This window comes from Flavobacterium sp. (genome assembly GCF_043778725.1).
Taxonomy (GTDB): Bacteria; Bacteroidota; Bacteroidia; order Flavobacteriales; family Flavobacteriaceae; genus Flavobacterium.
Genome location: NZ_JAYWFT010000030.1, coordinates 1 through 56,451, shown reverse-complemented (window position 1 = coordinate 56,451; position 56,451 = coordinate 1). Strand labels below are relative to the sequence as shown.

Sequence of the window (56,451 nt, the reverse complement as noted above, 5' to 3'; positions counted from 1 at the left end):
ATTTTATGCAATCTTCTTTAAATGCATAATCATATTTAACTTTTCTTTCCATAAAAAATGCCCCAAATAGTGTCTAACTTTTTGGGGCATGTCCAATTGAGGACTTTTTTTAAATAAAAAATCTCAAGTTTTTACTTGAGATTTTGTTGTTATTTTTGTTCAATTTTTTTTCTTTCAGCAATTAATTCATTTAATTTTTTACCATAAAGAGATTTTGAAATTTTGGGAGTCATAGATTTTTGAATCGTATCTAAATATTTTAGGTTGATGTCATAAATTTCTGCAACAGTAACATAAGGAGCAACTTCGTAACTTGCGTTGTTTACTGCAAAATTGGTAGTGTAAAGGTATTTTCTTCTTTGTATATCGTCTTGTTCTTTTTGAATTTTCGTGGTTTCTGCATCATTTTTTGATTTATATGCTTCAAATCTTTTTTGAACTAAATCTAAATTTTGATTAACATAACGTGAAACAACTTTTCTATATTCTTCATAAAGTTCTTGATTCTTTGATCCTGTAATTTTAGCATCGGCAGTAAAAAAATCTAAAGATGATTCGATATTAATTTTTCCTTGCTCTGCAAAAAATGGTAGATTGTTGTCAATAGAATTAGTTACACCTCTATCTAGAAAAAGATATAGCATCTCTGGTGAATCGATATTCATATCGCTAGTAAAATGGGAATCACCATTAATTTTAATGGTATCTAAAGCTACTAAAGTTGTGTCTTTAATTCTTTGAATGTAAAGTGTTCCTTTTTTTAATCCTTTTATATAACCAGTAATTTGAAGGTTTTTGTCCGATTTTTTTTCTGAACACGAAGCTAGTAATACTAATGCGACTAGTGTAATTATTGTTTTTTGCATGGTTGATTTTATTTTTGGCAAAATAATAAAAAAATCCTCAATTTATGGCATAAAATGAGGATTTAAAAAATGGATATATTCAAGTTTATCCTTTTAACCAAGCTTCTTTTAAAGTCTCTTTTGATGGGTCAATAGATTGATAACCCTCAACTTCATCATAAGTTAGGCTAACTTTTCCGGTTAGAGTTTCCTCTTTTTTACCGCGTTTAATTTTTATAGAAATAGCATCTCCTTCTTTTAAGTTTTGTACAGAGGTCATCATTTCTGATAAAGTGTCTAATGTATAATTTGTATCATTTATAGCCATAATCACATCGTCACCTTTCAACCCAATATTGGTTAAGAAAGTACTTAACTCGGTATTGTTTCTAACTAAAATTTCTTTAGTAGTAGGGTTTCCGGTAATTCCGGCGGTTTTTCCTTTTAGAAATGGATTGGTTGCTTTTTTTGTTTTGGCTTTGGCAATACCAACTTTGGCAAAATAGAAATCATACGGAATAGGTGTTGATCCAGAAACATAAGTAGTTAAAAATTCTCCAACTTCTGGATACGTCAACTCTGTTATTTTGCCAAAAAGTTCGTTATCATTAAATGGTTTTTTAGAACCATATTCGTTGGTTAATTTTTGCATTAAATCTTTAATTCCTCTTTCACCATTGCTTTTTTCTCTAATAATGATGTCAATGCACATTCCTATTAAAGCACCTTTTTCATAAACATTTAAATATTGTGCTTTGTATGGTTCTACAAGAACATTTTCACTCATTTTTGTAAATGGCATTGTATCATTCATTCGTTTTGCATTCCCAATTTTTTCAATCATTCTTTTGTAAAAAGCATCTTCAGTAATAAGTCCTTGATTTACTTGAAAAAGATTGGCGAAATATTCGGTTACGCCTTCATACATCCATAAGTGTTGTGACATTTTAGGTGCATTAAAATCGAAATAATGAATTTCGTTAGAGTGAACTCCAAGTGGAGTTACAATATGAAAAAATTCATGCGACACAACATCAATTAACTGTTTTCCTAGTGCAGATGATGGCATCAGTTCAGGAAAAACTACACTTGTAGCACTATTGTGTTCTAGTGCTCCAAAACCTTTAGCATCTTTAGCTTTCATATCTGATAGGTAAAGTAAAACGGTATATCTTTTGTTGGTATTTATTGGTCCAAGAAATTTCTTTTGTGCACGCATACACTTTTCTAAATCTGCTGAAAGCGCTTTGGCTGTATGCTTTCCTGTTGGAGAATAAACACTAAATAGAATGTCCATTCCGTCAACATTAAAAGTAATATTGTCTGGTTTAGAATACATTATTGGATTGTCAACCAAGTCATTATAACGAGATGTGATGAATAAATCGGAAGTTGCGCTAGCGTCTGAATCTACTAATGATGTTGCTCCAAAAAGTGTTTCTGGATGTAAAATAGTTACGTTGTAAGTCAAATCTTTTTTATCGTCAAAATAACCAACAAAACCATGGTTGTTAATCATGAAGTTTTTTCCCTCATTGATGTTGGTTCCAGCCGGAGAAAAAACACCACTTCCAAAACCACCACCACCTTCAACATCATAAGTGTCATTAACTAAATAGGTTATTTTATCTAATTTTTGTGCGTTTTTAATACTCCAAGAATTGGTGTCTAATTTTGCTATTTCAAGTGGGTTTCCTTTAGAATCTATCGCTTTTACATCATCAATAAATTTTCCGTAATCATCAACAGAATAGGTTCCAGGAATAATTTTTGGAATATGATATACTACTTCATCAGTTGTAAACTTAGGAGCGTTTACAGTAACCATAACCTTATCGTCAACAATAGTATTTAAGTTTATTGTTACCGAAACATCTTTTTTATCTGTTAATTGTTGCGTTGTTGATGCAGTTGGTTTACAACTAAAAAGTAAAGTAAGAACAGTTAAAGAAAGAATTATTTTTTTCATTTGATGTGCATTTTTGTATCATTTGTAGGCAATCTTGGCGTTTTGTTACAGATTTCACCAATTATTTTATCTGAGTTTTTAACCAATTTAATATTTCTGTTAAAGCAATTGGAGAAAATGTTTGCTCGTTTTTACCATACTCATTTATAGATCCTGTTGTGGTTTCTTGAAATAAATGATTCATATTTGGTAATTCTTTAATGGTAACTTTTTTATTTTTTCCTATAGATAATGAATTTTTTATAGCTTCCAGATTTTCTTTTGCTGGAACTTGTAAATCCTTAGATCCATTAATTGCTAAAACTGGACATTTTACTTTTTCTAGATAAATAGTTGGATCTAGTTTTACAAACGATTCAATCCAAACGCCTGAATATTGACCCAAAATAAAGTTAATGTATTGGTCTTCATTCATATCGTTAGGGAATTTTTCATTTGGATTTTCTTTACTATTTTGTTTCATTATCGAGGTGATGTTACTTTTTAATTGATTATCATCGGTAGATTTTAAAATTGCATCGAATAACTTAATGTTTAAATCTTTATTTTTTTTAATATCTTCATCCTTTGCGCCTGCATCTTTAGCTACTAATTCTTGTTGCAATAAAAGTAATTTATCTCCACGTAAACCAGTTCCTGCCAAGAGCGCAATGAAACTTACATTTTTATTTCTGCTGGCAACAATTGGAGCAATTACTCCACCTTCACTGTGACCAATTAATCCAATTTTCTTCTTGTTTATTTCTTTTCTTGAAAGTAAATAAGTTACAGCAGCTTCTGCATCATAAGAAAAATCTAATGTTGTAGCAGTTTCATAATTTCCTTTAGACGAAGCAGTTCCTCTGTCATCATATCGTAAAACTCCAATTCCGTTTCTAGTTAAATAATCTGCAATTACTAGAAACGGTTTGTGACCTAAAATTTCTTCATCTCTATTCTGTGGGCTACTTCCTGTAATTAAAACTACAACAGGAAAATTTCCTTCTTTATTGGGTAATGTCAACGTTCCGGCAAGAGTAATTCCGTCTTTTTTGTTTTCAAATGTAATATCTTCCGTATAATAGGGATAAGGTTTTTTTGGTTCTTGAGGACGAATTAAAGCTGCTTTTTCATTTTTTATTCTGTCAAAGCTCAAAGAAAATTTTTGTCCTCTTTGTGAGAAAAAACCAACTATTTTATTGTCTTTATTAAATGTTCCTTCATAAGAAACTTTACCTGCAGGAATAGCAAAAATTAGAACCGAATTTTCAAAAGTTGTAGTAGTAATAGGAATCCCAAATGCCTTTTGAGTTGGACTATCCATAGTAGTACTGTAACCATTTTCGGTTTTAGAAATGTTTATTTCTAAAGGTAATTCTCCAGTAGGTGTTTTTATGTCGCCATACCATTTACCAGTAATTTCTTGTCCAAAAGAAACAATTGTAAGCATTAATGTTACTAAAAGTAATGTGTTTTTTTTCATTTTATTTAGAGTTTAAAAGTTGTAATGCGGTTTCTGGATTTTCTACTTCAATGTATAATTTAGTGTAGGTGTGATTTTGTAATGTTACGATAATGGTGTTTTTATGACGCATCACATCCCAAAAATTTCTTTTGCCTTTCCAAGAATAAGTTCCTGCTGTTATTAAAAACGGAATGTGTGTTCCCAATCTAAAACCTTTAAATTGTTTCAATTCGTTACTGTCTTGATAAGCATTAACAATATTTTTTTGTCAATAGTGATTTTACTTTCCAATGCCCAAATTTGGTGCCAACCATTGATCTTAAAAATATATTTGTCATTAGATTCTGAAATTGTTACCATAATTAATTGAGTTTAAATAATATAATTTTTGAAAGTACTTCGGCTATAATTACTGAAAGTATAAAAAGTAAAATATGTTTAGTTTCTTTGATATTTGTAGCTGTTTTAAATCCGTTAAAAAGTAAAATCATTGACCATATCATACAAATAAAAGTTGCAATTGCTGAAAATACAATTAGTGACATGTCTAAAGTTTCAATATTTAATTCTTTTTTTTGAGAAATGGTATCCATTAATTTTTGTGTTATAATAAACATTTTATTATTGATGTTAAAAAACAAAAGAAAGTAAAACGGAATCTTCGCAATTAAGCTAGCTACGAGAATATCTATAAAACGTGTTTTTTTATTGATCATTTTTCCAGTTATAAAAAGGAGCAAAGTGAGTATACCAATACAGATTACAAAATCTAATGATGCAGTGATAAAACTTGTCTTTTCTACAAAATGTAAATCAATAACTCCATCAAATCTTCCGTTGAAAAATAAAGATAACGAAGAGGCTAAGATTGTTAAGAGCCAACCAAATAAAAATAATTGTTTTTCAGAGTACTTTTGAAACGGATTAAATAGTATTGTTTTCATAAATTATTTGGCTTTTAATTGATTTATTTTCTGAATAATATCGTCTAGTTTGTTTCTTACCGTGGGATAACTATTTCCCATCTGACTGGCCATTTCTTTTAAACTTCCGCTGGTTAAGAAAAATTGTAAAATAAAGTTTTGCTCCTCTTCAGAAATTTGAAGCAATAAAGGAAGATTGTAATTTCCCGAAACCGATGTTGAGCAATTGCTACAACTTAATTGTGTTACAGAAAGTGAACTTTCGCAACTAGGACATTGTATAGGAAGTTTTGGTTGCATACTGTTATATTTAGAATAAACAAAATTAAACAATATTTAAATATAAATTAATAAAATTAATATTTTTTTTAATAAAATTAATTAAAATATTTTTTTATTCATTAATGCATGAAGTTTTAAAGCATAGAAAATGCGATAATTATGGTTGGTTTTAAGATTTTAGTTAGGTGAAAGTACGGTATAAATTTAAAGTTTAAAACAAAAAAAACTCTTGCAGAACAAGAGTTTAAATTTTAATCAAATTTATTTTTTATATAATATTTTCCTTCCAAATCTTCATCAAAATCATCAATTTTGGTTGTTTTTGGCTTTGGTTTACTTGCCATAGCTTTCTTTTTCCAAACGTCAAACTTGTCTGCTGTTAGCTTTCTTTTCATTATCTCAAGAACTTCTTGCTCGCTAAGATTAAAATCCTTTTTGATAATTTCAAATGGATTTCGCTCTTCTAAGGCTAATGTAATTACTCTTTCGCGTTCTTCGTAACTCAACTCGGTATTCTTATTCTTTCTCATTGATAAAAAAAAATTATAATCTGAAATGTTGTTTTAAATTATAATTCAATATTAAGAAAAAAAATAATTACTTTTTGAAATGGATGAAGTTTTTTCTAAATTATTTTATAATTCTAAAAGTGAGATTAATTCTTGGTTCTATTGGCTTGGTTGTTTTTGCAATTTGATGTTTCCAATAATGTTGTGTTTCTCCTCTCATTAGTAACAAACTTCCATGCTGAAGTGTTATTTTTTCTTTACAATTTGTTAAAGAATTGTGTTTTAAATGAAAAGCTCTTTCTGCACCCAAACTTATTGATGCAATCACCGGATTTCTACCAAGTTCTTTCTCGTTATCGGCGTGCCATCCATTGCTGTCTTTTCCGTCACGGTATAAATTGAGTAAAACGGTAGTGAAATTTTCATTACAAACTTTTTCAATTTCCAATTTTATATACATCAAAATAGGATTCCATGCATGGGGTTTCATTACAATATTCGAGTAGGAGTATGGTTTTCCTTCGTTTCCAAAAAGTGCTGTTAATCTTGGTTGAGGATGTGTTTTTCCATAAACAGTAATATCGTCTTGCTGCCAAGGAATTTCTTTTATTAACTTTTCAAACAGCATTTTAGAAGTTGCAGCATCAAAGAAATTGGGATGATATTCTATGGAAGCATTGGGTAAATCAAAAATAATTTTTTCGGATGGAAATAGCGAATTCATTTTACAAAAATAAAGAGAAAAATAAAAAGGTTAGGTTTTATTTTTCTCTTTTAATAGTTTAACAAATGTTAAAAATTGATGTGTTAATTTCCTAAATCAATTTCGGGTTGTTTTTGTAATAAGTTTTTATAGACTAATCCGCCAACAATTGCACCCAATATTGGAGCTAACCAAAACAGCCATACTTGATTTAACGATTCACCTTGTGTAAACAAGGCTTGCGATAGTGAACGCGCAGGATTTACAGAAGTATTTGTTATGGGAATACTTACTAAATGTATCAATGTTAAGGCAAATCCTATTGCTATTCCTGCAAAGTTTCCATTAGCAAATTTATCAGTTGCACCAAGAATTACAATTAAAAAAAACATTGTTAATGCAAACTCTGCGGCAAAACAAGAAAAGATATTGTAGCCATCTGGCGAAAAAGCACCATAACCATTGGATGCAAAAGCTCCTGCTTTGGTGTTGTCAATAACGTTGCCGTCTTTTCCTGTCCAAATAATAAAAAGTGTTCCTGCAGCTGCAATTGCTCCAAGACATTGTGAAACAATATATGGTAGTAACTCTTTTCCAGAGAAACGTCCACCAGCCCAAAGTCCTATTGAAACTGCAGGATTAAAATGTCCACCAGAAATGTGTCCAACTGCATACGCCATTGTTAAAACAGTCAATCCAAAAGCTAGTGCAACACCAGCAAAGCCAATTCCCAAATGCGTTCCTGTTGCTGTTGTATATCCAGCTGCAAAAAGTGCACTTCCGCAACCGCCAAATACAAGCCAATAGGTTCCAAAAAATTCTGCAAATAATTTTTTCATAATCTGTTTTTAGTTTTAATTATTGGTTAAACATTATTAAAATCTACATATTGGTAAGCCCACAATAATAAAAGTACTTGTATGGGTAACCTAATGTATAGTACCCATTTAGGAAGTCCTAAACTAGCTTTTTCATCCATTAACATATAAATATTTGCAGGAAAAATAAGGACTAATAATATCATTATTGAAATTGCTGCTAGATTTGAAAAAATTGGAATGCACAAATACACCGCAAACATAATTTCTAAAAAACCAGCTAATTCATTGATAGTTTTTTTAATGGTAATAAATGGAGGTAAAATCTTATAATAGACTTCTGGTTTTCTAAAATGATTTATTCCAGCTAGTAAATATAATAATGACATGAGGTAAAGATGCCAAGGTTTTTCCATAATTGAGTAGTTTTCAATTACGAATGTAGAAAAAAATTAACAAAATAAGTAAATTTGTAGTTTTACTTTGACAAAATAATTATTTTTTTCTCAAAAATGGATTTTTCACATTCATAACAACAATTGCAAAAATGATTAAAATAATTCCAATCCATTGAATAAAAATTACATTTTCTTTTAAAATGAAAAATGCCATCAGCACTGAAACAGGAAGTTCTAGTGCAGAAACAATACTTCCAAGTCCAATTCCTGTATGCGGAAAACCAGCATTCATTAGCATTGGCGGAATTACAGTTCCAAAAAGCGCTAAAATTATTCCCCATTTAAAGAAAATATCATAATTAAAAGGAGTGTGTTGTGTTGCCAATGCAAAAAATAATACAATAACACCACCACCCAAAAGCATGTAAAGACTGCGTTGCGCCGATGAAATGCCAAGTGCAACTCTATTAGCTGTAAACATTGTTGTAGTGAAAGAAGCTGCGGCTAGAAGTCCAAGAACAATTCCTCTCCAGTCAATTTGTGTAGTAGTTTGTAAAATATTGGTAGCTAAAACTGTTCCTAATAGCACGATGGCTACAGCAATAATTTTTATTTTGGATGGTATTTTTTTTTCAAGAATCATTTCTAGTACAACACCCATCCAAACGGTTTGCATTAACAACACAATACCAATAGAAACCGGAATATATTTTACAGCCAAGTAGTAAAAAATACTAGTCAATCCGGTAGAAGTTCCAGCAATCATTAGTTGTTTTATATTGGTTGCAGAGGCTTTTACAACTTGCGTTCCTTTCTTTGATTTTTGATAACCATTAATGATTAAAATAGCAATAATTCCAAGAATAAATTGTGCCGAAATTACTTCGGCTGGAGTAAATGGAAGTCCGGTGACACCTCTATCAGCATAGGCTAATTTTACAAAAGTGGCTAGCATTCCGTAACTTGTTGCACCAAGACCAACTAAAAAAACTCCTTTTAATACACTATTTTTCAACATTCTTTATTTTTTAAAAAGCGTGCAAAGATAGGTTATTGTTTGATGTTTGTTGATTTTGTTTGTTATTTTTTTAGAACAATCCGTTAAGTGGTTTATTGTTTATTCCTATTTTTGAGTAATCGAAATTCATTTTTTGTTGTAACAAAGTTGCATAAACACTTCTAAAATCTATTTCGTGAATTAAATCGCCGTTGTCTAAAGTAGATAAATTTGGATTTTTGCCCAAAATTGTGCCTTTATTGCTTCCACCAATTACAAACATTGGTGCTGCAGTTCCATGATCGGTTCCGTTGCCATTGTCTTTTACACGTCTTCCAAATTCAGAAAAAACTACGATGGTAACATTTTGCAATAATTTAGCATTTTTCAAATCTTGATAAAAACTAAAAATAGCATCGTTCAACTCGGTTAATTTTCTTTCGTGAATAGCAAGTTGATTGTCGTGGGTGTCAAATCCGCCAAGCGAAGTATAATATACTTTGGAGTTCAAATTTCCTTTGATTAATCTTGAAATCCATTCTAAATTTTTAGACAAACCAGTTTTTGGATAGCTAATTTCTGATGTAGATTTAGTCAATGCTTTTTGAATATCATCAGAACCTTCTGTAACCGAATTGGCAATTTTTCTAACAAAATCTAATTGTGGATTGTCCGACAATTTTACAGTTTCTTCTTTGTCGTTTTTAATTTTAAATTTATTTGGATCTTTTACCGTTATGGCATTGGGTTCTATTCCTTTCAAAGCCAAATTATCGATTGAATCTAAGTTGATTCCAGCAGTTGGTTGATGGTCTTTGCATTGCAAATCTAAATAGCGTCCAAGCCAACCTTCATTGACATATTTATTAGAATCGGTTGCAGTTTGCCAAATTTCTTGGCTGCGAAAATGCGAGCGTACAGGTTCAGGATAACCTACATTTTGAAGTACTGTTAAGTCGCCATTTTGTTGCATTTGTGCAAAATCTTTCAAAGCAGGATGAAATGCCATGCCTTTGTTTTTGCCAATAACAGCGTCTTTTCCAATCGCAATTTTAGTTCTTAAATCATAATATAACGGATTTTCGTAAGGAATAAACGTATTCAATCCGTCGTTTCCACCATTTAGTTGGATAAAAACCAAGCATTGTTCACCAATAACCAAGCTATTTTGTGATCCAAAAGCATGTAAAAAATCAGGAAGTAAAAGCATTCCGCCTGTAAAAGTTCCTGTGAGCGATAGAAAGTTTCTTCTGTTCATTTTTTCTAATTTATCAGATAATAAATTGGCAATTTAAATTCTTAAATAAGTTGGTATTCGGGTGTTTTAGCAATGTAATTGAACAATCTTAAAACACCATAATTGGCATTTTCTTCTTTGGCATCAAAATCATATTTTAATAAATTTTCCATGTCTTTTTGCATGGAATCATTTACTTTAAAAAGTGTTCTGTTGGATAATTCTGAAATGATTTTTTTGTTGTTTCCATTTTTGTCAAAATCAATTGTAACTTTTATTTTTTCTAAAACTACATTAGGTTGTTCGCCTTCTTCTAGAGTTTTATCGAATGTTTTTCGGCTTATATTTCTTCCGTTACAAAGTAAATCGGCCACATTGTTTCGTTGTAAATAGATTTGCGATGTAAGCCAAGAATTTCCGCCATCCCAGCCTTTTACATTGGGTTGATTGAACAAATCCATGCCTTGTTGCTTCAAGAAAAAAGTAATTAATGTAGTATTAATGTCTTCAATATTCAATTCGTCAATCATTTGAAATAAATATACCAACGGATCTTTTATTTTGCTTCCAGCAGTATCTTTTGGATATTCTTCGGTAGCAATTTTTGTCAATAATGGTGCTATTTCAAAATTCATTTTTCTAAAATAATCGCCATAATAAGTGACCAAATCTTCCGATGGATTGTCATAGATAAACCATTTCAAGATTTTTCGGGTAATTAAATACGGAATGTTTTTCTGTTGAAAAATTAGATCTACCAAATCATCTGCTTTCCAATTTCCTGTTTTGCCAAAATAGGTTTTATCGCTGTTGTCTTCTTGAAATTTTCTATAAGTTGCATCCATTTCGCCAAGACCTAATCCGGCAAGTGCTCTAGCGCCATTTTTTATATCATCTTCAGTATAATTTCCTATTCCAAGTGTGAAAAGTTCCAGTAATTCGCGACTTAAATTCTCATTTATTTTGTCTTTTTTGTTGTCAACATTATCAAGATAACGCACCATGGCATTGGTTTGTATCATTACTTTGGTTAGTTGTTTGAAGTTTCCAAAAGCATTTTCACGCAACAAATAATTTTGCTGATATATCCAATAATTTACTTTTACTTTTTGTGAAGTTGAAACAAAGTGATTGTGCCAAAAACAAACCATTTTTTCACGCAAAGGAAAAGCTTCTTGTTGCATTTTATCTAGCCACCATTTTTTTAGTTCAGCAGCATTTTTAATTTGCTTTTTCAGGATTTTCTTTTGCTCGTCTGACGTTGTATTTTTAATTGAAAGACGCAACTCACGAAGTTCTGCAAGTGTTTTGGGATCATCATTTAAAAAACTTGGCATGTCATTAGTGAAACTTGCGCTAATCGATTTTTGAACAAAAGGCGCTATTCCCAACTTTTCAATTTCTGAAGCTTGCTTACTTGAAAATCCTAAACGTAACGACCAAAGATTACTTTTATTCATAACTAAATTATTGCATTTAAAATTAAGACTTTGTTTTTTTGAAAAGGTTTAAAATAAAATCAGAATTATTTAGTTATCAATGATGTATTTTTGTAATAATCAATTTTTAGTCTCTTTATGAAACACTTTTTCTTATTCCTTTTTTTAGGTTTTATTTGTTGTAACAATGCCAAAGTCGAACTTCCTGTTAAGAATTATGCGGCTAATAATGAAGAAGCGTTGCGCTATTGTAAAGATAATAACTTTAACGAAGATTATTATTTTCTATTGGATTTGAGTATTCATCCTGGTAAAAATAGATTTTTTATTTATGATTTTAATCTAAAGAAAATTAGTGATAAAAACCTTGTAACGCATGGTAGTTGTGACAAATTTGAAGAAAATCCAGAACAATGGGAAAAAGCAAAATTTAGTAGTAAAACCGACAGTCATTGCTCCATGAAAGGTAAGTATAAAATAGGGAAACGAGATTACAGTTCTTGGGGAATAAATGTGAAATATTGGCTTCACGGATTAGAAAAATCTAATGCTAATGCCGTTGATAGAGTAGTGGTTTTACATTCTTGGAATGCTGTTTCCAATGAAGAAATTTACCCAAAAGTTTCACCGTTAAGTTGGGGTTGTCCTGCAGTTTCTAATGAATTTATGAGAAAATTGGATGCCAAATTAAAAGCCACTAAAAAACCTGTTTTGTTGTGGATTATTGAGTAAGAATGTAAATTTAGCATCTGAAAATAAATAGAAAATCCCACAAAAAACACTTCTTGTGGGATTACTCCAAATGATATAAACTTAACTAACCTTATCTTCTTCCGCCAGTTTTTACTCTAGTTGGTCGCGAAGTATTTGTTCTTGTTGTGTTTGATTTTCCTCTTCGCGTATTAGAGATTACTGTTGTATTTCTTTTATTATTTCTTGTGTTGGTTCTTACCGCAGTTGTACCTCGACGGTTGTGAACCACTAATGTAGAATGGTTTCTTCTTGGTGCATATACATTGTGTGCAACTACGACACGACGCGCTGGAACTCGGTGATAATATACTCTGTGAGGCGCACAATAACTATAAAAAACAGAATAGCGGTATGGTCGCCATGGTTTCCAATATCTTGGATAATTGTGCCAACGCCATGGAGAATGCCAAACTATGTAAGTTGGTGCGTATAAAAATCTAACACTTGGCCAAAACCATACATTTATAATGACTTGTTTGGTAGTGACTTCTGGAATACTTGGTCCGCCTTTTCCACCAGTTGCAGTATCAACGGCATCATTTGGTTCTACAAAAGTGTTTGCAGCATATAAATCGGTGTCGCCTTCAATTTGAAGAATGGCTTTTTCGGCGCCAGTTTTTTCAATACCAATAGTTGCAATGTCTTGTTTTTCTTTTTCGTCTACATATGTACTTAACACTATGGCGTGTGCATCACCTTCTTGAATGTCGTCTACGGTAATGTAGTCAATTTCGCCGTCGTTATTGAGGTCAAGATTGTTTACATTATTACTTTTTTCATTCAGTAATTTTTCAAATTCTTCTAGCGAATTCGATTTTTTGAACAATGCCAAAGCACCTTCCAAACTAAAGTTGTCACCAGTATTTTCTGGACGATCGTCTTCTTGACTAAATCCTGTTGCCATTCCTAGAACTACAAACAAGAGTGCAAATGATTTTTTCATGTTGTATGTTTTTTTTTGTAAGACTATAAAAGTATGAAATGGTTTAATTGAAGGTTTGGGTTTTAATATTGTGTAATAGAAATATTTTAAAAGCACGCTGTAAGGCGTGCTTTTGGGTAATTATTTAATTTATTATGTTTAGTCAAATATAGAAAATAAAATTTTACTCAATAGGTAACACAAAAGTTTTCCACTTTAAAAAAGAACCATCATTTTGTTTTACTATGATAAAAGTAGGATTAGTTGTTTTAAAATTACTTTTTGAAAAATCTTTAGCAGAGATGTATTTTATACCTTCTAGAGAAACTAATTTTTCTGGTTTTTCTAAAGATAAAAAATTAATTGCAAATGTTGGAAGTTCTATATATTGTTTTCTTTTGGTATGCATTTTTTTCTTATTATCACTAATAATTTTTTCTCTTTTTATTTTAGATTCAAAACCATTAATGTAGATGCTTAAAGATATACTAGAGGTATCTGAGCTTACATGATAACTTGAAATTAATGAATCTTTTTGATTTACAAGTATAATAATACTATTGTACTTCAATGTCGTTTCTTGTGAGAAAAAAGTATTGAAAGAAAGCATTAATATAAATATGGTTAATTTTTTCATAAAAATGTAGTTTAAAATCCATGCATCAATACAAATTGAAAGAATGAATTGATTGTTTAAAGTTTTATGTATTTACAAATTTGATCTAATTTGCATTTTAAAAATAAATTTTTGAAATTAAAAATGCTTTCTTTCGGTTCTTTTAGTAAATATTCATAGGAATCATTCTTGTAATCATATTTACATTTAATAACTGTTGTTGATAAATTTAATTTCATTCTTTCAGAATCAATCTTATCAAGAAAAGAGGTGATTATTTTTTTTTCTGAAGAACTGCTTAATAAGTTTATTTTGGGTATAAAAATAATGTAGAACTCTGAATACTCAAGTTTTTGATTGTTACAACAATTAACAATTTTTTTAATAAACTCTACTTTATATTTTGAATCACAAGTAAAAACTTTATGAAATTTTGTTAAACTTGACTTGCCATAGCTTACATGTGTGACATTATAAGACTTACTAATTATATTAATTGTATCATTTTTGATATAATCTTGTGAGTAAATATTAATTGTTACTAATAAGCACCATGATATAAAATAGTTTTTCATGTTGTATGTTTTTCTACAGGATTCTAAAAGTATGAAATGGTTTAATTGGTTTAAACTTTTGTTTTTATTCTTATATAGAAATTGTTACTAAGAGTTTTCTGTAAAAGAAATGGTTTTCCAGTTAATTTGTACCCAAGTTGCGGTGTCTTCTTGTGTTATTACTGATTTTGGTAAGTGTTCTCGCAGTATGCGTTCAATTTTTATACAGCTTTCTTGTTTGGTAAAGTCCCAAAGATGAATAAGTTTGTTAATAAAATAGAGCACTTCAAAACCTTCGTTTTTATTAAATTTAGTAGCATCAAGTTTACCAGATAATTTTGGACTATCGCTAGCATAAATTGTCCATTGGTAATCGGTATAAAACAGGTCATTTTTTGTGAAAACGATCATTTTTTGGTCACTTTTAAGGTTACTATTTTATGTTTTAGTTTTAAAATATGTTACTAAGATAGTTACAAATTGTCATTATTTTGTCTGTTATTTTGTGAACTGGTCTTTTTATTTCTTGAATTGTAGGTTTTATTATATAAATGATTTTTTTAGGGTTAATAATTTGAGGTTTGTATGCTTTACTAAAGCTGTATAAATGCAAGTTATTTTTAGAAATTATATTTCCGTTCAACAGCAAATCTAATGAGGTCGGTCTTGCCATGAAGACTCATTTTTTTTAATATATTTTTTCTATGTGTATCTACGGTGCTTTTGCCTATAAATAATAAATCTGCAATTTCTTGTGATGTTTTACCGTCTCCAATAAGTCTCAATATTTCTTTTTCGCGCGTGCTCAATACAATTTCTTCTTTACTTGTTGTGTCGGTTGTTGTGATGGCATTGTCAAAGTAAGTTCCGTTTTTAGCAACAATTCTAATCGCTTCAAGAACTTTTTTTAAGGAAGAATTTTTCATAATATAACCCGATGCACCGGCTAGTTTCATTTGGTCAATAGCTTCTTTTTGATCAAACATGCTAAAAGCAATAACTTTTGTGTTTGGAAATTCTTGTTTGATAATTCTTGTTGCGCAAATTCCATCACACTTGGGCATCCTAATGTCTGTAACAACAATTTGAGGTTGTTTTTTTCTAACTAAATCTATTAAAGCTTCTCCATCATTGGCTTCTCCAACAACAGAAATATCTTCTTCATATTCTAAAAAAGAGCGTATTCCATCAATAAGTGCTTGGTGATCTTCGGCTATTACAAGTGTTGTCATAATGGTACATCTATTATAATGGTTGTACCTTTATTGATTAAGGAATCAATTGTAAAAGTTCCTTCCATTTGTTCTACTTTTTTCTCTATACTTTTAAGTCCAATTCCGTCTTTTTCGAGTACTTTTTTAGGGTTAAAACCTCGTCCGTTGTCTTCAATAATAATATTTATATTGTTGGAATTGTGTTGTGTTAAATAAATAGTGACTTCTGTAGCAAAGGAATGTTTAATAATGTTGGTACAGAGTTCTTGAATCATCCTAAAAAGTGCAATTTCTTTCGGATTTTCTAATCGTTCACTAAGTCCAAACGGAATAACATTGATGGTTAGTTTTTCTAAAACACTCATCTTTTCGGCCATTTTTTTTACGGCAATTTCTAGTCCTTGACTGCCAATGACTCCAAGATTTTTAAGATGCGAGATGTTGCGTATTTCTTGATAAGCTTCCTCAATTAGTGCATCTGTTTTATCAAATAAGTCATCTTTTAAGGTTTCTTTTTGACGTTTTATATTTTGAAAATTAACTTTTAAAGTAATCAACAGACTTCCTAAGTTGTCGTGAAGTTCATTGGCTATTAATTGTCGTTCTTTTTCTTGACTTTCTAGCATTACATCAATTTCGTGGAGTTCTTGCTCTTTAAGTGTTGTTTCAAGTTTTTGGGTTTGAATGAGTTTTTCTTGTTCTGCAATAGTTTTCTTTTTCGAAATATTTTTAAAAGATAAAATTCCTATTGTTAGTATAATTAGAAACAAACCAAGACCTACAAAAAGGATTATTTTATTGGTTTGAAGTTTTGTTTTTAAAGTTTTGTTTTGAAGCTTTGTTTCTTCAGTATTGTATTTTGTATCAATATCTTTTATCGCAATTTTTTGTTCTTTTTCATTGATAATTTGTTCATATACTTTTTGTTTATCTTGATATTCTAGGGCTTTTTTATAGTCGCCTTTATCCTTATACAAATCTGAGATAAAGCTATAAATAATTTTTTTATTTTCGTTTAAGTAGCTTTTTAAAGGAATTGAATCTGCTTTTTGATAAAAATAAAGAGCATTTTTATATTCTTTTTTTTTGACGATTGCTCTTCCCATATTAACGTATAAATTAAAAAAATAGTCATTTATTTTTTTTTGATTGTCGTGGTTTGGTTTAATTTTTTTTAAAATTAAAAGTGCTTTTTTTAATACATATAAAGCAGAGTCTGGGTTGTTTATTTTATTATTCGAAAAACTAGCTCCAATATTTTGAAGAATTCGAACGTGCATAATTTTATCATCAGTTTTAAAATTTTCTTTTTCGGCTTTTCTAAAGTATTCTAATGAAGTTTTAGGAATTGTATCATAAAATGATTTCCCAATTTGTATGTAAAACTCAGATAAGATATTAGGATCTTTTTTAAATTTTGCATAATCATTGTATTCTTTTAAAAACGGTTTATAATCGACTTTGTTTCTATTAATTGCTAGTAATAGCGAAACGATTTCAATATTTATTTTTGCTACTTTATCTATGCTGTCAATAGATTTATATGTTTTTTTAGATGTCACATAATGATTGTAAGCTAAGTCATCTTTATTGTCTCTTACATTTATATTGGCTAATAAATAGTTGTATTGGGCAAGTTCAATGGTGTTTAATTTTTTACTGTTTATTTGTTCGCTAGTAAACTTAGCTTTTTCAAAATCTTGATTTTTTATTTGTTCCTGTAGATTTTTTAAAGTTATAGATTGCGAATAAGAGAAAGCAACACTTAAAAAAAGTGTTGCTATTGTAATAAATATTTTATTTTTTTTTGCAATCATTTAGCAAAAACCGTCAGCTGTTAATATACCACCATCACCAACTTTAGGCTCAAGAATGTTTAATTTTTTTGTTGCAATTATACTTTCATCTTGATTATTTTTATTTCTAAATGTCTTTAATAAATCTGATGGTTTTGTCTCTTCGTGTTGCAATAATCTTAATACTCCTTCATCAAAATCATTATCATGCCATGTAAAAAAGTAAATAGTATCATCTTTTGTTAAATTTCTAAAATCTCTTGATGAGAATTTATTATCTATATTTTGTAATTCAATAGGTTGTGGCGCAACTAAAACATCTATACTCGGGTCATTACTATTTCTCAAATCTAAATTACCATGGTTATCTACCATGATTCCAAAAACTGCATATTCTGTATCTGTAGATATATTGTAATATTTTATGTAATTACAAATCAGACCTCTTGAATCTGGTAATGTTGTGTATGCAATAGCAGTAAGATTTTTTAAATTAAATTGTCCACATGATTGATAAACTTTTCTCATAATAAATGGTTTTTAAAGGTTTTAAGGTTCAAAATTCAGGTATTAAATTATAAAAAAAATCCCTACTAATAGGGATTTTGAAATTAAGTTATAAAGTTTGTTTGTTGATAATTAATCTTTTGCGTTTTTGTCATCCATTAAATCACTCAAATGCATTCGTAAGGCACTAACAGAAATACTTATTTCCCAAAACGAAATTCCAAGTGAAATTAATAAGCAAAGTAAACTCAATCCAAATAAATAGATTCCAATTGTTTCTTGATCTAGAAATAAAAGGAGCATTGCAAATACCGATAAAAATAAACTCAGTACGCCAAATAGTTGCATGTAACGAATGAGCGATAATCGAAGGTTGAGATTTTTTATTTGTAATAAAATACTTTTACTGTGCACTTCGTCATAGTGTTTTTTTAAACTTCGAATTATTTGAGCAATCGTTAAAAAACGGTTGGTGTAGGCTAACAAAATTAGTGATGTAGCCGAGAATAAAAGTGCTGGTGTTTCAATGTGGAGTGTCATGAAATTATTAATTGCAAATTATCAATTGACTAAACTTTGAATATAAGCTAACAATCTTGATATAATACCAGGTTTTTGTGACTTGTAATTGTCTAATTTTGTGGCACTTTCAAAAGCCTTGAAGGTAGAAATAAAGAAAGTAATAAAACAAACAACAACAAATATGTTAAGTATGATAATGTCTAAATTTTCCATATTATTTTTTTAGTTTTAAATTAAAGAAAATTAAGAGCCCAACAATTGTTGGTGGCCATAAACCAATGAACATTGCTCTATCATGATTTTTTAAGATTACATAATAATATTCAGATGTAAATATTAAAATAATTACAATAAATAAAATAAATAATTCTGATTTTTTAAATTTGTCAAACATGTCTTTTAGGATTGAAATATTAATTATTTTATAAATGTAGTGTAAAATATCGATTGTTTAACGATTTGTTTAAAATATTAAACAAAATAAATCTTCAAGTTTTAATTCTTCTTCTAAGTTTTTAAAATCACTATTTTTATAATTATTTTTCTTGTAATAAAAGAGAAATTCTAATTTATAAAATTAAATCCTGCAACTTGAAGCTGCAGGATTTAGTGGTAACTATAAAATATAATCAGTGTTTATAAAATTGGAAGCTTTGGTATTAAGTAATTCCTGTAGTATGGTGTTGTTGTATTCATTGTCTTTGCAGGCTACAAATGTTCTTGTAGAAAAAGATCGCAAAGCATCATGAACACTCAATGTTCCTACTGCCGAATCTTTTCTTCCTGTAAATGGATAAACATCTGGACCTCGTTGACAAGAGCTGTTTAGGTTTACTCTGCACACTAAATTGACAAGTGTATCTATTAATGGTGCAATGGTTTTTATGTCTTTTCCAAACAGACTCACTTGTTGACCATAGTTAGATTCTGCCATATCGTTCAATGGTTCTTGAATGTCTTTAAAACTTATTATTGGAATTACTGGGCCAAATTGTTCTTCGTGGTACAGTCGCATTTTTTTATTAATAGGATATAAAACGGCTGGATATATGTAATTTTCGGTTCGGTTTGCGCCTTTTTCGTTTATTATTTTCGCGCCATTTGTAATTGCATCATCAATCAATTCTTGTATATAATTTGGTTTATCTGTTTCTGGCAATGGTGTTAAAAATACGCCTTCGTCCCATGGATTTCCATATTTTAATTCATCTACTTTTTTAGAAAACCGTTTATTGAATTCTTCAGAAATTGATTCATGAACATAAAGGATTTTTAAAGCAGTACAACGCTGTCCGTTAAATGATAATGTACCTGAAATGCATTCTTGAATTGCCAAATCTAGATCGGCATCTTGAAGTACTATTGCCGGATTTTTGGCTTCCAATCCTAGAACCAACCGCAACCTATTTTTGTTAGGATGTTGATCTTGAAGTGCAATTGCAGACTTACTGTTTCCAATTAAAGCCAAAATACTAATTTTTCCCGATTTCATAATTGGCGATGCAACCTCGCGACCGCGTCCATAAACTATATTGATAACGCCTTTAGGAAAACTATTTTTAAACGCTTCTAGTAGTGGCGATAGTAATAAAACGCCTAGTTTAGCTGGTTTAAAAATCACGGTATTACCCATAATAATTGCAGGAATAAGTAAGCAAAAGGTTTCGTTTAAAGGATAATTATAAGGACCGAGGCATAGAACAACTCCTAGTGGACCACGACGTACCATGGCATTTACGCCTTGACTTTTTGTAAATCGTGCCGAATCTCTATCTAACTGTTTGTAATCTTCTATGGTATCGTTAATATATTCTATAGTTCTATCAAATTCTTTTTCTGAATCGCCTAGAGATTTCCCAATTTCCCACATCATTAGTTTTACAACTTCGGCACGTGTTTTTTTCATTTGTACCACAAAGTTTTCCATGCATTTAATGCGGTCTATAACTTTCATTGTCGGCCATAAGCCTTGTCCATTATTGTATGCAGTTGCTGAGGATTCTACTGCTTCTAAAGCTTCTTTTTCGCCCATTGACGGTACAGTTCCCAAAAGTGTTGGTTGGTAACTTTGGGTAGATGAAATGGTAGAATATACGTTGGTGTTTTCTCCTTGCCATTGCTGCAACTCTCCATTAATAAGGTAAGTTGTTTGTTGCAACGGATTTTCTATTTGATATTGGGTTGGTATTTGAGACATCATTTTTTTTAATATAAAACTAGTCTTTTTTGGCGTAACTTATTTAATTAGAATAAAAAAAATAGTAACTATAATGTTGTAGTTAATTAGTTTATACAAATAAACCTGCAAGTTTGCTCTTACAGGTTTATTTTGATTCATTATTTAAGGTTTTATTTAAATAAAAATTAAGCCTTAAGTTTCATCCAAAGATAAGAATAATACAAGGCATAGAATTTAGCTCTTTGTTCGTTTGTGGATGAGCCACCATGTCCACCTTCTGTATTTTCATAGTAGTAAATTTTATGACCCATAGCTACCATTTTGGCAGCCATTTTTCGTGCATGACCAGGATGAACTCTATCATCTCTTGTTGAGGTCATAAAGAAAACTTCTGGATATTTAGTATCTTTATTTACGTTTTGATAGGGAGAATATTTTTTAATAAATTCCCAATCGCTTGTGTCTGGATCACCATATTCGCCCATCCAGCTTGCGCCAGCCAATAATTTATTGTAACGTTGCATGTCTAATAATGGCACTTGACAAACTACTGCATTATATAAATCAGGACGTTGCGTAAAAGCTACACCCATCAACAATCCGCCATTGCTTCCGCCCATAATTCCTAGATGTTTATTGGAAGTTATTTTTCTGGCTATTAAATCTTCGGCAACTCCATGAAAATCATTATAAATATTTTGACGTTTTTCTTTCAATCCTGCTTGGTGCCATTTTGGTCCAAATTCGCCACCACCACGAATATTGGCTAATACAAAAATACCACCTTTTTCTATCCAAGCTTGACCAATAACACCAGAGTAGAAAGGAACTTCAGATACTTCAAATCCACCATAAGCGTTTAATAGCGTTGGGTTGTTGCCGTCATAAACTGTGTTTTTTGCAGCGATTACAAAATACGGAATCATTTCGCCATCTTTAGATTTCATTTTAAATTGCTCTACCTTATACTTAGTCGTGTCAAAATAGGATGAAAGCGATTTTACTTTTTTAGAAATATTGGTTTTTGCATTAGATAAATATAAGGAAGTAGGCGTAAGAAAGTTTTGAAAAGTATAATAATAATCGTCACTAAACTCGTCTGTAGATCCTATACCTATGGTTCCAAAATCGGGTGCATTTACTTTAGAATTTGTCCATTTTCCGTTTGTAAAACTATAAACATAAAGTTCGTTTTTTACATTGTTTAAAATATCTAGCAGTAGGTAATTTTTAGTACTACTTATTTCGTTAATACTGCTAAAAGCATCTGGCTCATACATTAATTGAAGCTCTTTTTTTCCACTTATTAGCGAAGTAAAATTGGCACTCACAACCGATCCTTGTTTGTAGGTTTTGCCGCCAACCGTCCAATCAGATTTTAAATTAATAATAAGTTGGTTGTTTAAAATCCCACTTATTGAAGCATCATCCTGAATTTGTAATGGAACTAATTTATTGTTAACCATTACAAATGTTTTAGATGAATAGAACGTTTCACCTTTAGAAACCATAAGATAGTTTTTTACACCATCGCGCATGTTGTAACCAGAATCTGAAACATCGTACGCATCTCCTTCATAAATGGTTTTGGCAGCGCTTAGTGGCGTTCCTCTTTTCCATAGTTTTACTACTCTTGGATATCCAGAAGTTGTCATACTTTCTGTTCCAAAATTGGTGCCTACAATAACTGTGTTTTCATCAAGATAGCTTACATTACTTTTAGATTCTGGCAAAGTAAATCCGTTGGTGATAAACTTTTTTGTTACTGCGTCAAACTCCTTTACAACAACTGCATCGCCACCGCCATTAGAAAGATTTACTAAAAAACGGTCATATTTTGGATACAATCCTTGCGAACCTTTGTAAACCCATTTTATATTGTCTTGTTTACTTAGTGCATCAATGTCTAGCAAGGTTTCCCAAACTACTTTTTCACTGTTATAACTAGCTTTGGTTGTTCTGCGCCAAATGCCTCTAACGTGTTCTTTATCTTGCCAAAAATTATAAATATAATTTCCAGAAATAGACGGATACGCAATTCTATCTGTGGCATTTATTACAGCCAAACTTTTATCGTAAATGTCTTGATAATCATTTTGTTTTGTTAAAACATCTAGTGTCGTTTTGTTTTGAGCTTCTACAAATTCTAATGCTTTCTTGCCATCAACATCTTCTAGCCATAAATATGGGTCTTCTTGCGCGGTCATAGTATATAAATTAAAGAATAGAAATGTAAAAGCAATTATTGACTTTTTCATATTTGGTTATTTTTATTTGGTTATTTTAGTTTTTTAAAAGTACATCAATTTTATTTACCAATTTTGTAAAATCATCAGTTGTAAATCCGGTTGAAGCATAAATTACAGTCCCGGTTGAATCGATTAAATAATTTCTTGGAATGTATTTAGTTGCAAAAAGGTTATAAATCAATTTGCCTTTATCTGCAAAAATCGGAAATGTAAATTTTTTAGATTCAATGAATTTATTGACTTCTTCTTGTGTATGATCTCTTCCAAAACTTAGAATAATGAATTTATCATTGTTTTTAAGTTTTTCCCACAAGTCTTTCTGTATAAAAGGCATTTCTTTCATGCATGGTCCACACCAAGTTGCAAAAAAGTTTATCAGAATAACCTTGCCTTTATAATCGGATAATTTAATTGATTTTCCGTCTTTATTAGTAAATGAAAATTCAGGAACTTGTTGGTTTAATTTTACCAAACTACTTTCCATGTAGTCTTCTTGGCTAAACATATTTATGGATGTAAGGAATAAAGTGATGAGAATTAATTTTTTCATATATGTGAAATTTGATTTGTTAGTGGTAATATATGGTATCGCCTTTTTATTTATAGGTGTTTATCTCACAAATGATTTTATTTTTTATCGGAGTTCGATGATTTTTCAATTGCTTGCGCAAACTTGTTATTAATGGCGATTTCATAACGACTATTTTTTTTTGAATTATCAAATATATGAAAAGTAATTTGTGTAAAATAAAAAAACCTGCAAGTTTGCACTCACAGGTCTTTTCTCTATTTTCTTTATTCTATTTTTTTACTTAATCAACTCAAAACTACGTTTAACAAAAGCAGTTAATTCTTCACCTTTTAATAATCCTTGTGAGATTTTGGCCAAGTCTAATGCTTGTTTTACAAGGTGTTCTTGAATGTTTTTGTCAGTTGTATTTAAAATAGTAGTTGCTAATTCTGAGTTAGAATTTACCACCAAATTATACATTTCGGGCATATTTCCCATTCCAAACATTCCGCCACCACCAGATTGACTCATTTCTTTCATTCTTCGCATAAATTCTGGTTGCGTAATGATAAATGGCGATGCATTGCTGTCTAGAGCTTCTAGTTGAACATTATAAGTTGGTTTTGGAACTAAAGTTTCAATAACCGTTTTTAATTTTTCTGATTCATCATCTGATAATTTAGAAATTTGATTTTCGTCTTTTTCAATCAATTTCTCTACAGAATCTCCATCAACACGAACAAAAGTTAGGTTTTCATTATCACCTTCCAATTTCTGAATTAAATGCGAAATTATTGGCGAATCTAACAATAAAACTTCATAACCTTTATCTTTTGCAGCAGCAATATAACTGTGTTGTGTGTCTTTGTTAGAAGCATAAAGCACTACCAATTTTCCGTTTTTGTCGGTTTGGTTGGCTGCCAATTTTTCTTTCAGTTCGGCTAATGTATAATAAGTATCATCAACTGTAGGATACAAAACAAAATCGCCTGCTTTCTCATAAAATTTAGGTTCAGATAACATTCCGTATTCCAAAACAATTTTAATGTCGTTCCATTTCTTTTCGAAATCTTCACGGTTTTCAAAGAACAAACCTTTCAATTTATCGGCAACTTTTCTAGTGATATAATTTGAAATTTTCTTCACATTACTATCGGCTTGCAAGCCCGAACGAGAAACGTTTAACGGAATATCTGGCGAATCAATAACGCCTTTTAACATCCCAAGAAATTCAGGAACAATTCCTTCTACATTATCGGTTACAAATACTTGATTCTGATACATTTGAATCTTATCTTTTTGCATTTGCATGTCATTTGACATTTTCGGAAAATATAAAATTCCAGTCAAATTGAACGGATAATCTACATTCAAATGAATATTGAATAATGGTTCTTCAAATTGCATTGGGTACAATTCGTGGTAAAAAGTTTTATAATCTTCATCCGATAAATCTGCAGGGAGTTTTGTCCAAGCCGGATTTGGATTGTTGATGATGTTGTCAATTTCAACAGTTTCTGCAACGTAATCTTCTGTCGCATCTTCTGGTTTTGGTAACGTTTCGGTTTTAGTTCCAAACTTAATGGCAATTGGCATGAACTTGTTGTACTTAGTCAACAATTCACGAATTTTATATTCTTCTAGAAACTCTAATGAATCTTCGGCAATGTGAAGAATTATTTCGCTTCCACGAGAAGTTTTGTCTGATGGTTCAAGAGTAAATTCTGGACTTCCATCACATGTCCAATGCGCTGCTGGTTCGTCTTTGTAAGATTTTGTTATGATTTCAACTTTCTCTGCAACCATAAAAGCCGAGTAAAATCCTAGTCCAAAGTGACCAATAATTCCTGAATCTTTGGCAGAATCTTTGTATTTTTCAAGAAACTCTTCGGCTCCAGAAAAAGCAACTTGATTGATGTATTTTTCAACTTCATCAGCTGTCATTCCAAGTCCTTGATCAATAATATGAAGTTTCTTTCCTTCTTTATCGATTTTTACTTCAATAATTGGATTACCATATTCTACTTTAGCCTCACCAATACTTGTTAAATGTTTTAATTTTAAAGTAGCATCAGTTGCATTAGAAACCAATTCACGAAGAAAAATTTCGTGATCATTATAAAGAAATTTCTTGATTAATGGGAAAATGTTTTCTACTGAAACATTAATTTTTCCTGTTGCCATATTTTGAACGTTTAAGTTAATTTTTTTTTATAATTTTATATATTCAAATAGAGTACCAAAACTAAAAATCTGCCAAATTGACGTAGTAGTAATTCTATAACTTTATTCGTTTTTTGTATAAAAATTGAATTAAAATTGTAAGTATATTTGCAGTATAATAACTTAAATTATTTTAAACATGAAAAAAAGTATAATCTTATTATTGTTAGCAGTTGCATTTATTGGTTGTAAACCAAAGCAAACAGTTACAAATACTAAATTAGACAAAAAGACAGAAGTGGCTCTTAAAGGAAATTGGACAATAAATGCGGTAACGTATCCAGGTTCAGATTATATTAAAGTAACTTCTTTTGACATTGCCGATTCTAAATGTTTTGTAGGAAGTACATGGAAATTTATTTCTAATAATAACAAAGGCGATATGGCATTGAATAGTTCAAGTTGTACTGGTTTTTCTTCTCCAATTACTTGGTACATTAATAAAGATGGTCAGTTTGTTATGAAAATTATTAACGAAACTAAGTCTAAAAAAGTACTTGAAGGATATGTTTTAACCGTTACCAATCTTACAGAGAACTCATTCCATTTGGTTGATCAAGTTAATGTGGGCGGAAAAATGATTGATGTAGTTTATCAATTTCAAAGAAATTAAATAATTTAAAAATTAAAAAGAGATGAAAAAAGTTACCTTATATTTAATGGTATGTGTACTGAGTTTAGGATCAGTATTGTCTAGTTGTGAAGCTGCAAAAAACACTAATAAAACACAGCGCGGTGCGGGAATTGGTGTTGTTGCTGGTGGATTAATAGGAGCCGTTTTAGGAAATAACCTAGGAAAAGGCGGAAACGGAGCTTTGGGTGCTGTTCTTGGTGGTGTAATTGGTGGTGTTGCTGGTGGCGTTATTGGAAACAAAATGGACAAACAAGCGCGCGAAATTCAAACGGCTTTGCCCGGAGCAACTGTAGAACGAGTAGGAGAAGGTATTAAATTAACGCTAGGAGAAAATTCGGTGCGTTTTGATACTAATAAATCTACTTTAACCTCTACTGCTAAAGCTAATTTAGATAGATTGGTACCAGTTTTTCAAAGCTATGCCGATACAGATATTGTAATTTATGGTTATACCGATAGTTCAGGAAAAGTAGAGTACAACCAAACATTGTCTGAGCAAAGAGCTGCTTCAGTAAAAACATATTTAGCATCTAAAGGTTTAAATACATCTCGTTTCAATACAACCGGTATGGGAATTGCCGATCCTATTGCAACAAATGAAACTGCTCAAGGAAAATCTCAAAACCGTCGTGTAGAGTTTGCTATTACTGCTAATTCTAAAATGGTTCAAGAAGCTAAAACAGAAGCAGGAAACTAAGAAGTATTTTATAAATTAAAAAAGCGTTCATGGTTCATGAGCGCTTTTTTTTGTTTCAAATATTTTGAACGATATTTAACAAAACTTTTTGTTTAAAATATTTAGATAATCGTTAAACAATAATTAACTTTACAATCAAATTTAATTCAAATGGAAACAGCAAAGAAAACAACAGCTAAAAAGAAATTGATTGATGATAATGCCATAATTTCTAAATACATGGATTTTGTACTTGAAAAAGGCGAAGAACCTAAAAATGTTTTTTCGTTTTGTAAAGAACACAAAATTGAAGAAACCGATTTTTATACTTTTTTTGGTTCAATAGATGCTTTGAAGCAGGAAATTTGGGTTAAGTTTTTCGAAAATGCTCTAGCAACAATTCAAAAAGAAGAGGCGTTTGAAAGTTATTCAGATAAAAATAAATTATTGACATTGTATTTTACTTTGTTCGAATTGCTAACGTTAAATAGGAGTTACGTTGTTTTTACACTAAAAGAAAATAAAGAAGGATTGAAAAATTTGAAAAGTTTAAAACTTTTTAGAAACCATTTCAAAGAATTTATCGTAAGTATTCTAGACAACAGTGTAGAGAGTAATGATAAAATATTAAAAATTACAAAACCTGTTTTCTCTGAAGGTGCATGGATTCAGTTCTTATTTTTATTGAAATTTTGGATAGATGATACCTCTAAAGGTTTTGAGAAAACAGATGTGTTAATCGAGAAATCTGTTAATACAGTTGTAGATTTATTAGACACAAAACCATTGGAAAGTTTATTTGATTTGGGAAAATTCCTTTGGAAAGAAAAAAAGTAATTAATGAAAACATTAGATAAAATTCCAACAGGAAAGATAGAACGTGCCAGTCAACTAGTAAAAACCGGATTTAAAGTAGGCGGAAATTATGTTGCTTATTATGGCGAAAAAATAGTAAACCCATCTTTAAATAGAGATAAGTTAAACGAGAATAATGCCGAGGATATTTATGATGGATTAAAAAACTTAAAAGGAAGTGCTTTGAAAGTAGCTCAAATGTTGAGCATGGACAAAAGTATTATGCCACAACAATATGTAGATAAATTTTCGCTGTCGCAGTTTTCGGTTCCACCATTATCGGCGCCACTAGTTAGAAAAACATTTAAAAAATATTTAGGTCAATATCCAGAGAGCTTGTACGACACTTTTACACCAGATGCTATGAATGCTGCGAGTATCGGTCAGGTACACAAGGCAACCAAAGATGGGAAAAATCTTGCTGTGAAAATCCAATATCCAGGTGTAGCCGATAGTATAAGCTCGGATTTGGCTTTAGTGAAGCCGTTTGCCGTGAGAATGTTTAACATTAAAGGTAAAGATTCTGATAAATATTTTAAGGAAGTTGAAGATAAATTGCTAGAAGAAACCGATTATATTCTTGAATTAAAACAGAGTTTAGAAGTTTCTGAATGGTGTAAAAATATTGAGAATTTAAGATTTCCTAAATATTATCCAGAAATGTCATCAGAAAAAATACTGACGATGGAATGGATTGACGGAGAACATTTATCTGAATTTGCAACACGTAATAAAGATGCCCAAAAAGGCGATAAGATTGGTCAAGCACTTTGGGATTTTTATATGTATCAGATGCATCATTTAAAGCAAGTTCATGCCGATCCGCATCCAGGAAATTTCTTGATTGATAAAGAAGATAATTTGGTAGCCATAGATTTTGGTTGTATTAAGCATGTTCCAGAGGAATTTTATGTTCCTTATTTTGAATTAGCCAATCCTAAAGTAATTGATAATCCAAAATTATTTAATGAAAAATTGTACGAATTAGAGATTTTACGTCAAGATGATTCTAAAGAAGAAATAGTTTATTTTACCAAATTGTTTCATGATTTATTGAGTTTGTTTACCAAACCGTTTCATGGTAACTTCTTTGATTTCTCTGACGATGATTTTTTTGGTCAAATTGCAGCTATGGGTGAGGATTTTGCCAAAGACACACAGTTGCGTAAAATGAATGGAAATAGAGGTTCAAAGCATTTTTTGTATATTAATAGAACTTTTTTCGGATTGTATAATTTATTACACGATTTAAAAGCAAGAGTTGATACAAAAAATTATGAAAAATATATTAGTTAATTAAAGATTGTTTATTGGTTAGGTTGATTAGAGCGATACTTCACTTTTAGTATCGCTCTTTTCTATTGTGGTAGTTTGCAGCAATTGGAGAACCTAATTTTTATATAAAATCATTTCTAAATTTAAAACATAATAGTTAATTAGGTTTTGTGAAAAATATTTTTTTTATCAGAAAACTAATGATTTAATAAGCTTTGAATCATTAATTATTACTAAGTTTGAGTTTGTAACATTTTTTTTATTACCAATAGCCATAAATGAAAAATAAAACCTTCTGTATAGTAGTATTTTTATCTTTGAGTTTACTAGGATGCAAAAAGATTCAAAATAAATTAAATAAAATCTCAATTGAAAATGCACCAAAATCTATTTCGATTAGCGATATGGTCAAAGATTTTAAGGATGATAAATCAATAAAAGAGATAAAAGGAATACAAGTTGAGGATCTATTTTATAAGGAATATTTTTTATATACTGGAAATAAAAAAACAGTTATTGAAGGGATGAACAAAATAAAAGTTACGGAAGGTTTTTCTCAAGATTGCATTTTAACATCCAAAGCGGAGCTATATCAATCATTAATTGAAAGTGATAAAAATGAATATACAGCTTTCTTTTGGGAGTTCGAGAAACTTAAAAATCCTGAAATTTATACTTGTACCAAAGGATTAATTAAACATTTTATAATTTTTGATTTAAATTCTGATACAATTTACCAGCGAGCTGAAGAAATTAGAGAATAATTATGAAAAATATATTAGTTATTTAAAGATTGTTTATCGGTTAGGTTGATTAGAGCGATACTTCACTTTTAGTATCGCTCTTTTCTGTTATTATAGTTTATTCTTTAGTCTTTAGACTCATCATTTGGTCTAGACAATTTTTTAGTTTCGGTATCTGCTTTTTCTGATGTTGGTCTATCCCATCGAATTTTAGTTCCGTCCCACCACAAGCTTTGTGCAGTATTAATAGTGTCATTTTCATTAAACATTACACGATCCATTTTAGTATCAAAGTCTTTAGCTAATAAATCTTCTGAGATTTCAGGATTTTCTTCTCCTTTTATTTTAGTAATAGCAATCCACGATATTTTTACATTGGAGGTTCCATCATTGTTTTCGTATATCCAGAAACCTTCTTTAGAAATAGTATCAATATACACTCCGTTAGATTTTCCTTGAGGAGAAGCAGTTATAATAACATCATCAATATTGGCAATAATTTGTTGAAAAGATTTATTAAAAGGAACAAACACTTTTCCGTTTTCAAGATTTGATTTTCCGTTTACAGTAACTTCAGGTTGCATTGATGTACTCATAAAGCTTGCTATTTTTTTATTTCCATCAGTTGTTATTAAATAAGCAAGTGGTTTATTTGTATATCCGTTTCCATCAACATATAAGCTGTATGTTTCTCCTTTAGTATGAAATCCATATTTCATTCCACGAACCCATCCACCCATTACACCACCATAAATACCTAAACCAATATTGGTGTTTTTTTCTGAAAAATTTGTCGATATTCTGCCTCCAGCTGTTCCATTGGCGTGCGCTAAACCAAATCCATATACAGCATAATCTAAAAGACCCGAAGAAAAATATCCCAATGCTCCCATTGCAACACCAAAATCGTTTCCTAAAATACCGCCAGAGCGAGATGAAGCTCCACCGCTACCATAGGTTCCAAATTTATAGGAACCAGAAGTTGTCGCTTGACCCGATACACCAGTATGAGGTGCTGTAAAAGCAGTTCCTCCAGTTGCAGTTAATGCTATACCACGAACTCCAGTACCTTGTGCATTGGTTCCGTTGTACTCACCTTGAACACCACCAAAAATTGTTGTTCCACTTGTTATTTGGCCATAAGTTCCCGATCCATTAAAATCTGAATAACCATTTAGTGCCCATGGAAACGTTACGTTTCCTACAGCATTGCACAAATCTCCTGTTAAAACTGTATTTAGAGTTCCTACAAAAAATTCTCCAAGATTGCTAAATCTACCTCTTACAAGGTTATTTGTCCTAAAATCAATGTTTTGATTGTCAGTTGTTCCAATATAGTTTGTTCCAGCTGTTGTTATGTTTCCACCATTTAATCCTGCGTTACCTGTAATATTCCATGAATTAGAATTTATCATTCCTGATTGAGATTTAACAATCCAGCGAGACAAGGATGCGTTATAAATGAAAGTTACATTTGAGTTTAAACCAGATGAAGAAACTAAATTAGCTCCAGTTCCTGTTAGAATTCCGTTAGCAGCATTATTATTGTTTACTGTCATTACTTGGCCAGAAACATTTATTAAAGTTACTAATTGACCATCATTACCGTTTGCAATTGTATTAATACTAAAAGCTCCAGCTGCACTTGTTAACCTGTAATGGCTAAATTCTCCTGTAGGTGTTATAGCATTTGCTCCAGCAGTTACCGCTATAGCTGTTCCTTCTCTTAGAGCTAAATCTCCATTGATGTCAAGCACGGAGTTTGGAAGTAATACATTTTTAATTCCAACACGATTATTTAATCCATCAATTGTTGTTAAAGTACTATTAGTTGCATTGCCTAAAAAAATGCGATTGGTTCCTCCATCTGCTGTTAAACGGATATCACCTGCACCTGCACCAGAATTTGCAATTCCAATTTTAAATCTATAAGTAGGATCACCAATTCTAACATCGCCTTCACCTGTACTTGTGTTCCAATTATTATTTCCTTTTACATCAAATATTGTAGCTGGTGATGGAGTATTTATTCCCACATTACCAGTATGAAACATATTGTCTGTAATTGCATCTGGAGCAGTAGTTGTGCCTACTTCATACCAATCATGGTCGCCATTGGCTGTTGTTGATATTCCAATCCAATCTAATGTTGGAAAATTCCAATAGTAAAAACCAATAGGCTTTGGGTTTCCTCCAAATGTTGTTGCAGTTGTTAAATAAACCAACATTCCTTGTTGCGAAATAGTAGGATTTATTGCTGAAAATACATTGACTTTCGGAATTAATATTCCGTCAGTACCAACTGGAGCAACTTGACTGCTTGATTTTATATCTAGTTGAGCATCAGGCGAAGGCGTATTAATTCCTACTTGGGCAGTTGCATAACTGATGTTCAGAATTAAAATAATTAAAAGTAAATGTTTCTTTTTCATAGTTTTAGGATTTAATAATTGAAACTAACACATTAAAGTTACAGATAAAACAAAATAAACTTCCAAAACATCGGTATAATGACGATAAATACGATGAACTGAATAATTTATGCAGTGAAAGCTTTTTTTTATTGAAAATAATTTAATTTGAAAGTGGTGTTCTGTTCATTTATGATTAGTTTTTTTTGAGCTAGTTTGATTTGAAAAAAAACAGGTGCTTCTGTTTCAATAATTATATAATAATCTTATTCTTTAGACTGATGAAAAGTTTCTAATAAGTTACTATTTTTGCATCATGCTTAAGGTTAATAACATTGTATTCTCCTATTTACAGGAAACGACCATCACGAAAAGTACTTTTTCTATTGAAAAAGGACAAAATCTTGCTATAATTGGTGAAAGTGGTTGCGGAAAAAGTACACTTCTCAAACTTATTTATGGTTTGTACGATTTAGATGATGGTCAAATTTCATGGAACAACACCGAGGTATTAGGACCAAAATACAATCTTATACCAGGAATGGATTTTATGAAATACTTAGCGCAAGATTTCGATTTAATGCCTTTTATAACTGTTGCAGAAAACGTTGGAAAATACCTTTCTAATATTTATCCAGAACAAAAAAATATGCGCATTTTAGAGTTGTTAGAAATAGTAGAAATGACCGAATTTGCCAATGTAAAAGCTAAGTATTTAAGTGGCGGACAAATGCAAAGAGTAGCAATTGCTAGAGTATTGGCACTAGAACCCGAAGTTTTATTACTTGACGAACCTTTTAGTCACATTGATAATTTTAGAAAAAATAGTTTGCGCCGAAGGTTATTTTCTTACTTGCATAAAAAGGAAATTACAACAATTGTTGCCACACACGATAGTACCGATGTATTATCGTTTGCCGATGAGGTTTTGGTTATGAAAAAAGGAACAATTATTGAAAAAGGAATGCCCAAATTTATTTATGAAAACCCAAAAAATAAATATATTGCATCACTATTTGGTGATGTAAACGAAATAGAAATTGACGAAAAAAAACTTTTCAAATATCCACATCAATTAAAAGTTGTTGCTCATTCAGAGTTTATAGTTACAGTTATAAACTCCTATTTTAGAGGAAGTCATTATTTGATAGAAGCACTTTATAATGACAAAATTTTGTTTTTTGAAAGTGAAAATATACTTGAAAAAAAATTAAAAGTTTGTTTAAGTTTGTAATTTAAATACTGTTTATTTACTTTTTCATTAAACCATTATAGTTTTCAATAGTCTAAAATCCTTATTAACCTTAACTTTTTTTATGAGTAAAATTAATCTTAACAAAAACATGCGCATTTACCACCGTTATTTGGGCTTTTTTCTTGCAGGAATTATGGCAGTTTATGCTATAAGTGGTGTTCTTCTAATATTTAGAGAAACCGATTTTCTAAAATCAGAACAGAAAATCGAAAAAACATTACCTAAAGATTTAAAAATTGAAAATCTAGGAAAAGCCTTGAGAATGAGGGATTTTAAAATTGAAAAACAAGAGAACGAAATAATTTATTTTAAGCAAGGAACTTTTAATACTAAAACAGGAATTGCCAATTATACATCTAAGGAACTTCCTTTTATATTAGAAAAAATGACCAAGTTGCATAAATCGTCAACCAACCAGCCGTTATTTTTATTAAATGTTTTCTTTGGTTTGTCACTTTTATTCTTTGTAATTTCTTCTTTTTGGATGTTTTTACCCAAAACAGATATTTTTAAAAGAGGAATGTATTTTACCGTTGGAGGCATTATAATCACATTAATACTGATTTTTATTTAGTAACTACCTTTGTAAAAAGACTACTCAGTTTAAAACAATAAAAAACCTTTGAATTTAATAATTCAAAGGTTTTTTTATCTTTAAATCCGAAACCCGAAACCGTTCTAATTCTTCAAATACTTTTCTAAAAACTGATCTTGTTCCCAAAGTAAATGCAAGATATTTTCTTTTGCAACATATCCGTGAGCTTCTTTTGGTAATAAAACCAATCTAGCTGGAGCACCAAGACCTTTCAAAGCCTGAAAATAGCGTTCAGATTGTAAAGTAAAAGTACCAGGATTATTATCGGCATCACCATGAACTAAAAGTAAAGGCGTTTTCATTTTATCGGCATTCATAAATGGCGACATACCGTTGTAAATTTCTGGAACATCCCAGTAATTGCGTTGTTCGCTTTGAAATCCGAAAGGCGTTAATGTTCTATTGTATGCACCACTTCTAGCAATTCCGCAAGCAAATAAATTGGAATGAGTCAATAAATTTGCGGTCATAAATGCACCATACGAATGCCCACCAACGGCAACTTTTTTACGATTGATATACCCTAAATTGTCTACAGCATTTATTGCAGCTTCGGCATCATCAACCAATTGTGTGATAAAAGTATCGTTAGGTTCTATTGTGCCTTCACCAATTATTGGAAACGAAGCGTCATCAAGAACGGCATAACCTTTGGTTACCCAATATACAAATGATCCATAATTAGGAAACGTAAATTCGTTTGGATTTTTATCATTTTGCCCAGCAGAGTTTTTATCTTTAAATTCGGCAGGATAAGCCCAAATTAATAACGGTACTTTTTCTTTCTTAGTTCGGTCGTAACCTATAGGTAAATATAATGTTCCCGATAAATCTACACCATCTTTTCGTTTGTATTTAATAACTTCTTTATACACGTTTTTAATGCTTTCAAACGGATTTTTAAACGAAGTAATTGCTGTTAATTTTCCCGATTTTATGTTTCTAAAATAGTAATTTGGATAATCATTTTTAGATTGTAACATGACCAAAACATCACCTTTTTTAAAATCTTCAATAGACATTAAATCCTCCTTTTTATCTTTCAAGTTAGATTTGTAAAGGCGTTTAGATTTTAAGGTTTTTAAATTGTATTCATCAATAAATGGAAATTGTCCTTCTTTAGTATTTCCATCTCCTATTAAATAAACATTGTCATTTTCTATTGCCAAAGCATATCTTCCGAACTGATTTTTCTTGGTTTCAAAATTCCCTGGATCCGAATAAATATCTTGCGAATTTCTATCGGATATTATTTTTGGTGATGCATTAGAAGTTGATGGATTTATCAAGTAGGTTTTGGTATTTCTTGTATCGTACCAATCATCAGTAACAACAGCATAGTTGTCATTTCCCCAAATAATTCCACCAAAACGTTGTTGGGTTTTAACTAACGAAGATGCCTCAGCTGTAAATGGTGCATTCCAAAGAAAAACTTCGTCTCTAAAAGCTACTTTTTTAGATTGATCGCCTTCGTCAAGTGCTGTTACATAATATAATGTTGCAGGTTTGTCGGCACGCCAATTCATATTTCTTTTTCCTTTTCTTACAGACGAAAATCCTTTGGGCATAATTTCGGTTAATGGAACTTCGTTTACAACTTTAATTTCTTTTCCAGACAAGTCATAAACTATCGTTTTTTGAGGAAAACGACTTAGCGGTACAATGTAAGAAAACGGTTTTTGAATGGAAGTCAGCATTAAATAATTTCCGTCTGGAGAGAAACTTTCTCCGGTATAAATTGCTGCTGGTTTAAATAATTGTGAAGTTCCAGAAATTGAAACTTTGTACAACTCTGATGTTACTAGGTTTTCAAAATTGGTTTCGTCGGTTTTATTTTTTAGCAAATCTTGGTATGTTCTGTTTTGCGATTTTGAACCATCACTTACAGAAACCGTTGGTCCTTTGGGCAAATCTTTTTTTAAATCTACAAGTGGCAATCTGTTTTTAGGCAAGAATTTTACTAAAAGCGTTTCATTATCTTTCATCCAGTTGTAGGGACTTCCTAGATTGGCATTTAAATTGTCCGAAGTTATTTTTTTAGCTACTGCAGAAGCAACATCAATTATCCAAAGTTCTACACCAGAACTTGTAGTATTTGTAAATGCAATTTTTTTCTCGTTTGGAGACCAAGAAATATTGGCTATTTTTATTTCTTGTGGCAGTCCACTTACTTGAATTTCAAGTTTATCACTAATTTTTCTAATTTTTAGATTATTGATATAAGTCACTGTGCTAGAAATATTGGTCACAGGATTAATTCGTAAACCGCCCAATCGCATTTCTTCTTGGTTTAAATCATCAAGTGTCTTGTAGGTATTTCTATAACTTAATAAAAGGTATTCTTTTTTAGAATCCATGCTTACTGTTGGCGCACGTTCATAATCTGCAAGAGCAAGAATTTCTGCTGATGGTTTTTGATAAGTAAGATTTTCTTGTGCGAAACTAGAAAAACTTGCTCCCAAAACAAATAACATTAATAATCGTAATTTCATAAATTTTAGTTTTAGTAAAAAAATTAGAGCACTAAAATAAGATAAATAGGTAATATAATAGGTTTAGTTTATGTTAAAAATCAATTTAAAAAAATGAATTAAATCTTTAAAAGACAGCAATAATTTTTATATTTTTATAAAAAATATCATCAATGAAAAAACTATTCTTTTTTTTATTAATTTCAACTGTTTCATCGGCACAATTATCATGGTCTCCAATGCCAAATATTGCAGCAAATTTAAATGGGCAACGCTTTGATGATGTGTTTTTTTTAAATGAAAATTTAGGTTGGGCTGCCAACGGATATTACGCTGCAGTTTATAAGACAATTGACGGCGGAACTACTTGGACGCAGCAACTAAATAATTCTATTTTAGGAAGTTATCATTATTTTAGGAATATAGAATTTCTTGATGAAAACATAGGTTTTTTAGGCACATTAAACGGAAAATTCTATAAAACTATTGATGGAGGAACAACATGGAGTTTGGTTACAATTTCTACTAATCCTGATGCAATTTGTGGATTGGATTGTATAGGAACATCAACAATATATGGCTGTGGTGCATATTTTTCGCCAGCTTACATTATTAAATCTTCCGATAGTGGAATGACTTGGCAATACATCAACATGAGTGCTTATGCAGATGCATTGGTAGAAGTGCTTTTTACGGATGAATATACAGGTTATGCCTCTGGAAATAGTGCTAGTGGCGCAGTAATATTGAAAACTACCGATGGCGGAACTACTTGGACAACTGTTTATAACGGAACAATTGCTGGTGAATATGTGTGGAAATTACAAGTTTTAGCAAGTAATATTAATGTAATTTTTGGAGCAATTGAAGCTGTTGCACCTAATCCTGGTAAGTTAATAAAATCATCTGATGGTGGCTTAAATTGGATTTCAAAAGACGCACCAGAATCAGAAATTCAAGCGGTTGGCTTTGTAGATGAAAATCATGGTTGGATGGGCGGACACGCCACTGGATTTTATGAAACGTTCGATAGTGGAACTACTTGGACAAATACAACTGTGGGAAGTAATCTAAACAGAATATTTTTTGTAAACAACACTTTGGCCTATGCTTGCGGAACTACAATTTATAAAATGACTAACAATTTGAATGTAAATCAATTTCAGGAGCAAGCTAGAATTCCGTTAAATGTTAGAGTTGCACCAAATCCTATTAAAGATAAACTTAATTTAGAAATAGATTTTAGAGGTACAGATCATTTAATGTTAGGCTTATATTCTAGCACAGGACAATTTATTAAACAACTAAAAATTGATGAAATTGAAAGTGCAACAACCAAGCGCTACACATTTGATTTTTCGTATGCAAGCGGTATTTATTTTTTGAATTTGCATACCAATACAGGACGACAATCAATTAAAATTATTAAATAAAAAACTTAATTTCAACCTATATTATTCTCAAATAAAATGCGCTTAAAGAGTATAAAAAAAATAGTTATTCTGTTTTTGATTTTAATTTCTTCAAATGTTTTCTCACAGAAGAGTTCAAATAAAACAGTTTCAGAACCTATAACTTTAGAAAAATTTGTTGAAAATATTAAAGAGCAAAATCAATCTTTAAAAAACAGTGATAGTATAAATGTTATGGTAAATGATTTATTAATAGAAAATTTAGAAACCTACATGATTGATCCAAAAAATATTTCAAAATTGGAAATTTTAGTTCTAGATCCAAAACGAATCAATCAAACTAAACCGTCTATAATCATTACTACCAGAATAAAGTAAAGATAGTAAACAAGATTTTTACTAAAAAAATAAACATGAACAAACTAATACTATCATTTTCAATTGTAACGCTTCTTTCAAGCTGCAATGCTTCACTTAATAAATCAAAAAAAATGGACGAATCAAAAAAGCAAACCGTAAGCGCAATACCATCTGTTGATACAATGCCAAAAGTGACAGGAATTGGTGGAATTTTCTTTATATCTGATAATCCAAAAGAAACCAAAGAATGGTATGCTAAAAATTTAGGATTAGATATTAATGCATGGGGTTCAGCTAGTTTTGAATCTAGAAATGTGAACAAACCAGAGGAAGTAAACTCGCTTCAATGGAAACCGTTTAAGAAAGGAGACGACTATTTTGCGCCATCCAAAAAAGAATTTATGATTAATTATCAAGTTCAAAATATAGAAGCGCTTGTAGCCAAACTTAAAGAAAACGGTGTAACGATTCTTGATGAAATTGCAAGTTATGATTATGGAAAATTTGTACATATTATGGATTCTGAAGGCAATAAAATTGAACTTTGGGAACCTAAATTATAGGTTTTGTTTTTTATTAATAAACGTTTGTATTCATTAAAAATAATAATTATTTTTTAGATATCATGACTGAACTACAACTAATTAATAATAAAAAGTAGAAATAATGCTACAAAAATTATTTGTTTATTTATAAAAAAATCTATAATTTTATTAGTTCAAATTAATCAAAAAAACTAAAACCGTAAAAATGGGAAAATTTGTAATTACAACAAGAAAGAATGGAGAATTTCAATTCAATCTAAAAGCAGGAAATGGACAAACAATTCTAGCAAGTGAAGGTTATACTACCAAAGCAGCTTGCGAAAACGGAATTGAATCAGTTAAAAAAAATTCGCAAGATGATGGTCGCTATGACAGATTGGAAGCTAAAAGTGGTCAACCCTATTTCAATTTAAAAGCAGGAAACGGACAAATTATTGGAAACAGTGAAATGTATGAAAGTGTAGCTTCTAGAGAAAACGGAATCGAATCTGTGAAAAAAAATGCTCCAGATGCAACTGTTGACGACCAATCGGCATAATAGTATAACATAAAATTTATCTAAAACCATCAGCTCTTGTTGATGGTTTTTTTGTTTTTAAGATGAAATAACAATTAACAAATCCAAAATTTAAGCCAATTTCTAATAGTATTTTTTAAAAGATTGTTAAATTTGTACTATCAATTTTGCTAAAAATATAAAATATGTATCATTCAAAGATAATTGGGCTAGGATATTATGTTCCTGATAATGTGGTGACTAATGACGATTTGTCCAAAATAATGGATACTTCTGATGAATGGATTCAAGAGCGTACCGGAATTAAAGAACGACGTCACATCATTCGTGGTGAAGACACAACAACTTCAATGGGTGTAAAAGCTGCAAAAATTGCAATTGAGCGTTCTGGAATTGCCAACGACGAGATTGATTTTATAGTTTTTGCTACAATTTCACCCGATTTTTATTTTCCTGGACCAGGAGTTGCTGTTCAAAAAGAATTAGGATTAAAAACCGTTGGCGCATTGGACATTAGAAATCAATGTTCTGGATTTATATATGCGCTATCTGTTGCTGATCAATATATTAAAACTGGAATGTATAAAAACATTTTGGTTGTAGCGTCAGAAGTGCAATCTTTGGGATTGGACATGACTAATAGAGGACGCGGTGTTTCTGTAATTTTTGGAGATGGAGCAGGAGCAGCTTTAGTGAGTAGAGAAGAAGATTTAACCAAAGGAATTCTTTCTACACACTTACATTCTGAAGGTGAACATGCCGAAGAATTAGCTGTTTTAGCACCAGGAATGGGAGGAAGATGGATTACAGATATTTTGGCAGATAATAATCCAGATGATGAAAGTTATTTTCCGCACATGAACGGACAATTTGTTTTTAAAAATGCCGTAGTACGTTTTAGCGAAGTCATTAACGAAGGTTTACAAGCCAATAATCTTGAAGTTGCCGATATTGATATGTTGATTCCGCACCAAGCCAATTTAAGAATTTCGCAATTCATTCAGCAACGTTTTAAATTGAGTGATGATCAAGTGTTTAATAACATTCGAAAATACGGAAATACAACGGCAGCATCTATTCCGATAGCATTAACAGAAGCTTGGGAATTGGGCAAAATTAAAGAAGGTGATACAATAGTTTTGGCTGCTTTTGGTAGCGGATTTACTTGGGCAAGTGCTATTATAAAATGGTAGTAGGTTGTCTTTGTTTTTTTTATAAAAAATAAAAACCCCGATTTGCACTTCGGGGTTTTTGGTTCAAATGTAATTTAAATTGAAAAAGCTTTTTTTATTGGGGCAAAAAAGGCATTTATCGTTTTAAAGCAAAATGAGCTTTAAATTCTTTTTCGGTACCATCTTTTAGATAATTTATTGAAAACCAATAATCATCAGCTGGCATTAGAGTATTGTTGTAAGTTCCGTCCCATCCAATACCAGATGGTTTTATTTTTCTTATTAATTTACCATATCGGTCATAAATGTATATTGTTGATACTTCTTGTTCTTGTAAATCTTTAATGTTCCAAGTTTCATTTATTCCATCGCCATTGGGTGTAAAATAGTGAGGATAATTAACAACTATTGCATCAGTTATTGTTATTCCGCAGCCATTTTTATCTCGAACAGTTATAGTGTGTAAACCCGACATTACGTTGTTAAAAACAGGACTGTCTTGAAAAACTCCGTTATCTAATTGATATTCATAATCACCACCAGTTCCTGTAGCCGTTATAGTAATAGATTGACTGTCGGCAAAATCGGCACTTACTGCATAACTTACAAGAGCAGGTTCAGACGGACTAACAATTGTAAATACTTCTTCCGATGGACATCCAGTAATGGTACTTGTTGCAATGATACTATAAGTTCCGGGTAGAATTGCCTGATAGTTTGCTCCAGTTCCTACAACTTGTCCTTGGGCGTTAAACCATTGAAAAGTGTGCGTGTTTGAAGGTAATCCGCTGTAAAGCATGTATGGATTTAATAATTGTCCGTTAGAACTTTTTATACATATAATTCCGTCAATTGGTTTAGGTTCGGGTATTTTATTTACAATTATTGAAATTGGTTTTACATCATAACAGTTGGGTGCCAAGGCATTATTTACTCTAACATAAACAGTTGTTAGTGTAGAATTTATAATTGAATTACTATTTGCAGTAGCATCATTTAGAGTACTGTAATAATTTAATGAAAATTCTGGGCCAGTTTGCGTTCCTAGAATTATAGAATTGAAAGTAGTTAAATCAAAATTAAAAATACCATCATTAATTCCGTCTTGATCACAAATAGTTCTAACGGCAAGAGGAACAGGATTTGCAATTGGCGTATCGATAATTGTAACTACAAACGAAGTTTCATCAGAACAGTTAGGATTGTAACCAGAATTAGCAAAGATATAAACCGTCTTACTTGCATAAATTGTACTTCCTTGCAAAATCATACCTCCAGTTCCACCAGTTGCGTTATAATAATTTCCAATGGTTAGGTTGGGTAAAGTATAGCTTTCGCAAATGGTTATGTCTTGCAATTGATCGACATTAAAAATAGCAATTGTAAAACTTTTTTCGTCAAAGCAGTTTGGTGTAGTAGCAGTTTCGGCATAAATAAATAGCGTTTGACTGGTTGTTATAACCGTACCAGCATTTAGTTTAATTCCTCCTTTATTAGTCTGAGTATAATAATCACCCACAGATAATGCTGGTAAAGTATATGAATTACATACAGCCACATTAGCCGGATTAGGAATAACTGGTGTAGGAATTATTGTTATTGTAAAACTAGTTTCATTGGTACAATTTATTCTTCCTGCAGATTCAATAAAAACATAAACTGTTTGTGATGTATTTAGTATAGTTCCCGATGGAAGTTCTGTTCCTGTTCCATACTGTCCGCCAGTTTGAGTGTAATATTTATTATCTACTGGCAATGTTGGTAAAGTATAATTATCACAAATTGCAATATTTTGGGGTTGAAACGCAACTATTTTAAAAATATTTAATTGAAAACTTGTTTCTGCCGAACATCCATTTGCAGTAGCATAAATATAGATTAACTGAGAATCTGTAAGGACATCGCCACCATTCATCATGGTTCCGCTTCCATTTGGACCAGTAAAATAATTTCCTTGTGATAAATTAGTTAAGGTATAAGAATGGCACGCATCAATCTCTGCTCTAGAATCTATTATTGGAGTTTGATTTATTACGATGTCAATGCTAATTTCGTTTTGACAACCATTATTATCGTTTACATAAATGTACAATTTTTGTGAAGACGTAATGACATCTGTAGCAAATAATGCTGTACCACCGCCGCCAGAAGCAGTAAAATAATTTCCTGTTGTTAGTGCTGGTAATGTATAATTATCACATCCAGAAAGTACTGTTGGTGGTGTTATAACGGGTAAAACAATTGATACTATAAAGTTATAATTGTCTGTACAGTTGGGCTGCGATTGAGAAATAGCATACACATAAATTGTTTGTGTACTATTAATTACAGTTCCGGCTGCAATTTGAGTTCCAGAGCCAATTGGTCCTGTAAAATAGTTTCCAACTATTAATTGTGGTAATGTATAACTAACACATTCTGTTACCGAAGTTGGAAAATTAATGCCTATCACCACTTCAAAGGTGCTTTGACTGTTACAAGCAGTTCCAGTTTGTCCATAAATATAGATTCTTTTCGAAGCATTTATTACAGTTCCAACTGGTAATTGATTTCCGGTTCCATTTGGACCATCATAATAATTTCCAAAAGACAATGGTTGAAGAGTGTAGGAGGTACAATCAAATACATTGGAAAAAGTTGGTACATCTTGGGAAGTAACAATTACTATACTAAATGGTGCTTGAACAACACAAGGAGGCGTTTCATCTGAAAGGAAATAATAATAAATTGTTTGTGAAGTAGTAAGAACTGTTCCTCCGGGTAAATTTGTTCCTGCGCCATCAGGTTGTGTATGATATTCTCCATATTGTAGCGATGGAAGTGTATAATTGTTGCAATAAGTTCCAGATGTAATTGATAAATCTTCGGGTTTAATAATTACTACTTTAAAGCTTGTTTCATTGGGACATGCAGGCGTACTATTGCTAATGTTATAGATATAAATAAGTTTTGTTTGGGTAATTACATCTCCAGCAAATAAAGGAGTTCCTGTTCCGCCTGATCCTGTAAAATAGTTACCATTTGTTAATGGAGGTAAAATATAACTGGTACATGTAATTACATCATCTAGTTTATCTACTAGTGGCAATGGAAGTAAATGTAAATTCATAGAAGTAATACTATAACAACTTGAATCAGTAATTAGATGAACTCTTATATAAACTGTCTGATTTGGATTACTAACTATTACTTGTCCATTAGTTGCATTTGTATTAGCATTTGCATCAGCCATAGTATAGAAATATAGCACCGTATATATTAAAGGCGATTGACCATTTAATATTGATGAGGTTGTAAAATTTAAATTAAAATTTCCTGTTCCTGCATTATTACCGCACAATGTTAAATCTGCTGGCTGATTGGCAATTGGAGAGGTAACTACAAGCAATTGAAACGATTTTATAGTATAACATCCTGTAGCTGGATTGTTGATTCTAACAAAAATGGTCTGATTTCCTGCGCTCAAATAATTTAGAGGCAAAGCATTACTATTAGAATTTGCATCAATTATAGAAGCATGATAAGAAACGGTAGTGCTTGCATCTAATCCTGATGTTACTAATGGAGTGTTGTAAGCCAAATTGAAATTGTAGTTTGGCTGTCCTGTATTACATTTATATAAATTAGTTGGATTAGGCGTACTAAAAATAGGATAATACTCTACTAGAATGCTATCTGTTATTGTTTGACAAGGAAAAGCAATATTGGTATATGTTATTTCATAAACTCCAGGCTGACTAATTGTTAGCGATGCACCATTTTGACCATTAATAATTGCGCCATCTTTTTTCCAAATAAACGAATATATTGCAGGGTTTAGTCCACTGTTTATAACATGAGTTTGTCCGTCGCAAATTGCAGTATTTGTTGCAATGGTTAAATCGTCTCCCAATACTTTTTGACCAATATTAAAACTATTGGAAGATAAAAAAATTGCAGAATCCGATTTATTATCACTTCTATCGGCAATAACTAATTTTATTTTATAAAGTGTGTTCGGCACTAGTGTTGCCGAAGCATTCATTACCTTGGTTTGACCATTAAAGTTCGTAGCAGAATTTGTTGCGTTCGATCCACCATTGAAAGAGCCAAAAAAGTTTTGATTAGCCGATGGACAAGTAGAATTGTATAAAAAATCTCTAATAGTTACAACAGATATCGGACTAGAAGTTCCAGGAACAACGGCCAAATTTGTAGTAATACCAGTACTCATATTTGTCAATAAAAAGGCAAAAGCATCAGAAAATTGGCACTGAAAATTACCGTATTCTTCGGATGCAAACAAGAAATCAAAATCAAAATGTGGTGATAAAGGTGTAAATTCAAATTCTAAAACAGTTGCATTGGCAGAAGTCATTGTTATGCCAGATGTTGCTAAAGTTGCTTCTAGTGCAGCATCGCCTGTCCATGCTGTTGTGCCCGATGATAAAAAAGTTGTGTTTGGTCCAGCTGCTTCTAGCGCATTTCCAGTGCTAAGCACAACACCACTTTGCATAGGAAAATTGGGATTGGTATTTTGAAAATATCCAATGCCATTCGTTGAACCAAAATTTGTACCTGTTCTCCAAGTTATATTAGTGGCATTAATACAAGGTGAATTTATTAAAACAGAATTTACCAATTGCGGAACCGTGTAGGTATTTGTACTTACTGTAATGGCTTGCGAAAAGACATTTACGGTAAGTAAAATAAATAATAGTGATAGAGTTTTTTTCATTGGGAATGCTATTTGACATACAAATATTATAAATAATATCGATTAAATACAAATAAAATCGATATAATGCACTTAATAATTTTATTTATCTAATATATCTTACAAATTATAGCTTTTATTTCATTCCTTTTATTTTCAAATCATTATCCTACTATTTCATTCTTCATTTTTATAATTATACGCTATCTTTGCACTCTTATTTAAAAATGTAAAAATGACGCTACAACAAATCTTATTTCCAGCTATTATTGATGCAATTCAAACACAATTTGGTATTTCTATCGAAAAAATTGAATTTCAAGCAACCAGGAAAGATTTTGAAGGTGATATTACCATGGTTATTTTTCCATTATTGAAAGTTATCAAAGGAAATCCTGTAGAAATAGGTACAAAAATTGGAGAATTTTTAGTAGAAAATGTTGAGCAAGTTGCAAAATTTAATGTTGTTGCAGGATTTTTAAACATTGTAATTTCCGATGCTTACTATATTCAATTTTTTAATACTATTTACAACGATACACACTATGGTTTTGTTGCTGCTTCCGCAAATGATAAAGCGGTTATGGTAGAATATTCTTCACCCAATACCAACAAACCATTACATCTTGGTCACGTTAGAAACAATTTATTGGGTTATTCTGTTGCCGAAATTATTAAAGCATCGGGTAAAAAAGTCTATAAAACACAAATCATCAACGATAGAGGAATACATATTTGCAAATCGATGTTGGCATGGCAGAAATATGGAAAAGGTGAAACTCCAGAAACTTCAGGTTTAAAAGGTGATAAACTGGTTGGAAATTTTTATGTAGAATTTGATAAAGTTTACAAATCAGAAATTGCCGTTTTAATGTCTGAAGGAAAATCAGAAGAAGAGGCAAAAAAAATAGCACCAAGTATCATTGAAGCCCAACAAATGCTATTAGATTGGGAAGCAGGAAAACCAGAAGTTATGGAGCTTTGGAAAATGATGAACCAATGGGTTTATGATGGTTTTGCTCAAACTTATAAAAGACTTGGAGTTGATTTTGATAGTTATTACTACGAATCAAATACTTATTTATTAGGAAAAGAAGTAGTACAATTTGGACTTGAAAAAGGAATTTTCGAAAAAGATTCTGATGGATCAGTTTGGATAGATTTAACGCCTGATGGTTTAGACAGAAAAATAGTGCTCCGATCGGACGGAACTGCGGTTTACATGACTCAGGACATAGGTACTGCAATTCAGCGTGTTAAGGATTTTTCAGATGTTGGCGGAATGGTTTACACCGTAGGAAACGAACAAGATTATCATTTTAAAGTACTGTTTTTAATACTTAAAAAACTTGGTTTTGATTGGGCAGCCAATTTATTTCATTTGTCTTATGGAATGGTAGAACTTCCTTCTGGAAAAATGAAATCTCGTGAAGGAACTGTTGTTGATGCAGATGATTTAATGATGGAAATGAGTGCCACTGCGCAAAAAATTTCGGAAGATTTAGGAAAATTAGAAGGTTATTCTAGCGACGAAAAATCTAAATTATATGAAATAATTGGACTTGGAGCGTTAAAATATTACATGCTAAAGGTGGATCCAAAGAAATCAATGATGTTCAATCCAGAAGAATCTGTAGATTTTAACGGAAATACGGGTCCGTTTATTCAATATACTTATGCTAGAATTCAATCTATTTTAAGAAAAGCAAATTTTGATTACCAAACTCTAGGACAAACTCCAGTAGATGCTCTTCATCCCAAAGAGAAAGAAGTGATTAAACTAATAGCTCTTTTTCCTGAAGTGATTCAAAATGCAGCAGAAAATCTTAGTCCAGCTTTGGTTGCTAATTATACTTATGAATTGGTTAAAGAATTTAACTCTTTTTATCAAAATGTTTCTATTCTTGGAGAAGAAAATCTAGATAAAAAAGTAGTAAGAGTTCAATTATCTTTGAAAGTTGCTACTATTATAAAAGATTCTTTCAAGCTTTTAGGTATTGAAGTTCCAGAAAGAATGTAGTTTTACGTTATAAAAAAATCCCGATACTATTTTATGTAGTATCGGGATTTTTATTTTATTTTTATTCTGATAATTAGAATACTCTAGCCAAGTTAAAACCAAAAAACACATCGCCTTTAGTCCAATCTCCAGTTGTTTGCCCTAGAAAACCAGCTTCATGAATTCCTTGCGAACTGGTAAAATGCATCTGAAAAACATGCCCACCAGTTTCCAAATCTACTCCAATAGACAACGGATTTTTATAAATAGAATTGGAAGCTCTGTTTAAATGCGCTGCATAATCCATATTTATTGACCAACGTTTAGACATTTTATACCGTCCACCAAAACCAATTGCATATTGCGAATTGTCTTGATCATCATTTTCTACAAAATTTTCATGAAAAAAAGTAGGAGCCAATTCAAGCGATAATTTTTCAGAAAACTTTCTAGAAATTAATAATTGGGTTACATAAATTAAGCGATTGTCAAACTTTAATTTAGGGTAATTACTTTCTTTTAAAGTATTGTTAATTGCCAAGCTACTGAAACCTACAATAGCAACAGGAAATCCATCTTTAATTTGGTTTTGCAAATTATATTTCAACGAAAAGTCATACGCCAACTCACTTCTAGCACCACTTATGGTTAACCAATCTTTTAAACCATAAAGAAATTTAATTTGGGTATTGGCATTGTCAAGTCCAAAAAAACCTTCAAATCCCTCTTTCACTGATCCAAATCTGTGGGCTACAATAAAATATAAATCGCCTTTGGCAGCAAGCTTTGTAGATTCTAAATTCACAATTTTTAAACCTTTAAATGCCGATTCGACTTTTGTTTTAGTAGCAACAGAGTCAACTCCAGACAACAAATCTTCTTGTGCAAACGTTGCAAAAGGTAATAATAAAACTAATAAAAGTAACTTTTTCATAAACTATAATTGGTAATTAATTTTGTAAAAATAAATGTTTTTTAATAATAAATAAATTTTGAAATGCACAATAATTTATTCTATTATCGTTGTTTGATCAATCTTAAACTCTTCTAATAAATCGTCGTATCCCAAAAAACGACCTTTAATTTTTACTAATTGTCCATTAGAAATTTCTTTAGGTAATGCATTTTTAAAGGTTGCAAACAATTTTTCATCAACAGTAATTCCTCTACTTTCTATATCAATAGCAGTGATTTTTCCTGAAATTTCTATAGTTTTATCTTGATACTTATTATATGATAAACTGTCATTAGTAGAAAATTCAGTTTGCATTTGGCTCACAGAAACAACATAATCTGCTGATTCTCTTGCTATATCTCTATGGTCTTTGTAAGCATAAAAGTAAATAGATGTTGCTCCTGCTACTATAATAATGAAAGCTATTAGTACTATTTTTTTTTTCATAATATTGATAATTGTTTTGTTAGAATTAGATACGAGATTACTTCTTCTTTGGATTAATAACCAAGAAATATTAATTGTGTAAAACTAAACTTTTTCTTTTAACGTAGATTAGATAATATTAATTAGATTATTCTTGAATCTATTTTTTACAACTTTCTTAACAATTATTTATATCTAAATATCGAAGTTTTATTACTAATTTTGAATTCAAATTTAAACGCTATGAACCCTAAAGCACTTTTTATCGCACTTTCTTTAACTTTTATTTTCTCTAGTTGTACCAACGATAGCACTAATGATTTAATAGACGCAACACCAGTCTTGGGCGTTGTAAAGTACAATCAAAATGTAAAATCTATAATTGATGCCAATTGTATTTCTTGTCACGGAGCAGTTCCTACTAATGGAGCACCAATGTCACTTGTTACTTACAATCAAGTAAAAAATGCTATGCTCAATAATGGTTTATTAGATAGAATTTCTAGACAAAATGGTGAAATTGGTGTGATGCCACTTGGCGCACCACGATTGCCGCAAAACTCGATTGATATTGTAAGTCAATGGAGTACAGATGGATTACAAGAATAAAAATCATAATAATATAAAAGAGTATGAAAAAGTTAGTCGTTTTTTGTTTTTTGCTTGTGTCAGTTATTGTTACTGCACAAGACAAAATGGTTTCTAAGTCGGGTAAAATTATTTTTGAAGCCTCAATGCCAGCTTTTGAAGAAGTAAAAGCCATCAATAACAGTGTTACATTTGTCTTAAATCCTAAAACTGGAGAAATTGCCAGCCTTGCGTTAATGAAAGGATTCCGATTTAAGGTAGCCTTGATGGAAGAACATTTTAATGAAAATTATGTAGAAAGTGATGTTTTTCCCAAAGCAACTTTTAGAGGAAAAATTGATGCATTTGACCTTTCTTCGTTAACTTCAACTGCCAAAGATTTTACTGTAAAAGGAAAATTAGAACTTCACGGAAAAACCAAAGATGTAGTTATTGTAGCCAAGATTAGAAAAACTGATGCAGGTGTAGAAATCATTTCTAATTTTAATGTCAATGCAAGTGACTTTGATATTGCAATTCCTTCGGTTGTTAAAAGTAAAGTTTCTAATAAAATTAGTGTAAAATTAGAAGCAACAGTAAAATAAAAAAATCCGTCAAGTTTGTGTGAACATGACGGATTTTTTAATTACCCAAATATACAAAATAATACAATTTTAGAATCAGTTAAAAATTAATTTATAATCTATTTCTACTGATTTTAAAAGCGGTTTGCATTTCTCATAATCTAATAGAAACAGCAGTTCATTCAATTCTTTTCTGTTCAATAAAATAATTAAATTTGATTGCAACGTAGGAATAGGAATTTTCTTTTCATAAATTGAATTTTCATATTCTTTTTCCCAATAATCAATATTAATTTTATCCAAATAACTTTTAAAACTAAACATTTCAATACTATTTAAATTAAAAGTTACATTGTTAAACGATAGTTGATACATATCATTTTTTGAACAAAAGAGTAAAAATCCGTTGCTGGTTCTATTTAAAATTTTATGATCACACATATTCCAAAACTTTTATTTTATTAAAAAACTGTCAATAATTTTATCAACTTCGGCTTGCGAAGCATCTGGTTTTAATTCGAATAAATGAGTATAAAGAGGTTTTCCATCTACCGATTTTTGTAATGATAAATCCTTATTTTTCTTAAATTCAATTTCCCATTTTAGTCTAACTTTTTGCCAAAGCGCATTGTTGCTTTTCCAAAAGTTTTTAGCAACTTGGCATTTACTATCATCTACTTTAGTGTAAACATCTACACCTTTTTCTTGTGCTAACAGTACATCATTTCCATTATCATCTCTAATTATTTTGTCATTATCTTGCTCATGAATCCATCCTTTTTTTGTTATTTCATGAATGTTTCTTCTTTTTAAAACATTATAATCATCACGTTTTGTGTGTTCTCTTCTAGGCAATGGTGCATCGGTAGTGTTTCTCCAATAGGTTGTGCCGTCAACATGAACCCAACTTGCCGTTCCCTCATATCTTGGACTATCGTCTACTTGATATACCTTTTGTGTCCATTGACCTTTTACGTTTTTAGCTTGCAATTTTTCAAATTTCCAGGTTCTATCTTTTACAAAATCATAAATATCTGTGTTTTCATACTGCCAGTCTTGACGCCAATGTTTAACAATGTCGGCATCTGTTTTTCCAACAATTAATAAATGTTGTAACACTATTTTATTGGATTTATCTTCTACTAATTCAACCCATTCCAAACCCAAATCATGCTTCACTTTAGAAGGTTTATAATTAATACTGTCTTTAGAATATTGAAAAGTTTCTGCAAAATTGAACTTTACTTCATAACAACCACACATAGATTTTATGGCTTTTATATCTTCTTGTTTTTTTAAATCTTGACTTTTAACAGATAAGCCAACCAATAAAAAAGTTGACGATAATAGAATAGAATTGATTCTCATAATGTTATAATTTGATGAATATTAATTTTTGACAAAACTACTAAATTTATTTAGAATAAATAAAAATAAGATATATATTTGCCAAAAAAAAATACAAATGATTCTTAAAAGGAATTTAAATATGGTGTTGTTTATTCTGTCTACGACTTTATTTGCACAACAAAATAAAGTTGTAGATTCTATAAAAACAGTGCAATTAGATGAAGTTATCATTACTGCTACAAGAACAGAAAGAATACTTTCTTCATTGCCATTACCAATTACAGTAATTACATCTGAGGCGATTGCAAAATCTGGAGTTTCAAGATTAAATGAAATATTAAATGAGCAAACCGGTATTATTTTAATTCCAGACGAAAGCGGTTTTGAAGGAATACAAATGCAAGGTCTTGATGCGGCTTACACCATGATTCTTATTGATGGAGTTCCGCTTGTGGGAAGAAGTTCGGGAGTTTTAGATTTGTCAAGAATTGCTGTTGGAAATATTGATAGAATTGAAATTGTAAAAGGCGCATCATCGGCATTATACGGTTCAGAAGCAATGGGTGGCGTGATTAATGTAATTACTAAAAAACCCAAAAAAGATAGATTTTCGGGAATGCTTTCTTATAGATATGCAACATTTAATACTAACGATATCAATTCTAATATTATTTGGAAAAAAAACAAATTCTCAGTCAATTTATTTGCCAATTTTTATTCGTCTGATGGTTATGATTTAGATAAAACTACGCCTTTGCAAAATGTTGAACGATTTTACAATACAACTGTTCAACCAAAAATAGTTTATGATTTTTCAGATAACTTGAAACTAATTGTTAGCAACCGTTTTTACAATCAAAAGATGCATAATGTTGCGCTAATTAATTCTGAAAATTATAAAGGCGATGCCTCAGAAAACGAATGGAATTCACAACTAAAGCTAGAACATAAATGGAATTCTAAACTATTTTTTGAATACGAATTGTATGTAACTAATTATAAAAACGATACTTTTTTAAATGATCAATATAATGTTTTTTACGATAGAACGTACTACAACCAATGGCTTTTCCGACCAGAAATAAGAACTACATTGTCATTAAATGAAGACAAAATAACAACAGGAATTGGATTTAATCATGAAACTTTAGACAGAACTTATTTTGATAGCAATGTAACTTTCTATTCGCAATATGTTTTTATGCAATATGATTATAATCCAAATTCCAAATGGAATGTTCTAGCCGGATTTAGATTTGATAATCACAATCAATATGCATCGCAATGGAGTCCGAAATTAGCTGTGAATTATAAATTTAATTCGAGTTTTTCTTTAAAATCTTCTATAGGTTACGGCTATAAAGCGCCAGATTTTCGTCAGTTATTTTTCGATTTTACCAACCCACAAGTTGGCTATACTGTTCTTGGCTATAATGTTGCAGAAAACAGATTGAACGAACTAGAAAGTCAAGGTCAAATTTTGTTTACAACACCAGGAATAAATTTTGATAATCCATTGAAAGCAGAAAGCGCTATAAATTTTAATTTTGGAACTTTTTATAAAAAAAACAAATTAAAAGTAGAAGTAAATGCATTTTATAATTCCATAACCAATTTAATAGATACAAGAGTTATTGCTCAAAAAACTAATGGGCAAAATATTTTTAGTTACTTCAATAGTAGTAAAATAATTACTTACGGATTAGAATATAATACTACATATAATTTCACAAAGCGATTTACTATTTCACTTGGATATCAGTATTTAATTGCCAAGGATAAATCGGTTCTTGACGATTTTGAAGCGCATCAGTTTGTACGTCCATCAGGATCTACACAAACTATAAAAATCAGTAAATCAGATTATTTTGGGCTTTATAATAGATCGAAACATACTGCGAATATTAAATTTCTATATACAATTGAAAAGTTCAAAACCGACATCAATCTTCGTGTTTTTTATCGCAGTAAATATGGATTGTTTGATACCAACGGAAATCAAATTCTAGACAAGTATGACAATTTTGTAAACGATTATTTTTTAACCAATTTATCTATTTCTAAACACATTCAAGATAAAATAACACTTCAAGCTGGTGCCAATAATTTACTAGATTTTACTAATCCTGATGAAATAGGAAATCTTTCTGGAAGACAACTTTTTGCACGAATTCAATACAATTTTTAATAACCATTTTTTTAATTTTTTAAATACATTTTATATGAAAACACATTTTTTAAAACTTTCGCTTTTGGCATTAGTAATTTTTGCAACATCTTGTAGCAATGACGACGACAACAATTCAGACACAACTCAAGCAGTTGTAACAAAAACCGTTAGCAATCTTGCTGCACCACAAACTGGCGGACAAGGACAACCGGTTGGTGGCGCATTTACAAAATTTAGTTTCTCAGAAAACGCCGTTGTTACTAATGATAATTGGGACATCGCTTTTCGTGGAACAACAATTATAGTAAATGGAGGAGACGAAATTGGAATTACAGATGAGCCACTTCGCACTGGAGTTGGAGCTGTAAGTATCGTTTCTAATACATTTGGAGCGGTGACAACTTTTCCTGCGGCAGCAACATTTACGCAAGATGGACCATCAATTTATGCAATTCCTACAGGAAGCGGTAATGGTTGGTACGATTACAATGGCGCAACAAATATTATTTCGCCTCGTGCAGGAAAAGTTTTTGTAGTTAAAACACACGATGGAAAATACGCAAAATTTGAAATTTTAAGCTATTATCAAAATGCACCAGCAACGCCAGACGCAACATCGGTAGCTAGATATTTCACTTTTAATTTTGCATATCAAGCCAACAGCACAACAACATTTTAATAAAAATAGTTTCTCAAAGTAAACCATTCGGCTATCGGATGGTTTTTTTATATCTAATACTTTCGTACTTCAAATTCAAATGCTTAAATTTGCATTTCATTTTTAGAAAACTCCATTAATTATGTTCAATAATTTAAGCGAAAAATTAGATAAAGCATTCCACATCCTTAAAGGACACGGAAAAATTACCGAAGTAAACGTTGCCGAAACATTAAAAGAAGTACGTCGTGCCTTGCTTGATGCCGATGTTAACTTTAAAATTGCTAAAGATTTTACTACAACAGTAAAAGAAAAAGCAATGGGTCAAAATGTATTAACTACATTAGAACCAGGACAATTAATGGTAAAATTGGTTAAAGACGAATTAACTGAATTAATGGGTGGAGATGCAGCAGGAATAAATCTTTCTGGAAATCCAACTGTTATTTTAATGTCGGGTTTACAAGGTTCTGGTAAAACTACTTTTTCTGGTAAACTTGCTAATTATCTAAAAACTAAAAAGAACAAAAAACCACTTTTGGTGGCTTGTGATATTTATCGTCCTGCGGCAATCAATCAGTTGCATGTTGTTGGAGATCAAATAGGTGTAGAGGTTTACTCTGAGCCAGAAAACAAAAATCCAGTGGATATTTCGCTTAAAGCAATCGCTTATGCCAAAGCTAACGGATTTAATGTTGTAATTGTCGATACAGCAGGTCGTTTGGCTGTCGATGAAGAAATGATGACTGAAATTGCCGATGTTCACAAAGCAATTCAACCACACGAAACTCTTTTTGTTGTTGATGCAATGACTGGTCAAGATGCTGTAAATACGGCTAAAGCATTTAACGATAGATTAAATTTTGATGGTGTAATCCTTACTAAATTAGATGGTGATACGCGTGGTGGAGCAGCAATTACAATTAAATCGGTTGTGAATAAACCAATTAAATTTGTTGGTACTGGCGAAAAAATGGATGCTATTGATGTATTCTATCCTTCTCGTATGGCAGACAGAATTCTTGGTATGGGAGACGTTGTGTCGCTTGTTGAAAGAGCTCAAGAGCAATACGACGAAGAAGAAGCAAGAAAAATCCAGAAGAAAATTGCTAAAAACGAATTTGGATTTGATGATTTCTTGGCCCAAATTCAACAAATTAAAAAAATGGGAAGCATGAAAGACTTAGTCGGAATGATTCCTGGTGCCGGAAAAGCAATGAAAGATGTTGAAATTGAAGACGATGCATTTAAACATATTGAAGCTATAATCCATTCGATGACGCCAATAGAAAGAACAAAACCGTCGCTAATTGATATGAAAAGAAAAACTAGAATTGCAAAAGGTTCTGGTAGAAAAATAGAAGAAGTAAATCAATTGATGAAACAGTTTGACCAAATGAGCAAAATGATGAAGATGATGCAAGGTCCAGGCGGAAAAAATATGATGAAAATGATGGGTGGAATGAAAGGAATGAAATAAAGTAAGTTAAGGTTTAAAGTTTCAAGTTATGAAATGTTAAACCTTATTTCTTTTTAAAATACTAACTACTTGTTTCAGGAAATTACAACTTAAAACCTGAAACTTAAAACCTAAAACAACACAACTACAATGCAAATTTTAGACGGAAAAAAAGTATCGGAAGATATCAAAAATGAAATCGCTGCCGAAGTCCAAAAGATGAAAGACAATGGCGAAAAAGTTCCACATTTAGCCGCAATTATTGTTGGAAATGATGGCGCAAGTTTAACTTATGTTGGAAGTAAAGTAAAAGCTTGCGAAAGAGTTGGTTTCGAATCGACTTTGGTGAAAATGCCAAGCACAACATCTGAAACCGAATTACTTAAAAAGATTAAAGAATTAAACAATAATGATGATATTGATGGGTTTATTGTGCAATTGCCTTTGCCTAAACAAATTGATACACAAGAAATCATCATGGCCATTGATCCAAGTAAAGACGTAGATGGTTTTCATCCAGAAAATTTTGGAAAAATGGCGTTAGACATGACAACATTTATACCAGCAACACCTTTTGGAATTTTAGAACTTCTTGAACGATACAATGTTCAAACCGAAGGAAAACATACCGTAGTTATTGGAAGAAGTCACATTGTGGGACGACCGATGAGTATCTTGATGGGACGAAAAGGTTTTCCAGGAAATTCAACCGTAACTTTGACACACAGTCATACCAAAAATATTAATCAAATTACCTCTCAAGCCGATATTATCATCACAGCACTTGGAGTTCCTAATTATTTGAAAGCCGAAATGATTAAAGACGATGCAGTAATTATTGACGTCGGTATTACTCGTGTGGCCGATGAAACTACCGAAAAAGGTTATCGAATTACTGGTGATGTAGATTTTGAACACGTGTCTAAAAAAGCTTCTTTCATAACTCCTGTTCCTGGTGGTGTTGGTCCAATGACAATTGCTATGTTGTTAAAAAACACTTTATTAGCTAGAGAACAAAAACGATTAAAAAAATAGCATGACCATTTCTGTTGCAAC

The 56,451-nt window shown here is 31.0% G+C and carries 51 protein-coding genes; 20 read left to right on the top strand and 31 right to left on the bottom strand.

Annotated features, from left to right (window positions below; genetic code table 11):
• Nucleotides 1–149 precede the first annotated feature (149 nt).
• From ACH2CG_RS03065 to ACH2CG_RS03005, 13 genes are all read right to left on the bottom strand, one after another.
• Nucleotides 150–866 carry a DUF4369 domain-containing protein gene (locus tag ACH2CG_RS03065; RefSeq protein ID WP_395062084.1) on the bottom strand — a complete coding sequence of 239 codons (717 nt, stop codon included), beginning with the start codon at nt 864–866 and terminating at the stop codon, nt 150–152.
• Between the two features lie 85 nt (nt 867–951).
• The gene (locus tag ACH2CG_RS03060) at nt 952–2,814 is read right to left on the bottom strand and encodes a peptidase M61 (RefSeq protein WP_395062082.1); all 1,863 of its coding nucleotides are present in this window, start codon (nt 2,812–2,814) and stop codon (nt 952–954) included.
• Between the two features lie 61 nt (nt 2,815–2,875).
• On the bottom strand, nt 2,876–4,276 hold the full coding sequence (locus ACH2CG_RS03055; RefSeq protein ID WP_395062080.1) for an alpha/beta hydrolase family protein: 1,401 nt from the start codon (nt 4,274–4,276) through the stop codon (nt 2,876–2,878).
• 1 nt (nt 4,277) lies between these two features.
• Nucleotides 4,278–4,487: a hypothetical protein gene (locus tag ACH2CG_RS03050; RefSeq protein WP_395062078.1), complete on the bottom strand. Its 210-nt coding sequence runs from the start codon at nt 4,485–4,487 to the stop codon at nt 4,278–4,280.
• A 133-nt stretch (nt 4,488–4,620) separates the two neighbouring features.
• Nucleotides 4,621–5,202, bottom strand: coding sequence for a YIP1 family protein (locus ACH2CG_RS03045; RefSeq protein ID WP_395062076.1), 582 nt, complete (start codon nt 5,200–5,202; stop codon nt 4,621–4,623).
• Between the two features lie 3 nt (nt 5,203–5,205).
• The gene (locus ACH2CG_RS03040; RefSeq protein WP_395062074.1) at nt 5,206–5,481 is read right to left on the bottom strand and encodes a DUF2089 family protein; all 276 of its coding nucleotides are present in this window, start codon (nt 5,479–5,481) and stop codon (nt 5,206–5,208) included.
• Nucleotides 5,482–5,714: 233 nt separating this feature from the next.
• Nucleotides 5,715–5,993 (bottom strand): DUF2805 domain-containing protein, encoded by a 279-nt coding sequence (locus ACH2CG_RS03035; RefSeq protein ID WP_395062072.1) that lies wholly within the window; start codon nt 5,991–5,993, stop codon nt 5,715–5,717.
• A 100-nt stretch (nt 5,994–6,093) separates the two neighbouring features.
• A complete protein-coding gene (locus ACH2CG_RS03030) occupies nt 6,094–6,696 on the bottom strand; it encodes an alpha-ketoglutarate-dependent dioxygenase AlkB family protein (protein ID WP_395062070.1) in 603 nt (200 codons plus the stop codon).
• Between the two features lie 83 nt (nt 6,697–6,779).
• Nucleotides 6,780–7,514 carry an aquaporin Z gene (gene aqpZ, locus ACH2CG_RS03025; RefSeq protein ID WP_395062068.1) on the bottom strand — a complete coding sequence of 245 codons (735 nt, stop codon included), beginning with the start codon at nt 7,512–7,514 and terminating at the stop codon, nt 6,780–6,782.
• 26 nt (nt 7,515–7,540) lie between these two features.
• Complete coding sequence (locus ACH2CG_RS03020; protein ID WP_395062066.1) at nt 7,541–7,909, bottom strand: DoxX family protein; 369 nt, start codon at nt 7,907–7,909, stop codon at nt 7,541–7,543.
• Nucleotides 7,910–7,988: 79 nt separating this feature from the next.
• Nucleotides 7,989–8,909: a DMT family transporter gene (locus ACH2CG_RS03015; RefSeq protein ID WP_395062064.1), complete on the bottom strand. Its 921-nt coding sequence runs from the start codon at nt 8,907–8,909 to the stop codon at nt 7,989–7,991.
• Between the two features lie 70 nt (nt 8,910–8,979).
• Nucleotides 8,980–10,146, bottom strand: a complete 1,167-nt coding sequence (locus tag ACH2CG_RS03010) for a DUF1501 domain-containing protein (RefSeq protein WP_395062062.1) — start codon at nt 10,144–10,146, stop codon at nt 8,980–8,982.
• Between the two features lie 41 nt (nt 10,147–10,187).
• Complete coding sequence (locus tag ACH2CG_RS03005; RefSeq protein WP_395062060.1) at nt 10,188–11,585, bottom strand: DUF1800 domain-containing protein; 1,398 nt, start codon at nt 11,583–11,585, stop codon at nt 10,188–10,190.
• A gap of 117 nt (nt 11,586–11,702) precedes the next feature.
• On the opposite strand from ACH2CG_RS03005, the gene ACH2CG_RS03000 reads away from it, so the two are divergent.
• Nucleotides 11,703–12,296, top strand: coding sequence for a murein L,D-transpeptidase catalytic domain-containing protein (locus ACH2CG_RS03000; protein WP_395062058.1), 594 nt, complete (start codon nt 11,703–11,705; stop codon nt 12,294–12,296).
• Between the two features lie 91 nt (nt 12,297–12,387).
• Here ACH2CG_RS03000 and ACH2CG_RS02995 read toward each other — a convergent pair whose 3' ends face one another.
• The 11 genes from ACH2CG_RS02995 to htpG all read right to left on the bottom strand — a co-directional run bounded on the left by ACH2CG_RS02995 (nt 12,388) and on the right by htpG (nt 25,571).
• Complete coding sequence (locus tag ACH2CG_RS02995) at nt 12,388–13,260, bottom strand: hypothetical protein (protein WP_395062056.1); 873 nt, start codon at nt 13,258–13,260, stop codon at nt 12,388–12,390.
• Between the two features lie 163 nt (nt 13,261–13,423).
• Nucleotides 13,424–13,876, bottom strand: coding sequence for a hypothetical protein (locus ACH2CG_RS02990; protein ID WP_395062054.1), 453 nt, complete (start codon nt 13,874–13,876; stop codon nt 13,424–13,426).
• 641 nt (nt 13,877–14,517) lie between these two features.
• On the bottom strand, nt 14,518–14,820 hold the full coding sequence (locus ACH2CG_RS02985; RefSeq protein ID WP_395062052.1) for a hypothetical protein: 303 nt from the start codon (nt 14,818–14,820) through the stop codon (nt 14,518–14,520).
• A 209-nt stretch (nt 14,821–15,029) separates the two neighbouring features.
• A complete protein-coding gene (locus ACH2CG_RS02980; RefSeq protein WP_395062050.1) occupies nt 15,030–15,641 on the bottom strand; it encodes a response regulator in 612 nt (203 codons plus the stop codon).
• Entirely contained in the window at nt 15,638–17,440 is a 1,803-nt protein-coding gene (locus ACH2CG_RS02975) for a sensor histidine kinase (RefSeq protein ID WP_395062048.1), read from the bottom strand. The genes ACH2CG_RS02980 and ACH2CG_RS02975 overlap by 4 nt, the downstream gene beginning before the upstream one ends.
• Nucleotides 17,441–17,947: a hypothetical protein gene (locus tag ACH2CG_RS02970; protein WP_395062046.1), complete on the bottom strand. Its 507-nt coding sequence runs from the start codon at nt 17,945–17,947 to the stop codon at nt 17,441–17,443.
• Nucleotides 17,948–18,058: 111 nt separating this feature from the next.
• Complete coding sequence (locus ACH2CG_RS02965) at nt 18,059–18,466, bottom strand: DUF2721 domain-containing protein (protein ID WP_395062044.1); 408 nt, start codon at nt 18,464–18,466, stop codon at nt 18,059–18,061.
• 598 nt (nt 18,467–19,064) lie between these two features.
• Complete coding sequence (locus tag ACH2CG_RS02960; protein ID WP_395062086.1) at nt 19,065–20,645, bottom strand: NADP-dependent glyceraldehyde-3-phosphate dehydrogenase; 1,581 nt, start codon at nt 20,643–20,645, stop codon at nt 19,065–19,067.
• A 167-nt stretch (nt 20,646–20,812) separates the two neighbouring features.
• On the bottom strand, nt 20,813–22,885 hold the full coding sequence (locus tag ACH2CG_RS02955; RefSeq protein WP_395062042.1) for a prolyl oligopeptidase family protein: 2,073 nt from the start codon (nt 22,883–22,885) through the stop codon (nt 20,813–20,815).
• A 25-nt stretch (nt 22,886–22,910) separates the two neighbouring features.
• On the bottom strand, nt 22,911–23,426 hold the full coding sequence (locus ACH2CG_RS02950) for a TlpA family protein disulfide reductase (RefSeq protein WP_395062040.1): 516 nt from the start codon (nt 23,424–23,426) through the stop codon (nt 22,911–22,913).
• 258 nt (nt 23,427–23,684) lie between these two features.
• Nucleotides 23,685–25,571, bottom strand: coding sequence for a molecular chaperone HtpG (gene htpG, locus ACH2CG_RS02945; RefSeq protein ID WP_395062038.1), 1,887 nt, complete (start codon nt 25,569–25,571; stop codon nt 23,685–23,687).
• 178 nt (nt 25,572–25,749) lie between these two features.
• On the opposite strand from htpG, the gene ACH2CG_RS02940 reads away from it, so the two are divergent.
• The 5 genes from ACH2CG_RS02940 (at nt 25,750) to ACH2CG_RS02920 (ending at nt 29,814) form a co-directional block, all read left to right on the top strand.
• Nucleotides 25,750–26,223 carry a lipocalin family protein gene (locus ACH2CG_RS02940; RefSeq protein WP_395062036.1) on the top strand — a complete coding sequence of 158 codons (474 nt, stop codon included), beginning with the start codon at nt 25,750–25,752 and terminating at the stop codon, nt 26,221–26,223.
• Between the two features lie 22 nt (nt 26,224–26,245).
• Nucleotides 26,246–26,941, top strand: coding sequence for an OmpA family protein (locus ACH2CG_RS02935; RefSeq protein ID WP_395062034.1), 696 nt, complete (start codon nt 26,246–26,248; stop codon nt 26,939–26,941).
• Between the two features lie 150 nt (nt 26,942–27,091).
• Complete coding sequence (locus ACH2CG_RS02930) at nt 27,092–27,757, top strand: TetR family transcriptional regulator C-terminal domain-containing protein (RefSeq protein WP_395062032.1); 666 nt, start codon at nt 27,092–27,094, stop codon at nt 27,755–27,757.
• Nucleotides 27,758–27,760: 3 nt separating this feature from the next.
• A complete protein-coding gene (locus tag ACH2CG_RS02925; RefSeq protein ID WP_395062030.1) occupies nt 27,761–29,071 on the top strand; it encodes an ABC1 kinase family protein in 1,311 nt (436 codons plus the stop codon).
• A 257-nt stretch (nt 29,072–29,328) separates the two neighbouring features.
• A complete protein-coding gene (locus ACH2CG_RS02920; RefSeq protein WP_395062028.1) occupies nt 29,329–29,814 on the top strand; it encodes a hypothetical protein in 486 nt (161 codons plus the stop codon).
• Nucleotides 29,815–29,918: 104 nt separating this feature from the next.
• On the opposite strand, the gene ACH2CG_RS02915 is transcribed toward ACH2CG_RS02920, so the two are convergent.
• Nucleotides 29,919–32,225, bottom strand: a complete 2,307-nt coding sequence (locus ACH2CG_RS02915; RefSeq protein WP_395062026.1) for a hypothetical protein — start codon at nt 32,223–32,225, stop codon at nt 29,919–29,921.
• Nucleotides 32,226–32,520: 295 nt separating this feature from the next.
• On the opposite strand from ACH2CG_RS02915, the gene ACH2CG_RS02910 reads away from it, so the two are divergent.
• Nucleotides 32,521–33,438, top strand: a complete 918-nt coding sequence (locus ACH2CG_RS02910; RefSeq protein ID WP_395062024.1) for an ABC transporter ATP-binding protein — start codon at nt 32,521–32,523, stop codon at nt 33,436–33,438.
• 82 nt (nt 33,439–33,520) lie between these two features.
• Complete coding sequence (locus ACH2CG_RS02905; RefSeq protein WP_395062022.1) at nt 33,521–34,033, top strand: hypothetical protein; 513 nt, start codon at nt 33,521–33,523, stop codon at nt 34,031–34,033.
• 104 nt (nt 34,034–34,137) lie between these two features.
• On the opposite strand, the gene ACH2CG_RS02900 is transcribed toward ACH2CG_RS02905, so the two are convergent.
• Nucleotides 34,138–36,546, bottom strand: coding sequence for a prolyl oligopeptidase family serine peptidase (locus ACH2CG_RS02900; protein WP_395062020.1), 2,409 nt, complete (start codon nt 36,544–36,546; stop codon nt 34,138–34,140).
• A 152-nt stretch (nt 36,547–36,698) separates the two neighbouring features.
• Here ACH2CG_RS02900 and ACH2CG_RS02895 point away from each other — a divergent pair, with 152 nt between their 5' ends.
• From ACH2CG_RS02895 to ACH2CG_RS02875, 5 genes are all read left to right on the top strand, one after another.
• Nucleotides 36,699–37,958, top strand: a complete 1,260-nt coding sequence (locus ACH2CG_RS02895) for a T9SS type A sorting domain-containing protein (RefSeq protein ID WP_395062018.1) — start codon at nt 36,699–36,701, stop codon at nt 37,956–37,958.
• Nucleotides 37,959–37,994: 36 nt separating this feature from the next.
• The gene (locus ACH2CG_RS02890; protein ID WP_395062016.1) at nt 37,995–38,315 is read left to right on the top strand and encodes a hypothetical protein; all 321 of its coding nucleotides are present in this window, start codon (nt 37,995–37,997) and stop codon (nt 38,313–38,315) included.
• Nucleotides 38,316–38,428: 113 nt separating this feature from the next.
• Nucleotides 38,429–38,860, top strand: a complete 432-nt coding sequence (locus ACH2CG_RS02885; RefSeq protein WP_395062014.1) for a VOC family protein — start codon at nt 38,429–38,431, stop codon at nt 38,858–38,860.
• A 187-nt stretch (nt 38,861–39,047) separates the two neighbouring features.
• A complete protein-coding gene (locus ACH2CG_RS02880) occupies nt 39,048–39,380 on the top strand; it encodes a YegP family protein (protein WP_395062012.1) in 333 nt (110 codons plus the stop codon).
• Between the two features lie 164 nt (nt 39,381–39,544).
• On the top strand, nt 39,545–40,552 hold the full coding sequence (locus tag ACH2CG_RS02875; protein ID WP_395062010.1) for a 3-oxoacyl-ACP synthase III family protein: 1,008 nt from the start codon (nt 39,545–39,547) through the stop codon (nt 40,550–40,552).
• 115 nt (nt 40,553–40,667) lie between these two features.
• Here ACH2CG_RS02875 and ACH2CG_RS02870 read toward each other — a convergent pair whose 3' ends face one another.
• Nucleotides 40,668–45,248, bottom strand: a complete 4,581-nt coding sequence (locus ACH2CG_RS02870; protein WP_395062008.1) for a choice-of-anchor L domain-containing protein — start codon at nt 45,246–45,248, stop codon at nt 40,668–40,670.
• A gap of 214 nt (nt 45,249–45,462) precedes the next feature.
• Between ACH2CG_RS02870 and argS the strand changes: the two genes are divergently transcribed.
• Nucleotides 45,463–47,247, top strand: a complete 1,785-nt coding sequence (gene argS, locus ACH2CG_RS02865) for an arginine--tRNA ligase (RefSeq protein WP_395062006.1) — start codon at nt 45,463–45,465, stop codon at nt 47,245–47,247.
• Between the two features lie 73 nt (nt 47,248–47,320).
• On the opposite strand, the gene ACH2CG_RS02860 is transcribed toward argS, so the two are convergent.
• Nucleotides 47,321–48,160, bottom strand: a complete 840-nt coding sequence (locus ACH2CG_RS02860) for a DUF5777 family beta-barrel protein (protein WP_395062004.1) — start codon at nt 48,158–48,160, stop codon at nt 47,321–47,323.
• 75 nt (nt 48,161–48,235) lie between these two features.
• Entirely contained in the window at nt 48,236–48,628 is a 393-nt protein-coding gene (locus ACH2CG_RS02855) for a hypothetical protein (RefSeq protein ID WP_395062002.1), read from the bottom strand.
• Nucleotides 48,629–48,850: 222 nt separating this feature from the next.
• Between ACH2CG_RS02855 and ACH2CG_RS02850 the strand changes: the two genes are divergently transcribed.
• Both ACH2CG_RS02850 and ACH2CG_RS02845 read left to right on the top strand, forming a co-directional pair.
• Nucleotides 48,851–49,216, top strand: coding sequence for a hypothetical protein (locus ACH2CG_RS02850; protein ID WP_395062000.1), 366 nt, complete (start codon nt 48,851–48,853; stop codon nt 49,214–49,216).
• Between the two features lie 23 nt (nt 49,217–49,239).
• Nucleotides 49,240–49,779, top strand: a complete 540-nt coding sequence (locus tag ACH2CG_RS02845; protein ID WP_395061998.1) for a YceI family protein — start codon at nt 49,240–49,242, stop codon at nt 49,777–49,779.
• A gap of 75 nt (nt 49,780–49,854) precedes the next feature.
• On the opposite strand, the gene ACH2CG_RS02840 is transcribed toward ACH2CG_RS02845, so the two are convergent.
• Both ACH2CG_RS02840 and ACH2CG_RS02835 read right to left on the bottom strand, forming a co-directional pair.
• Nucleotides 49,855–50,199 (bottom strand): DUF6686 family protein, encoded by a 345-nt coding sequence (locus ACH2CG_RS02840; protein WP_395061996.1) that lies wholly within the window; start codon nt 50,197–50,199, stop codon nt 49,855–49,857.
• A gap of 12 nt (nt 50,200–50,211) precedes the next feature.
• On the bottom strand, nt 50,212–51,126 hold the full coding sequence (locus tag ACH2CG_RS02835; protein ID WP_395061994.1) for a DUF6607 family protein: 915 nt from the start codon (nt 51,124–51,126) through the stop codon (nt 50,212–50,214).
• Nucleotides 51,127–51,223: 97 nt separating this feature from the next.
• Here ACH2CG_RS02835 and ACH2CG_RS02830 point away from each other — a divergent pair, with 97 nt between their 5' ends.
• From ACH2CG_RS02830 to ACH2CG_RS02815, 4 genes are all read left to right on the top strand, one after another.
• Complete coding sequence (locus ACH2CG_RS02830; protein ID WP_395061992.1) at nt 51,224–53,296, top strand: TonB-dependent receptor plug domain-containing protein; 2,073 nt, start codon at nt 51,224–51,226, stop codon at nt 53,294–53,296.
• A gap of 34 nt (nt 53,297–53,330) precedes the next feature.
• Entirely contained in the window at nt 53,331–53,957 is a 627-nt protein-coding gene (locus ACH2CG_RS02825) for an HmuY family protein (protein ID WP_395061990.1), read from the top strand.
• A gap of 121 nt (nt 53,958–54,078) precedes the next feature.
• Nucleotides 54,079–55,416: a signal recognition particle protein gene (ffh, locus tag ACH2CG_RS02820; protein ID WP_395061988.1), complete on the top strand. Its 1,338-nt coding sequence runs from the start codon at nt 54,079–54,081 to the stop codon at nt 55,414–55,416.
• A 129-nt stretch (nt 55,417–55,545) separates the two neighbouring features.
• Nucleotides 55,546–56,430 carry a bifunctional 5,10-methylenetetrahydrofolate dehydrogenase/5,10-methenyltetrahydrofolate cyclohydrolase gene (locus tag ACH2CG_RS02815; protein ID WP_395061986.1) on the top strand — a complete coding sequence of 295 codons (885 nt, stop codon included), beginning with the start codon at nt 55,546–55,548 and terminating at the stop codon, nt 56,428–56,430.
• Nucleotides 56,431–56,451 lie beyond the last annotated feature (21 nt).

Coding starts and splice junctions, on each gene's coding strand:
- ACH2CG_RS02940 (WP_395062036.1), top strand. CDS start 25,750: ATGAAAAAAAGTATAATCTTATTATTGTTAGCAGTTGCATTTATTGGT.
- aqpZ (WP_395062068.1), bottom strand. CDS start 7,514: ATGAAAAAATTATTTGCAGAATTTTTTGGAACCTATTGGCTTGTATTT.
- ACH2CG_RS03005 (WP_395062060.1), bottom strand. CDS start 11,585: ATGAATAAAAGTAATCTTTGGTCGTTACGTTTAGGATTTTCAAGTAAG.
- ACH2CG_RS02850 (WP_395062000.1), top strand. CDS start 48,851: ATGAACCCTAAAGCACTTTTTATCGCACTTTCTTTAACTTTTATTTTC.
- ACH2CG_RS02825 (WP_395061990.1), top strand. CDS start 53,331: ATGAAAACACATTTTTTAAAACTTTCGCTTTTGGCATTAGTAATTTTT.
- ACH2CG_RS02990 (WP_395062054.1), bottom strand. CDS start 13,876: ATGAAAAAATTAACCATATTTATATTAATGCTTTCTTTCAATACTTTT.
- ACH2CG_RS02960 (WP_395062086.1), bottom strand. CDS start 20,645: ATGTCTCAAATACCAACCCAATATCAAATAGAAAATCCGTTGCAACAA.
- ACH2CG_RS02835 (WP_395061994.1), bottom strand. CDS start 51,126: ATGAGAATCAATTCTATTCTATTATCGTCAACTTTTTTATTGGTTGGC.
- ACH2CG_RS03035 (WP_395062072.1), bottom strand. CDS start 5,993: ATGAGAAAGAATAAGAATACCGAGTTGAGTTACGAAGAACGCGAAAGA.
- ACH2CG_RS02900 (WP_395062020.1), bottom strand. CDS start 36,546: ATGAAATTACGATTATTAATGTTATTTGTTTTGGGAGCAAGTTTTTCT.
- ACH2CG_RS02965 (WP_395062044.1), bottom strand. CDS start 18,466: ATGACACTCCACATTGAAACACCAGCACTTTTATTCTCGGCTACATCA.
- ACH2CG_RS02930 (WP_395062032.1), top strand. CDS start 27,092: ATGGAAACAGCAAAGAAAACAACAGCTAAAAAGAAATTGATTGATGAT.
- ACH2CG_RS03015 (WP_395062064.1), bottom strand. CDS start 8,909: ATGTTGAAAAATAGTGTATTAAAAGGAGTTTTTTTAGTTGGTCTTGGT.
- ACH2CG_RS02890 (WP_395062016.1), top strand. CDS start 37,995: ATGCGCTTAAAGAGTATAAAAAAAATAGTTATTCTGTTTTTGATTTTA.
- ACH2CG_RS02830 (WP_395061992.1), top strand. CDS start 51,224: ATGATTCTTAAAAGGAATTTAAATATGGTGTTGTTTATTCTGTCTACG.
- htpG (WP_395062038.1), bottom strand. CDS start 25,571: ATGGCAACAGGAAAAATTAATGTTTCAGTAGAAAACATTTTCCCATTA.
- ACH2CG_RS03060 (WP_395062082.1), bottom strand. CDS start 2,814: ATGAAAAAAATAATTCTTTCTTTAACTGTTCTTACTTTACTTTTTAGT.
- ACH2CG_RS03010 (WP_395062062.1), bottom strand. CDS start 10,146: ATGAACAGAAGAAACTTTCTATCGCTCACAGGAACTTTTACAGGCGGA.
- ACH2CG_RS02895 (WP_395062018.1), top strand. CDS start 36,699: ATGAAAAAACTATTCTTTTTTTTATTAATTTCAACTGTTTCATCGGCA.
- ACH2CG_RS03045 (WP_395062076.1), bottom strand. CDS start 5,202: ATGAAAACAATACTATTTAATCCGTTTCAAAAGTACTCTGAAAAACAA.
- ACH2CG_RS02970 (WP_395062046.1), bottom strand. CDS start 17,947: ATGAGAAAAGTTTATCAATCATGTGGACAATTTAATTTAAAAAATCTT.
- ACH2CG_RS02955 (WP_395062042.1), bottom strand. CDS start 22,885: ATGAAAAAGTCAATAATTGCTTTTACATTTCTATTCTTTAATTTATAT.
- ACH2CG_RS02935 (WP_395062034.1), top strand. CDS start 26,246: ATGAAAAAAGTTACCTTATATTTAATGGTATGTGTACTGAGTTTAGGA.
- ACH2CG_RS02985 (WP_395062052.1), bottom strand. CDS start 14,820: ATGATCGTTTTCACAAAAAATGACCTGTTTTATACCGATTACCAATGG.
- argS (WP_395062006.1), top strand. CDS start 45,463: ATGACGCTACAACAAATCTTATTTCCAGCTATTATTGATGCAATTCAA.
- ACH2CG_RS02980 (WP_395062050.1), bottom strand. CDS start 15,641: ATGACAACACTTGTAATAGCCGAAGATCACCAAGCACTTATTGATGGA.
- ACH2CG_RS02920 (WP_395062028.1), top strand. CDS start 29,329: ATGAAAAATAAAACCTTCTGTATAGTAGTATTTTTATCTTTGAGTTTA.
- ACH2CG_RS03020 (WP_395062066.1), bottom strand. CDS start 7,909: ATGGAAAAACCTTGGCATCTTTACCTCATGTCATTATTATATTTACTA.
- ACH2CG_RS02875 (WP_395062010.1), top strand. CDS start 39,545: ATGTATCATTCAAAGATAATTGGGCTAGGATATTATGTTCCTGATAAT.
- ACH2CG_RS02885 (WP_395062014.1), top strand. CDS start 38,429: ATGGACGAATCAAAAAAGCAAACCGTAAGCGCAATACCATCTGTTGAT.
- ACH2CG_RS03000 (WP_395062058.1), top strand. CDS start 11,703: ATGAAACACTTTTTCTTATTCCTTTTTTTAGGTTTTATTTGTTGTAAC.
- ffh (WP_395061988.1), top strand. CDS start 54,079: ATGTTCAATAATTTAAGCGAAAAATTAGATAAAGCATTCCACATCCTT.
- ACH2CG_RS02880 (WP_395062012.1), top strand. CDS start 39,048: ATGGGAAAATTTGTAATTACAACAAGAAAGAATGGAGAATTTCAATTC.
- ACH2CG_RS02815 (WP_395061986.1), top strand. CDS start 55,546: ATGCAAATTTTAGACGGAAAAAAAGTATCGGAAGATATCAAAAATGAA.
- ACH2CG_RS02840 (WP_395061996.1), bottom strand. CDS start 50,199: ATGTGTGATCATAAAATTTTAAATAGAACCAGCAACGGATTTTTACTC.
- ACH2CG_RS02915 (WP_395062026.1), bottom strand. CDS start 32,225: ATGAAAAAGAAACATTTACTTTTAATTATTTTAATTCTGAACATCAGT.
- ACH2CG_RS02975 (WP_395062048.1), bottom strand. CDS start 17,440: ATGATTGCAAAAAAAAATAAAATATTTATTACAATAGCAACACTTTTT.
- ACH2CG_RS02925 (WP_395062030.1), top strand. CDS start 27,761: ATGAAAACATTAGATAAAATTCCAACAGGAAAGATAGAACGTGCCAGT.
- ACH2CG_RS02905 (WP_395062022.1), top strand. CDS start 33,521: ATGAGTAAAATTAATCTTAACAAAAACATGCGCATTTACCACCGTTAT.
- ACH2CG_RS02950 (WP_395062040.1), bottom strand. CDS start 23,426: ATGAAAAAATTAATTCTCATCACTTTATTCCTTACATCCATAAATATG.
- ACH2CG_RS02995 (WP_395062056.1), bottom strand. CDS start 13,260: ATGAAAAAATCATTTGCACTCTTGTTTGTAGTTCTAGGAATGGCAACA.
- ACH2CG_RS02855 (WP_395062002.1), bottom strand. CDS start 48,628: ATGAAAAAAAAAATAGTACTAATAGCTTTCATTATTATAGTAGCAGGA.
- ACH2CG_RS02860 (WP_395062004.1), bottom strand. CDS start 48,160: ATGAAAAAGTTACTTTTATTAGTTTTATTATTACCTTTTGCAACGTTT.
- ACH2CG_RS02845 (WP_395061998.1), top strand. CDS start 49,240: ATGAAAAAGTTAGTCGTTTTTTGTTTTTTGCTTGTGTCAGTTATTGTT.
- ACH2CG_RS03040 (WP_395062074.1), bottom strand. CDS start 5,481: ATGCAACCAAAACTTCCTATACAATGTCCTAGTTGCGAAAGTTCACTT.
- ACH2CG_RS02910 (WP_395062024.1), top strand. CDS start 32,521: ATGCTTAAGGTTAATAACATTGTATTCTCCTATTTACAGGAAACGACC.
- ACH2CG_RS03065 (WP_395062084.1), bottom strand. CDS start 866: ATGCAAAAAACAATAATTACACTAGTCGCATTAGTATTACTAGCTTCG.
- ACH2CG_RS03055 (WP_395062080.1), bottom strand. CDS start 4,276: ATGAAAAAAAACACATTACTTTTAGTAACATTAATGCTTACAATTGTT.
- ACH2CG_RS03030 (WP_395062070.1), bottom strand. CDS start 6,696: ATGAATTCGCTATTTCCATCCGAAAAAATTATTTTTGATTTACCCAAT.
- ACH2CG_RS02870 (WP_395062008.1), bottom strand. CDS start 45,248: ATGAAAAAAACTCTATCACTATTATTTATTTTACTTACCGTAAATGTC.